At 71.8% G+C, this 57,671-nt stretch carries 45 protein-coding genes and 1 tRNA gene (1 of these 46 running past the window's edge); 28 read left to right on the forward strand and 18 right to left on the reverse strand.

Annotated elements, in window-relative coordinates; all coding sequences use genetic code 11:
* Window positions 1-325 precede the first annotated feature (325 nt).
* Window positions 326-398: transfer RNA gene (locus ACF08W_RS28015), tRNA-Thr, on the forward strand.
* A gap of 80 nt (window positions 399-478) precedes the next feature.
* Here ACF08W_RS28015 and ACF08W_RS28020 read toward each other — a convergent pair.
* Complete coding sequence (locus ACF08W_RS28020; protein WP_392280919.1) at window positions 479-3,124, reverse strand: SpoIIE family protein phosphatase; 2,646 nt, start codon at window positions 3,122-3,124, stop codon at window positions 479-481.
* A 399-nt stretch (window positions 3,125-3,523) separates the two neighbouring features.
* Between ACF08W_RS28020 and ACF08W_RS28025 the strand changes: the two genes are divergently transcribed.
* From ACF08W_RS28025 to ACF08W_RS28065, 9 genes are all read left to right on the forward strand, one after another.
* On the forward strand, window positions 3,524-8,938 hold the full coding sequence (locus ACF08W_RS28025; protein ID WP_392280920.1) for a HAMP domain-containing protein: 5,415 nt from the start codon (window positions 3,524-3,526) through the stop codon (window positions 8,936-8,938).
* 244 nt (window positions 8,939-9,182) lie between these two features.
* Entirely contained in the window at window positions 9,183-9,857 is a 675-nt protein-coding gene (locus tag ACF08W_RS28030; RefSeq protein WP_352279588.1) for a response regulator, read from the forward strand.
* 229 nt (window positions 9,858-10,086) lie between these two features.
* Window positions 10,087-12,873, forward strand: a complete 2,787-nt coding sequence (locus ACF08W_RS28035) for a DNA translocase FtsK (protein WP_392280921.1) — start codon at window positions 10,087-10,089, stop codon at window positions 12,871-12,873.
* Window positions 12,874-13,121: 248 nt separating this feature from the next.
* Complete coding sequence (locus ACF08W_RS28040; protein WP_352279585.1) at window positions 13,122-13,922, forward strand: RodZ domain-containing protein; 801 nt, start codon at window positions 13,122-13,124, stop codon at window positions 13,920-13,922.
* 146 nt (window positions 13,923-14,068) lie between these two features.
* The gene (gene rimO / locus ACF08W_RS28045; protein WP_385205258.1) at window positions 14,069-15,538 is read left to right on the forward strand and encodes a 30S ribosomal protein S12 methylthiotransferase RimO; all 1,470 of its coding nucleotides are present in this window, start codon (window positions 14,069-14,071) and stop codon (window positions 15,536-15,538) included.
* The gene (gene pgsA / locus ACF08W_RS28050) at window positions 15,535-16,218 is read left to right on the forward strand and encodes a CDP-diacylglycerol--glycerol-3-phosphate 3-phosphatidyltransferase (RefSeq protein WP_385205260.1); all 684 of its coding nucleotides are present in this window, start codon (window positions 15,535-15,537) and stop codon (window positions 16,216-16,218) included. Before rimO ends, pgsA begins: the two co-directional genes overlap by 4 nt.
* Window positions 16,215-16,724: a CinA family protein gene (locus ACF08W_RS28055; RefSeq protein WP_392280922.1), complete on the forward strand. Its 510-nt coding sequence runs from the start codon at window positions 16,215-16,217 to the stop codon at window positions 16,722-16,724. Before pgsA ends, ACF08W_RS28055 begins: the two co-directional genes overlap by 4 nt.
* Before the next feature lie 109 nt (window positions 16,725-16,833).
* Window positions 16,834-17,217, forward strand: a complete 384-nt coding sequence (locus tag ACF08W_RS28060; protein ID WP_014048702.1) for a helix-turn-helix domain-containing protein — start codon at window positions 16,834-16,836, stop codon at window positions 17,215-17,217.
* A gap of 375 nt (window positions 17,218-17,592) precedes the next feature.
* Complete coding sequence (locus tag ACF08W_RS28065) at window positions 17,593-17,997, forward strand: hypothetical protein (RefSeq protein WP_385206419.1); 405 nt, start codon at window positions 17,593-17,595, stop codon at window positions 17,995-17,997.
* Here the strand turns inward: ACF08W_RS28065 and ACF08W_RS28070 are convergent.
* The 3 genes from ACF08W_RS28070 to ACF08W_RS28080 are packed head-to-tail and all read right to left on the reverse strand — an operon-like array spanning window position 17,945 to window position 24,302.
* Window positions 17,945-18,763 (reverse strand): SDR family NAD(P)-dependent oxidoreductase, encoded by an 819-nt coding sequence (locus tag ACF08W_RS28070; protein WP_392280923.1) that lies wholly within the window; start codon window positions 18,761-18,763, stop codon window positions 17,945-17,947. The two genes, ACF08W_RS28065 and ACF08W_RS28070, sit on opposite strands and share 53 nt — an antisense overlap.
* A 36-nt stretch (window positions 18,764-18,799) precedes the next feature.
* Window positions 18,800-19,600 carry a DNA-formamidopyrimidine glycosylase family protein gene (locus ACF08W_RS28075; RefSeq protein ID WP_392280924.1) on the reverse strand — a complete coding sequence of 267 codons (801 nt, stop codon included), beginning with the start codon at window positions 19,598-19,600 and terminating at the stop codon, window positions 18,800-18,802.
* Window positions 19,601-19,646: 46 nt separating this feature from the next.
* Window positions 19,647-24,302, reverse strand: a complete 4,656-nt coding sequence (locus ACF08W_RS28080; RefSeq protein ID WP_392280925.1) for a DEAD/DEAH box helicase — start codon at window positions 24,300-24,302, stop codon at window positions 19,647-19,649.
* Between the two features lie 85 nt (window positions 24,303-24,387).
* On the opposite strand from ACF08W_RS28080, the gene ACF08W_RS28085 reads away from it, so the two are divergent.
* Both ACF08W_RS28085 and ACF08W_RS28090 read left to right on the forward strand, forming a co-directional pair.
* Window positions 24,388-25,179: an AzlC family ABC transporter permease gene (locus ACF08W_RS28085; RefSeq protein WP_392280926.1), complete on the forward strand. Its 792-nt coding sequence runs from the start codon at window positions 24,388-24,390 to the stop codon at window positions 25,177-25,179.
* Entirely contained in the window at window positions 25,176-25,481 is a 306-nt protein-coding gene (locus tag ACF08W_RS28090) for an AzlD domain-containing protein (protein ID WP_385205276.1), read from the forward strand. The genes ACF08W_RS28085 and ACF08W_RS28090 overlap by 4 nt, the downstream gene beginning before the upstream one ends.
* A gap of 66 nt (window positions 25,482-25,547) precedes the next feature.
* On the opposite strand, the gene ACF08W_RS28095 is transcribed toward ACF08W_RS28090, so the two are convergent.
* Complete coding sequence (locus ACF08W_RS28095) at window positions 25,548-26,462, reverse strand: hypothetical protein (protein ID WP_385205278.1); 915 nt, start codon at window positions 26,460-26,462, stop codon at window positions 25,548-25,550.
* 79 nt (window positions 26,463-26,541) lie between these two features.
* Between ACF08W_RS28095 and ACF08W_RS28100 the strand changes: the two genes are divergently transcribed.
* From ACF08W_RS28100 to recX, 4 genes are all read left to right on the forward strand, one after another.
* Entirely contained in the window at window positions 26,542-26,736 is a 195-nt protein-coding gene (locus ACF08W_RS28100; protein ID WP_352279566.1) for a DUF3046 domain-containing protein, read from the forward strand.
* Between the two features lie 183 nt (window positions 26,737-26,919).
* On the forward strand, window positions 26,920-28,101 hold the full coding sequence (locus ACF08W_RS28105; protein WP_385205281.1) for an AI-2E family transporter: 1,182 nt from the start codon (window positions 26,920-26,922) through the stop codon (window positions 28,099-28,101).
* 254 nt (window positions 28,102-28,355) lie between these two features.
* Window positions 28,356-29,474: a recombinase RecA gene (gene recA / locus ACF08W_RS28110; protein ID WP_352279564.1), complete on the forward strand. Its 1,119-nt coding sequence runs from the start codon at window positions 28,356-28,358 to the stop codon at window positions 29,472-29,474.
* A 10-nt stretch (window positions 29,475-29,484) separates the two neighbouring features.
* Window positions 29,485-30,186 (forward strand): recombination regulator RecX, encoded by a 702-nt coding sequence (recX, locus tag ACF08W_RS28115; protein ID WP_392280927.1) that lies wholly within the window; start codon window positions 29,485-29,487, stop codon window positions 30,184-30,186.
* Window positions 30,187-30,341: 155 nt separating this feature from the next.
* On the opposite strand, the gene ACF08W_RS28120 is transcribed toward recX, so the two are convergent.
* The 9 genes from ACF08W_RS28120 to ACF08W_RS28160 form a co-directional block, all read right to left on the reverse strand.
* Complete coding sequence (locus tag ACF08W_RS28120; protein WP_392280928.1) at window positions 30,342-31,037, reverse strand: hypothetical protein; 696 nt, start codon at window positions 31,035-31,037, stop codon at window positions 30,342-30,344.
* Between the two features lie 451 nt (window positions 31,038-31,488).
* Window positions 31,489-31,920: a rhodanese-like domain-containing protein gene (locus ACF08W_RS28125; RefSeq protein ID WP_392280929.1), complete on the reverse strand. Its 432-nt coding sequence runs from the start codon at window positions 31,918-31,920 to the stop codon at window positions 31,489-31,491.
* On the reverse strand, window positions 31,917-32,465 hold the full coding sequence (locus ACF08W_RS28130) for a cysteine dioxygenase (protein WP_385205294.1): 549 nt from the start codon (window positions 32,463-32,465) through the stop codon (window positions 31,917-31,919). The genes ACF08W_RS28125 and ACF08W_RS28130 overlap by 4 nt, the downstream gene beginning before the upstream one ends.
* A 189-nt stretch (window positions 32,466-32,654) precedes the next feature.
* Window positions 32,655-32,741, reverse strand: coding sequence for a putative leader peptide (locus ACF08W_RS28135; RefSeq protein WP_311605579.1), 87 nt, complete (start codon window positions 32,739-32,741; stop codon window positions 32,655-32,657).
* A 32-nt stretch (window positions 32,742-32,773) separates the two neighbouring features.
* On the reverse strand, window positions 32,774-34,393 hold the full coding sequence (locus ACF08W_RS28140) for an FAD-dependent monooxygenase (RefSeq protein WP_392280930.1): 1,620 nt from the start codon (window positions 34,391-34,393) through the stop codon (window positions 32,774-32,776).
* Window positions 34,394-34,605: 212 nt separating this feature from the next.
* The gene (locus ACF08W_RS28145; RefSeq protein WP_392280931.1) at window positions 34,606-35,505 is read right to left on the reverse strand and encodes an amino acid ABC transporter permease; all 900 of its coding nucleotides are present in this window, start codon (window positions 35,503-35,505) and stop codon (window positions 34,606-34,608) included.
* Entirely contained in the window at window positions 35,502-36,167 is a 666-nt protein-coding gene (locus ACF08W_RS28150) for an amino acid ABC transporter permease (RefSeq protein ID WP_352279553.1), read from the reverse strand. Before ACF08W_RS28150 ends, ACF08W_RS28145 begins: the two co-directional genes overlap by 4 nt.
* Window positions 36,168-36,242: 75 nt before the next feature.
* Entirely contained in the window at window positions 36,243-37,076 is an 834-nt protein-coding gene (locus ACF08W_RS28155) for a glutamate ABC transporter substrate-binding protein (RefSeq protein WP_392280932.1), read from the reverse strand.
* 69 nt (window positions 37,077-37,145) lie between these two features.
* On the reverse strand, window positions 37,146-37,931 hold the full coding sequence (locus ACF08W_RS28160) for an amino acid ABC transporter ATP-binding protein (RefSeq protein WP_352279549.1): 786 nt from the start codon (window positions 37,929-37,931) through the stop codon (window positions 37,146-37,148).
* 360 nt (window positions 37,932-38,291) lie between these two features.
* On the opposite strand from ACF08W_RS28160, the gene ACF08W_RS28165 reads away from it, so the two are divergent.
* The gene (locus ACF08W_RS28165) at window positions 38,292-38,984 is read left to right on the forward strand and encodes a response regulator transcription factor (protein ID WP_352279548.1); all 693 of its coding nucleotides are present in this window, start codon (window positions 38,292-38,294) and stop codon (window positions 38,982-38,984) included.
* Between the two features lie 15 nt (window positions 38,985-38,999).
* Window positions 39,000-40,400 carry an ATP-binding protein gene (locus tag ACF08W_RS28170; protein WP_385205311.1) on the forward strand — a complete coding sequence of 467 codons (1,401 nt, stop codon included), beginning with the start codon at window positions 39,000-39,002 and terminating at the stop codon, window positions 40,398-40,400.
* 6 nt (window positions 40,401-40,406) lie between these two features.
* Here the strand turns inward: ACF08W_RS28170 and ACF08W_RS28175 are convergent, their stop codons facing one another.
* On the reverse strand, window positions 40,407-41,405 hold the full coding sequence (locus ACF08W_RS28175; RefSeq protein ID WP_352279546.1) for a TAXI family TRAP transporter solute-binding subunit: 999 nt from the start codon (window positions 41,403-41,405) through the stop codon (window positions 40,407-40,409).
* Between the two features lie 130 nt (window positions 41,406-41,535).
* Here ACF08W_RS28175 and miaB point away from each other — a divergent pair, with 130 nt between their 5' ends.
* Window positions 41,536-43,029: a tRNA (N6-isopentenyl adenosine(37)-C2)-methylthiotransferase MiaB gene (gene miaB / locus ACF08W_RS28180; RefSeq protein ID WP_385206365.1), complete on the forward strand. Its 1,494-nt coding sequence runs from the start codon at window positions 41,536-41,538 to the stop codon at window positions 43,027-43,029.
* A gap of 52 nt (window positions 43,030-43,081) precedes the next feature.
* A complete protein-coding gene (locus ACF08W_RS28185) occupies window positions 43,082-43,795 on the forward strand; it encodes a class III extradiol dioxygenase subunit B-like domain-containing protein (RefSeq protein WP_392280933.1) in 714 nt (237 codons plus the stop codon).
* A gap of 83 nt (window positions 43,796-43,878) precedes the next feature.
* Here ACF08W_RS28185 and ACF08W_RS28190 read toward each other — a convergent pair whose 3' ends face one another.
* A complete protein-coding gene (locus ACF08W_RS28190; RefSeq protein WP_352279543.1) occupies window positions 43,879-44,115 on the reverse strand; it encodes an antitoxin in 237 nt (78 codons plus the stop codon).
* A 179-nt stretch (window positions 44,116-44,294) separates the two neighbouring features.
* Between ACF08W_RS28190 and miaA the strand changes: the two genes are divergently transcribed.
* From miaA to hflX, 6 genes are all read left to right on the forward strand, one after another.
* Window positions 44,295-45,233 (forward strand): tRNA (adenosine(37)-N6)-dimethylallyltransferase MiaA, encoded by a 939-nt coding sequence (gene miaA / locus ACF08W_RS28195; protein WP_392280934.1) that lies wholly within the window; start codon window positions 44,295-44,297, stop codon window positions 45,231-45,233.
* Window positions 45,234-45,340: 107 nt separating this feature from the next.
* Window positions 45,341-45,778 carry a hypothetical protein gene (locus tag ACF08W_RS28200; protein WP_352279599.1) on the forward strand — a complete coding sequence of 146 codons (438 nt, stop codon included), beginning with the start codon at window positions 45,341-45,343 and terminating at the stop codon, window positions 45,776-45,778.
* Window positions 45,779-45,843: 65 nt separating this feature from the next.
* A complete protein-coding gene (gene dapF, locus ACF08W_RS28205; protein WP_385205323.1) occupies window positions 45,844-46,716 on the forward strand; it encodes a diaminopimelate epimerase in 873 nt (290 codons plus the stop codon).
* A 187-nt stretch (window positions 46,717-46,903) separates the two neighbouring features.
* Entirely contained in the window at window positions 46,904-49,045 is a 2,142-nt protein-coding gene (locus tag ACF08W_RS28210) for a RelA/SpoT family protein (RefSeq protein WP_392280935.1), read from the forward strand.
* A gap of 178 nt (window positions 49,046-49,223) precedes the next feature.
* Entirely contained in the window at window positions 49,224-50,678 is a 1,455-nt protein-coding gene (locus ACF08W_RS28215) for a M1 family metallopeptidase (protein ID WP_392280936.1), read from the forward strand.
* A 141-nt stretch (window positions 50,679-50,819) separates the two neighbouring features.
* Window positions 50,820-52,343: a GTPase HflX gene (gene hflX / locus ACF08W_RS28220; protein ID WP_392280937.1), complete on the forward strand. Its 1,524-nt coding sequence runs from the start codon at window positions 50,820-50,822 to the stop codon at window positions 52,341-52,343.
* 86 nt (window positions 52,344-52,429) lie between these two features.
* Here the strand turns inward: hflX and ACF08W_RS28225 are convergent, their stop codons facing one another.
* Both ACF08W_RS28225 and ACF08W_RS28230 read right to left on the reverse strand, forming a co-directional pair.
* Window positions 52,430-53,599 carry a trypsin-like serine peptidase gene (locus tag ACF08W_RS28225; RefSeq protein WP_392280938.1) on the reverse strand — a complete coding sequence of 390 codons (1,170 nt, stop codon included), beginning with the start codon at window positions 53,597-53,599 and terminating at the stop codon, window positions 52,430-52,432.
* 230 nt (window positions 53,600-53,829) lie between these two features.
* Window positions 53,830-55,044, reverse strand: coding sequence for a trypsin-like serine peptidase (locus tag ACF08W_RS28230; RefSeq protein ID WP_392280939.1), 1,215 nt, complete (start codon window positions 55,042-55,044; stop codon window positions 53,830-53,832).
* A 332-nt stretch (window positions 55,045-55,376) separates the two neighbouring features.
* Between ACF08W_RS28230 and ACF08W_RS28235 the strand changes: the two genes are divergently transcribed.
* Both ACF08W_RS28235 and ACF08W_RS28240 read left to right on the forward strand, forming a co-directional pair.
* Window positions 55,377-56,750 carry a diaminobutyrate--2-oxoglutarate transaminase family protein gene (locus tag ACF08W_RS28235; protein WP_392280940.1) on the forward strand — a complete coding sequence of 458 codons (1,374 nt, stop codon included), beginning with the start codon at window positions 55,377-55,379 and terminating at the stop codon, window positions 56,748-56,750.
* A 29-nt stretch (window positions 56,751-56,779) separates the two neighbouring features.
* On the forward strand, window positions 56,780-57,671 hold the start of the coding sequence (locus tag ACF08W_RS28240; RefSeq protein WP_392280941.1) for an IucA/IucC family protein. Its footprint extends 998 nt past the window's final position; the window shows 892 of its 1,890 coding nt (coding positions 1-892); it begins with the start codon at window positions 56,780-56,782; the stop codon falls past the right edge of the window.

The following is a 57,671-nucleotide window of genomic DNA, read 5'->3' on the forward strand; positions in this document are numbered from 1 at the left end:
CCTGTGGGAGAGTAGGACGCCGCCGAACTTCTTTTACGGGAAAGCCCCGTGTCCTTTGTGGACACGGGGCTTTTCTGCGTTTACCCCCATTTCCCGGCCGTTGTGGTGGCCGGGGCTCGGTTCCGTGTCGGCGTGGATCGATGCCGGGCCGACCGGCCGGCGGCGCGTCGGCAGGTCGGTTCGGTGCGGTCCTGACCAGGGCCGGCGCGGGGTTCCCGCCGGGGCCGTGAGAGCCATGAGAGCCCGTCAGAGGCCGCCTCAGACAGCGATTTTGACCATCCCTGAGTTCAGGGTATGCTTTAGCTCGTTGCCGCAGGGCAGCAAGGCCCCAATAGCTCAGTCGGTAGAGCGTCTCCATGGTAAGGAGAAGGTCTGCGGTTCGATTCCGCATTGGGGCTCAGAAGAAAAAGAAAGGCCCCCGCCAGTTGGCGGGGGCCTTTCTCGTTGGTGCTCGAATCTCGTTGATACCCAACCCGGGCTATGCGGCAGGCGGCTCCGGTACACGCATGGCGAGGATGGCCATGTCGTCCGAGGCGGGCTCGGCGGCGAAGCGCTCCACCGCCCGCAGAATGCGTGCGGCCACCGCACCCGCCGTAAGACCGGTGCAGGTCGCCAGAACGTCCGCCAGGCCGTCGTCGCCCAGCATGCGGGAGCCCTCACGCCGTTCCGTGATGCCGTCGGTGACACAGAGGAGCACGTCGCCGGGGTCGAGGGTGACCGTCTGCTCGTACAGTTCGAGGTCCTCGATGACGCCGAGGAGGGGCTGGGGTTCGGCCGCTGCCTCGACCAAGCCGTCCTGGCGCAGACGCAACGGGAGGGGGTGCCCCGCACAGACCACCTTCAGCAGGGCGCTCCCGTCCTCCTGGGGCCACAGCTCGCCGTACAGCAGGGTCAGGAAGCGGCTGCGGGATCCCTCGTCGAGGATGGCCGCGTTGAGCCGCTCCAGGACGGCGGGACCGCCGAAGCCCTCGCGGGCCAGCAGACGCAGCGCATGCCGGGCGAGGCCGGTGACGGCCGCGGCCTGCGGGCCCGTACCGCACACGTCGCCGATGGCGAAGCCGTAGGCGCCGTCACGGATCGGGAACACGTCGTAGAAGTCGCCGCCGACCTCGTTGCCCTCGCCGGCCGCCCGGTAGATGACCTCGATCTCGACATTGGGGATCTCCGGCAGCCCGGGCGGCAGCAGACTGCGCTGGAGGGACTTGCTGATCGCCATGCGCTCCGAGTAGAGACGGGCGTTGTCCAGCGCCAGCGCGGCACGGCGGGAGAGGTCCTCGGCCAGCTCCAGGATCTCCTGGCGGAAATGGTCGTCGGACGGCTTGCCGAGCGTGAGCATGCCGATGACGCGGTTACGGGCCACCAGCGGCAGCACGACCGTCTCACCGCCCACGGCGGCCGCGGTGGCCAGCGTCGTACGGACATCGGGGCCGAGCCTGCCGGGTTCGCCGAGCCGACTGTTCTCGGCGAGGCCGAGCGTGCGCATCGAACCGCGCAGCGCCGCCTGGTGCGCGGCCTCGGACGGGGCGGTCCAGACCCGGACACCGGGGGTCGGCACGGGTTCCGGCGGCGGGATGCGGGAGAGCAGGGCCTTGAGGCCGTCGATGCGGTCCTCGTCCTCGTGGAGAACGTAGGAGAGGTCCGGCTCGGAGACCTGGTCGGCGATCGTGTAGACGGCGCACCAGGTGGCCAGGGTCGGCACCGTCATCTGGGCCATCAGCGCCAGCGTCTGGTCCCGGTCGAGGGTTCCGGCGAGCAGATCGGAGGCTTCCACCAGGAACGACAGCGAACCGCGGCGGAGCCGCTCCAGTTCGCCGAGGCGGGCCGACTCGACGGCCAGCGCGATCCGGTCGGCGGCGAACTGGAGGCGCAGGGCCTCCTCGTTCGTGTACCGGCCGGCCGCCTCGGCGGCCACCCCGAGCGAGCCCGTGAGCCGGCCCTCGACCTTCAGCGGGACGGTGACGACGGAACGCATGCCGGTGCCCGCGAGGAGCGGGACGGCGCCCGGAACGTTGTCGAGGTCCTCGTGGACGGCGGGCATCCGGGCGGAGCCGTACCGTCCGGTGCCGGCCTCCACCGGCACCCGGGCGAAGCGCTGACGGGCGGAGGGCAGCCCCGTGGTGGCCCGTACCTCCAGCTCCGTCTCGTCGTCCGTGGCCAGCAGGAGGAAGGCGGCGTCGGCGTCGAGCATGTCGCGGGCGCGCTCGACCGTGCGCTGGAGGAGGCCGTCGAGGTCGTCGGGGGCCGGGGAGCCGATGAAGACCTCGAAGGGGTCGGTCTTGCCGCTCTCGGTGGCCGTGTCGGAGACCGGGGCGCGCGGCGGCGACTGGAGCACGGCGCGTTCGTAGTCGCGGACGAGCAGGCAGACCGTCGACGGCTCGCCGTTCGTGTCGCGGATCCTGAGGTGCGAGGCGTAGACGGGGACGATCCGGCCGTCGACATCACGGATCCCGTAACTTCCCTCCCAGCGCGAGAGCCGGAGGGCGTCGGCGATACCCGTGCTGGTGCCGGGGGTCTGGGGCCAAGCGGTGAAGTCCGTGAACTGCTTTCCGCCGACCTGCTCGGCGGTATGGCCGAAAAGGTATGCCGCGTCCTCGTTCCAGGTGGCGATGGCGTCGCTGCCGTCGATCTGGACGACCGCCACCCGGACCCGCTCGTCGGTGACCGGCAGCATCCCCACGGGGAGCAGCGGGCCGGCCGAGCGGATGCCGACCGGGCGCTCGGGCAGGTCGAGCTGGAACCAGACGTGCTTGCGGGCGGGTGAGTACTCGACGCCCCAGCGGGTGGCGAGCGCCGCGCAGAGCAGCAGCCCGCGACCGCCTTCGCGGTCCGGGCTGCCGAATTCCGGACCGGCTCCCTGGAGCGGGACCTCACGCTCCGGATAGTGGTCGGAGACCTCGATGCGCACACCGTCCTCGGTGCGCAGACAGAGGACGTCCGCGGCGGTGCCCGCGTGGATCACGGCATTGGTGACCAGCTCGCTGGTGAGGACGACCGCGTCGTCGACGACGTCCGTGTAGCCCCATCCCTGGAGGGTGTCGCGCACGAAGGCGCGGGCGGTCGCGACGGAGCGTCCGACCGGTTCGAAGGTGGCGGCCGCACGCGCGGTGATCACAGCACTCCCCATTGGTGTCTCGTCGCTTCCCCGAGTCCTGTGCCCGTTTCTCGCCGCTTCGATACGCCTGCCAGGCTAGACGCTCGTTCCCGGTGCCGGGTACACGAGGGGCGAGTTCGGACAGGAGCGAACGGAACGGGCCGCTGACCGGACAAGTGTGGGCTTCCCGGCGGATCGGCGCGGGGCGACGTCCGGAGGTCGCACCCCCGCACAGGCGCACCTGGTACGTTTCAACGATTTGACGTCCCCATGGTCACCCGTCGACGGTGGCTGTGGTGGTGAGCCAAAACAAGAACTGGGCAAGCTCCCAGATACGGCCCGAGCGATACGGTCAACCCCTGCGGGAGGGACACGGTGGAGTCTGGCACGGCGGCGCGGGGCAGGAACACGCGCACAGAAGGCGGACAGTCCGTGAGGAAACAGCGCCATGGAACCATCGACGTCGACGCGGCAGCGCTCAACAGACTGCTGGCGGGTCTGGTGGCGATGCGCGACGGGAATTTCCGCAGGCGTCTGACCGTCTCCGGCGAGGGCGTGATGGCGGAGATCGCCGCGGTCTTCAACGAGGTCGCGGACCGTAATCTGCACCTCACCGGTGAGCTGGCCAGGGTGCGGCGGGTGGTCGGGCGCGAGGGCAAGCTGACCGAGCGGCTGGAGCAGGGCGCCTGCGAGGGCTCCTGGGCCGCCGCGATCGACGCCTCCAACGAGCTGGTCGACGACCTGGCCCGCCCGGTCTCGGAGGTGGGGCGGGTGCTGTCGGCAGTGGCCGACGGCGATCTCGAGCAGCGTATGGAACTGAGGTCGCACGCCTCCGACGAGACGGTACGGCCGCTGCGCGGCGAGTTCCTGAAGGTCGCCCGCACGGTCAACAGCCTCGTCGACCAGCTGTCCGCGTTCACCGAGCAGGTGACCCGGGTCGCGGTCGAGGTGGGCACCGAGGGCAAGCTGGGCGGCCAGGCCCAGGTGCGCGGGATGTCCGGGTCCTGGAAGGACCTCACGGACTCCGTGAACACCATGGCGCACCGGCTGACGCTGCAGGTGCGGGACATCGCGCTGGTCACGACGGCGGTGGCCAAGGGCGACCTGTCGCGGAAGGTCACCGTCGACGTGGCCGGCGAGATGCTCCAGCTGAAGAACACCGTGAACACGATGGTCGACCAGCTGTCGTCGTTCTCCTCCGAGGTCACGCGGGTCGCCCGCGAGGTGGGTACGGAGGGCGAGCTCGGCGGGCAGGCCGAGGTGCCGGGCGTGGCCGGGGTCTGGAAGGACCTGACCGACTCCGTCAACACGATGGCGGGCAACCTCACCTCCCAGGTGCGCGGGATCGCCGAGGTGACGACGGCGGTCGCCAACGGGGACCTCTCCCAGAAGGTCACGGTGAGCGCGCGCGGCGAGGTCGCGCAGCTCGCCGAGACCATCAACCAGATGACCGCCACGCTGCGGGTCTTCGCCGACGAGGTCACCCGGGTGGCCAGCGAGGTCGGCGGCCAGGGCCGGCTGGGCGGTCAGGCGAAGGTGCCGGGGGCGGCGGGGACCTGGAAGGACCTGACCGACTCGGTGAACACGGTCTTCCGGAACCTGACGACGCAGGTGCGGGACATCGCGCAGGTGACGACGGCGGTCGCCAACGGTGACCTGTCGCAGAAGGTCACCGTGGATGTCGCGGGGGAGATGCTGTCGCTGAAGAACACCGTCAACACGATGGTGGCCCAGCTCCAGGCGTTCGGTTCGGAAGTGACCCGGGTGGCTCGCGAGGTCGGTGTCGAGGGCCGGCTGGGCGGTCAGGCCGAGGTGCCGGGGGCGGCGGGAACGTGGAAGGACCTGACCGACTCGGTGAACGCGGCGTTCCGCAACCTCACGGGGCAGGTGCGGGACATCGCCCAGGTGACGACCGCGGTGGCCAACGGTGACCTGTCGCAGAAGGTCACCGTGGACGTCGCGGGCGAGATGCTGGAGCTGAAGAACACCGTCAACACCATGGTGGCGCAGCTGTCGAGCTTCGCCGACCAGGTGACGCGGATGGCGCGGGACGTGGGTACGGAGGGGCGGCTCGGCGGGCAGGCCCAGGTGGAGGGGGTCTCGGGCACCTGGCGCGAGCTCACCGACTCCGTCAACTTCATGGCCGGGAACCTCACCTCCCAGGTCCGCCAGATCGCCCAGGTGACCACGGCGGTGGCGCGGGGTGACCTGTCGCAGAAGATCGACGTGGACGCGCGCGGAGAGATCCTGGAGCTGAAGAACACCATCAACACGATGGTCGACCAGCTCTCCGCCTTCGCCGAGCAGGTGACCAGGGTCGCCCGGGAGGTCGGCACCGACGGTCGGCTGGGCGGCCAGGCGCAGGTACCGGGTGTGGCCGGGGTGTGGCGCGACCTGACCGATTCGGTGAACGGTATGGCGGGGAACCTGACCGCTCAGGTCCGTAACATCGCGCAGGTTGCCACGGCGGTGGCGCGCGGTGATCTGTCGCAGAAGATCGACGTGGACGCCCGGGGCGAGATCCTGGAGCTGAAGAACACCATCAACACGATGGTCGACCAGCTCTCGAACTTCGCGGAGCAGGTGACGCGGGTCGCCCGCGAGGTCGGCACGGAGGGCATGCTCGGTGGTCAGGCCGAGGTGCAGGGGGTGTCCGGTACGTGGAAGGACCTGACCCAGTCCGTCAACCGGATGGCGAACAACCTCACCTCCCAGGTGCGCGGGATCGCCGAGGTGACGACGGCGGTCGCCAACGGCGACCTCTCCAAGAAGATCACCGTCGATGCCAGGGGCGAGATCCTCGAACTGGTCACGACCGTCAACACGATGGTCGACCAACTGCTCAACTTCGCCGACGAAGTGACGCGTGTGGCACGCGAGGTGGGTACGGAGGGCATCCTCGGGGGCCAGGCACGGGTGCCGGGGGCGACCGGCATCTGGAAGGACCTGAGCGACAACGTCAACCTGATGGCCAGCAACCTGACCAGTCAGGTGCGGAACATCTCCCGGGTCTCCTCGGCGGTCGCCAACGGCGATCTGCGCAAGAAGGTCACGGTCAAGGCGCGCGGCGAGGTCGCCGAGCTCGCCGACACCGTCAACACGATGGTCACCACGCTGTCGTCGTTCGCGGACGAGGTGACGCGGGTCGCCCGTGAGGTGGGTACGGAGGGCGAGCTGGGCGGCCAGGCGCGGGTGCCCGGGGTCTCCGGGACGTGGAAGGACCTCACCGAGTCGGTGAACTCGATGGCGTCCAATCTGACCGGACAGGTGCGCCAGATCGCCACGGTCACCACCGCCATCGCCAAGGGCGATCTCACCAAGAAGATCGACATCGATGCCCGGGGCGAGATCCTGGAGTTGAAGAACACGATCAACACGATGGTCGACCAGCTGTCGAGCTTCGCGGAGCAGGTGACCCGGGTCGCCCGCGAGGTGGGCACGGAGGGGCAGCTGGGCGGTCAGGCACGGGTCAGGGACGTCGACGGCACCTGGCGCGATCTCACCGAGTCGGTGAACGAGATGGCCGGGAACCTCACCCGTCAGGTGCGGGCCATCGCGGCCGTGGCCACCGCCGTGACCCGGGGTGATCTCAATCTGAAGATCGACGTGGACTCGGCCGGTGAGATCCAGGCCCTCCAGGACAACATCAACACCATGATCGCCAACCTCCGCGACACCACGGCGACCAACAAGGAACAGGACTGGCTCAAGGGCAACCTCGCCCGGATCTCCGGCCTGATGCAGGGCCGCCGCGACCTCGACGACGTGGCCTCGCTGATCATGAGCGAGCTCACCCCGGTCGTCTCCGCCCAGCACGGCGCGTTCTTCCTGGCCATGCCGACCGGCGACGCCGCGGTGGGCGCGGACAGCGAGGAGGAGGGCTCGTACGAGCTCCGGATGCGGGGCAGCTACGGCTATTCGGCGGGCTCGATGCCGACCTCGTTCCGGCCCGGCGAGACGCTCATCGGCACGGCCGCCGAGGAGAAGCGGACCATCCAGGTGGACAACGTGCCGCCGGGGTACCTGAAGATCGCCTCCGGACTGGGGGAGGCGCCGCCCGCGCATGTGATCGTGCTGCCGGTCCTCTTCGAGGGGAAGGTGCTGGGCGTGATCGAGCTGGCGTCGTTCCAGCCGTTCACGCACATCCAGCGCGATTTCCTCAACCAGCTCGCCGAAATGATCGCGACGAGCGTCAACACCATCAGCGTCAATACGAAGACCGAGAAACTCCTCGAGCAGTCGCAGGAACTGGCCGTGCAATTGCGGGACCGCTCCCAGGAGTTGGAGAACCGGCAGAAGGCGCTGCAGGCATCCAACGCGGAACTGGAGGACAAGGCCGAACTGCTGGCCCGGCAGAACCGCGACATCGAGGTCAAGAACACCGAGATCGAGGAGGCCCGGCAGATCCTGGAGGAGCGCGCCGAGCAGCTCGCGGTCTCGATGCGCTACAAGTCCGAGTTCCTGGCCAATATGTCGCACGAGCTGCGTACGCCGCTGAACTCGCTGCTCATCCTGGCGAAGCTGCTCGCGGACAACGCCGAGGGAAATCTCTCGCCGAAGCAGGTGGAATTCGCCGAGACGATCCACGGGGCCGGTTCCGACCTGCTCCAGCTGATCAATGACATTCTCGATCTGACGAAGGTCGAGGCGGGCAAGATGGACGTCAGCCTGACCCGGATCGCGCTGGTCCAGCTCGTGGACTACGTGGAGGCGACATTCCGGCCGCTGACCGCGGAGAAGGGGCTCGACTTCTCCGTACGGGTGTCGCCGGAACTGCCCGCGACGCTGCGCACGGATGAACAGCGGCTGTTGCAGGTGCTGCGGAATCTGCTCTCCAACGCGGTGAAATTCACCGACAGCGGGACGGTGGAGCTGGTGATCCGGCTCGCCAACGAGGACGTGCCGCACGCCATCCGGGAGCAGCTCCTGGAGGCCGGTTCGCTGCAGGACGCGAGCGCCGATCTGATGGCGTTCTCGGTCACCGACACCGGTATCGGGATCGCGTCCAGCAAGATGCTGGTGATCTTCGAGGCGTTCAAGCAGGCGGACGGCACGACCAGCCGCAAGTACGGGGGCACGGGGCTCGGGCTGTCCATCAGCCGGGAGATCGCCCGGCTGCTGGGCGGCGAGATCCACGCGGCGAGCGAACCGGGCCGTGGCTCGACGTTCACGCTGTATCTGCCGCTGCACCCGCGGGAGTTGCCGCAGCCGGGCTACCCGCAGTCCGGTGAGACGGGCGGGGAAGGTCTGCCGCCGGAGACCGGTGCGGCCGTCGAGCCGGCGGCCCCGTCCTCCGGTTCGGGCGCGGCCGGCGTCTCCGGGCTGATGCGGCGCCGCCGCAAGAGCCTGGAGAGCGCGGAGCGTCGGCCGGCCCTGCCGTCGCCGTCGAGGGGAGCGGCGCCGTCGGCACCGCAGGAGCCCTGGGAGCTCGCCCCGCAGGAGGAGCCCGAGGCGCGCCGGACGTTCGGTTTCCGCGGCGAGAAGGTGCTCATCGTCGACGACGACATCCGCAACGTCTTCGCGCTCACCAGCGTGCTCGAACAGCACGGCCTCACGGTGCTCTACGCGGAGAACGGGCGGGTCGGGATCGAGGTCCTGGAGCAGCACGACGACGTCGCGGTCGTCCTGATGGACATCATGATGCCGGAGATGGACGGCTACGCCACGACGACGGCGATCCGTCGGATGCCGCAGTTCGCCGGGTTGCCGATCGTCGCGTTGACGGCGAAGGCGATGAAGGGTGACCGGGAGAAGGCGATCGAATCCGGCGCCTCCGACTATGTCACCAAGCCCGTCGACCCTGATCACCTTCTTTCCGTAATGGAGCAGTGGATGCACGGGAAGTGATCATTTACTGGGCGAATCACGATGAGTTGCTGATCGACTGTGCCCGCACGGGTGTGAGAAGGCGCTGGACGGGGAACCTTCTGGTCCCCCACCGCGTTTCTGCTGTGTGCACAGTGACATCGCGGTGACAGGGTGTGGCGACGGGCGGGGTGCGGCTACCATGACCGGCACAAGGACGGACGGCGCAACGGAGTCGTCCCCTGGGGCGGCGCCCGGTGCATTTCCGGGGCGAGGAGGACGGGCCATGGTGCAGAAGGCCAAGATCCTCCTGGTCGATGACCGACCGGAGAATCTGCTGGCGCTGGAGGCCATTCTCTCCGCGCTCGATCAGACCCTGGTCCGGGCATCGTCAGGGGAGGAGGCGCTCAAAGCGCTGCTCACGGACGATTTCGCGGTCATTCTGCTGGACGTGCAGATGCCGGGCATGGACGGTTTCGAGACCGCCGCGCACATCAAGCGGCGGGAACGGACCCGGGACATCCCGATCATCTTCCTCACCGCGATCAACCACGGTCCGCACCACACCTTCCGGGGTTACGCGGCCGGCGCGGTGGACTACATCTCGAAGCCGTTCGACCCATGGGTGCTGCGGGCCAAGGTCTCGGTCTTCGTCGAGCTGTACATGAAGAACTGCCAGCTGCGCGAGCAGGCGGCGCTGCTCCGGCTCCAGCTGGAGGGCGACGGAGGCGATCCGGGCCGGGACAAGGAGCCCACGGGGCTGCTCGCCGAGCTCTCGGCACGGCTCGCGGCCGTCGAGGAGCAGGCCGAGGCGCTCTCCAAACAGCTCGACGACGAGTCGGCGGACGCCGCTGCGGTGGCGACCGCCGCCCATCTGGAGCGCAAGCTGACCGGGCTGCGCCGGGCGCTCGACGCTCTGGAGCCCGGAACCGGCAGCAGCGCGGCGGCGCTGCCCTCGTAACGGGCCGTCATGGGGCCGACGGCCCCTGTGGCCGCGCGATTCCCGGCCGAGGGCGGGGCGATCGTCGGGCCCCGGCCCAACTGCCCTCCGCCCGCGACTGTTCGGCGGACCGGTGATCCGGCGTCCGGCGGTGAACGGGCGTCAGTTCGCGTCCTCCGCACGGCGACACGAACGGGTGAAGCGGTGGTCGCACGTGTTAACGGCCATCAACACCGGTAATCTCGGCACCATGGCCTCACGTACGTCCGGCAAGGGTTCCCAGGGCACGGCGGGCACCGCGAAGAGCGCCGGCCGTAGCGCGGGGCCGGCCAAGAAAGCCGCGCCCGCGAAGAAGGCGGCGGCGAAGAAGACCGCGCCCGCGAAGAAAGCCCCCGCCCGGAAGACGGCGGCGAAGAAGGCGGCCCCGCCCCCGCCCGCCCCGTCACCCACCAGCGGCGTCTACCGCATGGCCCGCGCCGTCTGGCTCGGCACCGCCCACGCCGTCGGCGCGATGTTCCGCGGCATAGGGCGTGGCGCCAAGGGGCTCGACCCGGCGCACCGCAAGGACGGCCTCGCGCTGCTGCTCCTCGGCCTCGCGCTGATCGTCGCCGCGGGCACCTGGTCGAATCTGCGGGGGCCCGTGGGCGACCTCGTGGAGATGCTCGTCACCGGGGCCTTCGGCCGGCTCGACCTCCTCGTACCGATACTGCTCGGCGTCATCGCCGTACGGCTGATCCGCCACCCCGAGAGGCCGGAGGCCAACGGCCGCATCGTGATCGGGCTCTCCGCGCTGGTCGTCGGGGTGCTCGGCCAGGTCCACATCGCCTGCGGGTCGCCCGGCCGGGAGGACGGCACCACGGCCATGCAGAACGCGGGCGGGCTCATCGGCTGGGCGGCCTCCAAGCCGCTGGTCCACACGATGGGCGAGGTCCTCGCCGTACCGCTGCTGCTGCTGCTCACCGTCTTCGGGCTGCTTGTCGTCACCGCGACGCCGGTCAACGCGATCCCGCAGCGGCTGCGGCTGCTCGGCACGAAGCTCGGCCTCATCCATCCGGAGTACGACCCCGGGGCGGACGAGGAGAGCGACGACGAGCGCTACGAGGAGCAGTGGCGCGAGTCGCTGCCCGCCCGCTCCCGCCGCTCCCCGGCGCGCCGTTCCGAGGCACCCGCCGAGTACGACCCCGAGCAGGCCGAGGCCGAGGCGCTCTCCAAGCGCCGCCGACCGCGCAGGCCCGCCGCGCAGCCGGTGGCCAACCGCACCATGGACGCGGTGGACGTGGCGGCGGCCGCGGCGGCGGCCCTCGACGGGGCGGTGCTCAACGGCATGCCCCCCTCGCCGATCGTCGCCGACCTCACGCAGGGGGTCGCCGTCGAGCGCGAGCGCCGGGCCACTCCGCTGCCGGGCGCCAGGGAGGCCGAGTCCGGCACGGGCCCCGGCCAGGGCGACCGGGCCGGGAAGACGGCGGCGTCCTCGGGCAGCGTGCCCGACCTGACCAAGACCGTGCCGGACTCGCAGTCCCAGCCACTGCCCGCCCGCGCCGAGCAGCTCCAGCTCTCCGGGGACATCACCTACGCGCTGCCCTCGCTCGACCTGCTGGAGCGCGGCGGCCCCGGAAAGACCCGCAGCGCCGCCAACGACACCATCGTCGCCGCGCTGACCAACGTCTTCACCGAGTTCAAGGTCGACGCCGCCGTCACCGGATTCACCCGCGGTCCGACGGTCACCCGCTACGAGGTCGAGCTCGGCCCCGCCGTGAAGGTCGAGCGGATCACCGCGCTCGCCAAGAACATCGCCTACGCCGTCGCCAGCCCCGACGTACGGATCATCTCCCCGATCCCCGGCAAGTCCGCGGTCGGCATCGAGATCCCCAACACGGACCGGGAGATGGTCAACCTCGGTGACGTGCTGCGCCTCGCGGACGCGGCGGAGGACGACCACCCGATGCTGGTGGCGCTCGGCAAGGACGTCGAGGGCGGCTATGTGATGGCCAACCTGGCGAAGATGCCGCACGTACTGGTGGCCGGTGCGACCGGCTCCGGGAAGTCGTCCTGCATCAACTGCCTGATCACCTCGATCATGGTGCGGGCGACCCCGGAGGACGTCCGGATGGTGCTGGTCGACCCGAAGCGCGTCGAGCTCACCGCGTACGAGGGCATCCCGCACCTGATCACGCCGATCATCACCAACCCCAAGCGCGCCGCCGAGGCGCTCCAGTGGGTCGTGCGCGAGATGGACCTGCGGTACGACGACCTCGCCGCGTTCGGGTACCGGCACATCGATGACTTCAACCAGGCCGTCCGCAAGGGCAAGGTCAAACCGCCCGAGGGCAGCGAGCGCGAGCTCTCCCCGTACCCGTACCTGCTGGTGATCGTCGACGAGCTCGCCGACCTGATGATGGTGGCCCCGCGCGACGTGGAGGACGCCATCGTGCGGATCACCCAGTTGGCCCGCGCCGCCGGTATCCACCTGGTGCTGGCGACCCAGCGGCCCTCGGTCGACGTCGTCACCGGGCTGATCAAGGCGAACGTGCCCTCCCGGCTGGCGTTCGCGACCTCCTCGCTGGCCGACAGCCGGGTCATCCTCGACCAGCCCGGCGCCGAGAAGCTCATCGGGAAGGGCGACGGCCTGTTCCTGCCGATGGGGGCGAACAAACCCACCCGTATGCAGGGCGCCTTCGTCACCGAGGAGGAGGTCGCCGCCATCGTCCAGCACTGCAAGGACCAGATGGCACCGGTCTTCCGCGAGGACGTGGTGGTCGGCACCGCCAAGAAGAAGGAGATCGACGAGGAGATCGGCGACGACCTGGACCTGCTCTGCCAGGCCGCCGAGCTGGTCGTCTCCACGCAGTTCGGTTCCACCTCGATGCTCCAGCGCAAACTCCGCGTCGGCTTCGCGAAGGCCGGCCGGCTGATGGACCTGATGGAGTCACGCAACATCGTAGGACCGAGCGAAGGTTCGAAGGCCCGCGACGTCCTCGTGAAACCCGACGAGCTGGACGGGGTGTTGGCGCTCATCCGCGGGGAAGCCGCTCCGTAAGGGGTGCTCCTTGATCCCCGACGGGGAGCACAGGCCACCTCTCAGGTGAAGACGGGCAACCCTTTGGCCGGGTCGTACGTCAACCTGGAGGGAGGGGCGGCAGAATTGTCCCTCCCGGAACGGCCCGGGGAATCGGACGATGTTCGATTCCAATGGAGGGCAAAGTGCCTCCTCCCGGTTGCCCCACCCTTTCGCAACCCACCTAGACTGAACACCCAGCAGGTGGCTCACGCTCGAAAGGCGCCCCCGTGTCCATCGGCAACTCCCCCGAAGACGACCGGCCTTCGATCGGTCGAGCGCTCCAGCAGGCTCGTATCGCCGCAGGTCTCACGGTCGAAGAGATCAGCTCGTCCACCCGGGTGCGCATCCCCATCGTGCACGCGATCGAGGAGGACGACTTCTCCCGCTGCGGCGGCGACGTGTACGCCCGCGGCCATGTCCGAATCCTGGCGCGTGCCGTCGGCCTCGACGCGGACCAGCTGGTCGCGCAGTACGACGCGGAGCACGGCGGCCGTCCCGCGCCCACGCCCGCGGCCCCGCTGTTCGAGGCCGAACGCATCCGCTCCGAACCCCGCCGGCCGAACTGGACGGCGGCCATGGTCGCCGCGATCGTCGCCGTCGTCGGATTCGTCGGCTTCACGGCCCTGAAGGGAGGTGACGACACCCCCTCGTCCACCCAGCTCGCGGAAGGGTCGACGCCCAACACGAAGACCCCCGCGCCCAAGACCCACAAGCCCGCCGACCCCAAGCCGGCCCCGTCCGACAGCGCCATCGCCGCCGCTCCCCGGGACAAGGTGACGGTGCGGCTCGACGCCACCCGGGGCAAGAGCTGGATCTCGGCCAAGGACCACAACGGCCGGTCGCTCTTCGACGGACTGCTGCTCCAGGGCCAGACCAAGACCTTCCAGGACCAGGAGCGGGTCGACCTCGTCCTCGGCGACGCCGGCTCGATCGAGCTCTTCGTGAACGGCAAGAAGGTCGAGGACACGTTCCAGCCGGGCCAGGTCGAGCGGCTCTCGTACACCAAGGGCGACCCCGCGGTCGGCTGATCCGTACACGCAGCGTTTCCCCGCACGGCGACGACGTCACGGCGAGCGCCCGGCAATCCGCCGGGCGCTCGCCGCGTTCGTCACCCGGTGTGACGGGGGAACCCTGCGCGGCAGGTCGAGTGCCGGGACAAAGTAGTCTTGAGCCCATGCCCGAACGCCGTACCGTCGCCCTTGTCACTCTTGGCTGCGCCCGTAACGAGGTGGACTCGGAGGAGCTCGCAGGCCGCTTGGCAGCGGACGGCTGGGAGCTCGTCCAGGACGCCGCCGACGCGGATGTCGCCGTGGTCAACACCTGTGGATTCGTCGAGGCCGCCAAAAAGGACTCCGTCGACGCCCTCCTCGAAGCAAATGATCTGAAGGACCACGGCAGGACCCAGGCCGTGGTCGCCGTCGGCTGCATGGCCGAGCGCTACGGGAAGGACCTCGCCGAGGCCCTCCCCGAGGCGGACGGCGTCCTCGGCTTCGACGACTACGCCGACATCTCCGACCGCCTCCAGACCATCCTCAGCGGCGGCATCCACGCCGCGCACACCCCGCGCGACCGCCGCAAGCTGCTGCCGATCAGCCCGGCCGAGCGGCAGGACGCCTCCGTGGCCCTGCCCGGCCACGCCCAGGAGGCCGCGCCCGCCCCCGAGGACCTCCCCGAGGGCGTGGCCCCGGTCTCCGGTCCGCGGGCACCGCTGCGCCGGCGGCTGGGCACCAGCCCCGTCGCCTCGGTGAAGCTCGCCTCCGGCTGCGACCGCCGCTGCTCCTTCTGCGCCATCCCGTCCTTCCGGGGCTCCTTCATCTCCCGGCGCCCCTCCGACGTGCTCCAGGAGACCCGCTGGCTGGCCGAGCAGGGCGTCAAGGAGGTCATGCTCGTCTCCGAGAACAACACCTCGTACGGCAAGGACCTCGGTGACATCCGCCTGCTGGAGACGCTGCTGCCGGAGCTCGCCGACGTCGAGGGCATCGAGCGGATCAGGGTCAGCTACCTCCAGCCGGCCGAGATGCGCCCCGGCCTGATCGACGTGCTGACCTCGACGCCGAAGGTCGCGCCCTACTTCGACCTGTCCTTCCAGCACTCCGCCCCCGGGGTGCTGCGCGCGATGCGCCGCTTCGGTGACACCGACCGGTTCCTGGAGCTGCTGGACACCATCCGGAGCAAGGCGCCCGAGGCCGGTGCGCGCTCCAACTTCATCGTGGGCTTCCCCGGCGAGACCGAGGCCGACGTGGCGGAGCTGGAACGCTTCCTCACCGGCGCCCGGCTCGACGCCATCGGCGTCTTCGGCTACTCCGACGAGGAGGGCACCGAGGCGGCCGGCTACGAGAACAAGCTGGACGAGGACGTGGTCGCCGAGCGGCTGGCGCACATCTCGCAGCTGGCCGAGGAGCTGACCTCGCAGCGCGCCGAGGAGCGCATCGGCGAGACGCTCCAGGTGCTCGTGGAGTCCGTGGACGACGAGGACGGCGCGGTGGGCCGTGCGGCGCACCAGGCGCCCGAGACGGACGGCCAGGTGCTCTTCACGACACGCGAGGGCCTGGTCCCCGGCCTTATGGTCGAGGCGAAGGTCGTGAGCACCGAAGGAGTGGACCTCGTGGCCGAATGTTCCGGACGGGTGGAGGCGGCCAGATGACGGGAGTCCCGGCATCCGCGGCAGGCGGCTCCGGCGCGAAGCCGGTCCGCGGCGGCAAACTGGGTGCTGCGGCCGTCAATCAGGCCAGTCTGTGGAACATCGCCAACCTGCTCACCATGGTGCGGCTGGTGCTGGTCCCCGGCTTCGTGCTGCTGCTGCTGCACAACGGCGGGTACGACCCGGTCTGGCGGTCCTTCGCCTGGGCGGCCTTCGCCATAGCGATGATCACCGACCTGTTCGACGGCCACCTGGCGCGGACGTACAACCTGGTCACCGACTTCGGCAAGATCGCCGACCCGATAGCAGACAAGGCGATCATGGGTGCGGCGCTGATCTGCCTCTCCTACCTCGGTGACCTGCCCTGGTGGGTCACGGGAGTGATCCTCTTCCGCGAGCTCGGCATCACGGTGATGCGTTTCTGGGTGATCAGACACGGGGTGATTCCGGCCAGCCGCGGCGGCAAGATGAAGACCCTGGCCCAGGGGACCGCCGTCGGGATGTACGTTCTGGCACTGACCGGACCGCTCGCCACACTGCGCTTCTGGGTGATGGCGGTGGCCGTCCTGCTGACGGTGCTCACCGGGCTCGACTACGTGCGCCAGGCGGTCGTCCTGCGCCGCAGGGGGCTCGCCGCCGAGCGGGCCGCCGAGGGGCGCACTCCGGCGGAGTCCGAGCGGTGACGACCGCCGCCGAGGTGCTGGCGCTGCTCGGGGAGCGGGGCGAGAGCCTCGCCGTCGCCGAGTCGCTGACCGGCGGTCTGGTCGCGGCGGAGCTGACGTCCGTGCCGGGTTCCTCGCGGTCCTTCCGGGGCTCCGTGACGGCGTACGCGACGCCGCTGAAGCGGGACGTCCTGGGAGTGGACGGAGCTCTGCTGGCGGAGCGTGGTGCGGTCGACCCGGAGGTGGCGCGGCAGATGGCAGCCGGTGTGCGGCGCGTCCTGGGCGCGGACTGGGGCGTGGCGACGACGGGGGTCGCGGGCCCCGATCCGCAGGACGGCAAGGCGGTGGGCACGGTGTACGTGGCGGTCGCCGGACCGGGCGGCGCGGAGAATATCGCCGCGCTGCGGTTGAACGGCGGCCGGGCGGACATTCGTAGAGAGAGTGTGCGAAGCGCACTCACGCTGCTTTCGGCGGAACTCGGCAAGAACGCAAGGGCACAGGATACGGAAGAGAACGGGGGGAATTGATGTTTGCAGCCCTGAGTGAACACGACATCGCTCCCCGCACGGCCGCCGCGCGAGGCGGTACGGTGGGGCGTGAAGGATGCGGCTACGCGGTCCGAGGAGGGAGCCACCGATGATTCTGCTCCGTCGCCTGCTTGGTGACGTGCTGCGTCGGCAGCGCCAGCGCCAAGGCCGTACTCTGCGCGAAGTCTCCTCGTCCGCCCGAGTCTCGCTCGGCTATCTCTCCGAGGTGGAGCGGGGGCAGAAGGAGGCATCCTCCGAACTGCTCTCCGCCATTTGCGACGCGCTTGACGTACGGATGTCCGAGCTCATGCGTGAAGTGAGCGATGAGCTGTCGCTGGCCGAACTGGCCGAGTCGGCAGCAGCCAGCGATCCGGTCCCCGTGCCGGTGCGGCCCATGCTCAATTCCGTCTCCGTGACCTCGGTGGCCGGTGTGCCGTCGGGGCGGGTGACCATCAAGGCGCCCGCGGAAGCGGTGGATGTCGTCGCCGCCTGACCTTTTCGGTCCGGTGGGCAGTGGAAGCCCCAGTCGTCCCCGAAGGACGGCCGGGGCTTCCGTGCGTCCGGGCGGGCGCCCGTGCTCCTCGGGATGCGTCCGATCCTCCCGGGACGGGACGGAACCGCTCTGGATGCGGCGCGGGGGCTGTCGGGTGAGACTGCTGGGGAGCCGGAACACCGGCTCGGTCGGACCGCGGTCCGGCGCGCCGGGACCCCTGGCGGGCGTGCGCCGGCCCCGGGTCCGCCCGGGTCGTGCCGGTGGGCCGCCTCTGCGCCCTCCCGCCGGGTGGGCCTGCCGCACCAGGGTCTGACGTCGCCCGGCGGACGGCGGTGCGACGACGGTCCCTGGGCTCGGCCGGAGGAGGCAGCCATCATGGTGCGGCGATGGGGGCCGGCGCTCGTGTGCGGCGGGGTGTGGTGGTGGGCCGTGCTGCGGCTCGTGCTGGACCCGGCGGATGCGGGGCTCGTCGAGGGCGCGGTGGTGGCGGGCGGCTGGGGGCTGAGCCTGCTGCCGGTGCACGTGGCCGCGTCCGCCGGGGCCGCGCGGCCGGGAACGGGCGGTCGGTGGGGGTCCGGGGTGCTGCGGGCCGCGCGGGGGCGGGGTGCGGAGCGGGGCGTGGACGTACGAGGGCCGGACGAGGCCGTCGAGGGGCGGGGCGCGGGCAGTGGTGCCGGGGGGCGGGGGACGGACCGGGTGCTGCGGGATGCCGACCGGGTGCTGCGGGCTACCAGGGCATGGCTACGCCGCCGTTCGGGCGGAGGATCTGGCCGGTCATGAAGGCCGAGGCGTCGGATGCCAGGTGGAGCACGGTATGGGCCACGTCCTCCGGTTCGCCCACCCGCCCGAGCGGGGAGAGCCGCGCCATCGTCGCCTCCACCCGCTGCTGCTGCCCGGAGTCGTGGCGGGCGGTCATGGGCGTACGGATCCAGCCCGGAGCGACGGCGTTGACCCGGATCGCGTGCGGCCCCAGCTCGGTCGCGAGGGTCTTCGTCAGCTGGACGACCGCCGCCTTGGCGACGCTGTAACAGAACAGGCCGGGACCGGAGGAGTCGACGGCGCCCGAGGCCATCGTGATCAGTGAGCCGGGGGTGGCCCGTTCGATCATGGAGCGGGCCACTTCCTGGCAGGCGTACAGGACGCCCTTGAAGTTGACCGCGAGGACGCGGTCGAGGTCCTGGTCCGAGGTCTCCAGGACGCTGCTCGTGTGCATGATCCCGGCGACGGCGGCCAGGATGTCGACGGCGCCCGCCGACGCCACCGCCGCCCGGACCTGGTCGCGGTCGGTGACATCGAGGACATGGACATGGGCGCGCGCCGTGCCGTCTGCCCCGGTGATCAGCCGCCGGGTCTCCCGCAGCCCCTTCTCGTCGGTGTCCGCGCAGTGCACGTCGGCCCCCGCGGCCGCCAGCAGGACGGCGCAGGCCCGGCCGATGCCGCCCGCCGCACCGGTGACGAACGCGGAGCGGCCGGTGAGGTCGTACGCGGCGCGGCTCGGGGGAGGGGGCGTGGAGCGGGCTGCGGGCGGGGGCGTGGGAGGGGGCATGACCGGACCGTACGACCGGATCTGACGGTCCGTCAACTAGGGGGTGGGGCCCGACTGGCAGCGGGGGCACCAGTAGGTGGGGCGGCCGTTCTGGTCCGCGACGCGGACGGGGGTGCCGCAGCGCAGGCAGGGGCGGCCGGCCCTGCCGTAGACCCAGAGCCGTTCCCGGGGGGCGTGGCCGCGGTGGGCCGGGGCGGTGGTGATGCGTACGGGGCGGTCGCGGTTGGCGTCGAGGAGCTGCTGGGCCGTCGTGACCAGCCGGGGGGCGACGGGGTCGGGCAGCTCGCCGACGGGGAGCCAGGGGGTGACGCGGGCCAGGAAGCAGAGCTCGGCCTTGTACACGTTGCCGATCCCGGCGAGATTGCGCTGGTCCAGCAGGGCCTCGCCGAGCGGGCGGGTGGGCTCGGCGAGCAGATTGCGCAGGGCGGTCGCGGCGTCCCAGTCGGGGCCTAGCAGATCGGGGCCGAGCGGGCCGACCGCCTTCTCCTCGTCCCGGGTGCGGAGCAGCTCGAGCACGGGCAGCCGGTAGCCGACCGCGGTCTGTTCCGTGTTGCCGAGGATGGCGCGGATCTGGTGGGCGGGGCCGCCGCGCCACCGCTCGGCCGGGCCGTAGACGCGCCAGGCGCCGTCCATCCGGAGGTGGCTGTGCAGCGTGAGGCCGCCCTCGACGCGCAGGAGGAGGTGCTTGCCGCGCGGCACCACGCCCAGCACGGTCCGGCCGGTGAGGTCGGCGGTGGCGAACCGGGGCACGCGCAGGTCGCACCGGGTGAGCGTCCGGCCGGCGAGCGCGGTGTGCAGACGTCCTGCCGTCCGCAGGACGGTGTCTCCTTCGGGCATGCCTCCATGATGCGGGCGGGGAGGAGGGCCGCGACCTCTGCACGGGTCAGGCGCGCAGGCGCAGCCCTCTCGGTGTGGCCAGGAAACCGGCTGCCTCCAGCGTGCGGCCGATCGGGGAGGTCAAGGAGGGGGCGCCGTTGGCACGCTCCACCGTGACCGTGCCGAGGGCGCCGGACCGGGCGGCCGCAGCCAGTGCCCCGGCGGCGGCGAGGAGCGCGGCGTCGTCCGGATCGGCGGGCCAGGCGAGCAACGTCTTGCCGCCGCGCTCCATGTACATCGTCAGCTCGCCGTCGACCAGCACCACCAGGGCGCCCGCCTTGCGGCCGGGCTTGTGCGAGGCGCCGTCCGGCGGCTCCGGCCAGGGCAGGGCGGCCCCGTACGCGTTGGCCGGGTCGGCGGCGGCGAGGACCAGGGCCTGGGGGGCCGCGCCCGGCTCCCGGCGGTCGCGGGCGGTGGACGCGGCACGCAGCCGGTCCACCGCGCCGTCCATCGCGAACTGCGCGGCCCCCAGCCCCTCGACCACGTAGCCTCGCCGGGCCTGTCCGTTGTCCTCGAAGGCGGACAGGACGCGGTACATCGCGGAGAAGCCGCCTTCGACCCCCTCGGCCTGGACCGCGCCGCGGGTCACCACGCCGTGGCGGTCGAGAAGCGTGCGGGCCAGGGCGTGGGCGCGGTGCGTGGGCTCGGGCTCGGCGGCGGGCAGCAGGGACCAGCGGCCCGAGACGATCGGCGGGCCGGTGCGCGAGGCGGGCCGGGCGGAGGTGAGCGAACCGTACCGGCCGCGCGGGACGCTGCGTCTGGCGCGGTGGGCCGTCGACCCCGCCGTCCGGCCGGAGCCCAGCAGGGCACGCAGGGGGGCGAGCGTGTCGTTGGTGAGCCGGCCCGACCAGGCCAGCTCCCAGACCGCGTCGGCCAGTTGCGGATCGGTGCAGTCCGGGTGGGTGGTGGCCCGGACCTGGTCGGCGATCTGCCGGAAGAACAGGCCGTATCCGCCGCTCAGAGCGGTCAGGACGGACGCGTGCAACGCGCTGAGCTCCAGCGGGTGCGGGGGCGGCAGGAGCAGCGGGGCGCTGTCGGCCGGGTAGAGGGCGAGCCAGCCGTCCTTGCCGGGAAGGGCGCCCGCACCGGCCCAGACGACCTCGCCGGTGGTGGTCAGCTCGTCGAGCAGTGCGGGGGTGTAGTCCCTGACCCGGCCCGGCAGGACCAGCTTCTCCAGCGCCGACGCCGGGACCGCCGCCCCCTGCAACTGCTCGACAGCGCGGGCCAGCCCGTCGATGCCGCGCAGGCTGTTGCCGCCGAGATGCTGCCACTGGGGAAGGAACCCGGCGAGGGCGGCGGGCGGGACCGGCTCCAGCTCGTGGCGGAGCGCGGCGAGCGAACGGCGGCGCAACCGGCGCAGCACGTCGGCGTCGCACCACTCCTGGCCGATCCCCGCGGGGTGGAACTCGCCCTGGACGACCCGGCCGGTCCCGGCGAGCCGTTGCAGCGCCCCGTCGGTGACCGCGGTGCCGAGACCGAAGCGGGCGGCGGCTCCGGCGGACGTGAACGGGCCGTGCGTACGGGCGTAGCGGGACAGGAGGTCGCCCAGCGGGTCCTTCACGGGCTCGGTGAACGCCTCGGGGACACCGACCGGGAGGGCGGTCCCCAGGGCGTCCCGCAGCCGGCCCGCGTCCTCGATCGCGGCCCAGTGGTCCGCCCCGGCGATCCGGACCCGGATCGCCCGGCGGGCCGTGGCCAGCTCCGGAGCCCAGGACGGCAGGGCGCCGCGCTCGGCCAGCTCCTGGTCGGTGAGCGGGCCGAGGACCCGGAGCAGGTCGGCGACGCCCTCGGCGTCCCTGATCCGGCGGTCCTCGGTCAGCCACTGGAGCTCCCGCTCCAGCTCCGTCAGTACCTCCGCGTCGAGCAGCTCGCGCAGCTCCGCCCGGCCGAGGAGCTCGGCGAGGAGGTGGGAGTCCAGAGAGAGGGCGGCGGCCCGCCGCTCGGCCAGCGGCGAGTCGCCCTCGTACAGGAACTGGGCGACGTAACCGAACAGGAGCGAACGGGCGAAGGGGGACGGCTCCGGGGTGGTCACCTCGACCAGCCGGACCCGGCGCGCTTCGAGATCGCCCATGAGCTCCGTGAGCCCGGGAACGTCGAAGACGTCCTGGAGGCATTCGCGGACCGCTTCCAGGACGATCGGGAACGAGCCGAACTCCGAAGCCAACTGCAGGAGTTGAGAGGCGCGCTGGCGCTGCTGCCACAGCGGGGTGCGCTTTCCGGGGCTGCGGCGCGGCAGCAGCAGGGCGCGGGCCGCGCACTCGCGGAACCGGGAGGCGAACAGGGCCGAGCCGCCGACCTGGTCGGTGACGATCTGTTCGATGTCGCCCTGGTCGAACGTCACGTCGGCGGCACCGACCGGCGGTTGCTCGCTGTCGAACGAGAAGGCCGGTGACGGGGGCTCGGCCGTTCCCTGGTCCGCGCCCCGGGGATCGAGGTCCAGGAGGTCCAGCCCCATGAGGTCGGCGTCGGGCAGCCGGAGCACGATGCCGTCGTCGGCGTGCATCACCTGCGCGTCCAGACCGTAGCGCTCGGCGAGGCGGGCGCCCAGCGCGAGCGCCCACGGGGCGTGGACCTGCGCGCCGAACGGGGAATGGACCACGACCCGCCAGTCACCCAGCTCGTCGCGGAAACGCTCGACGAGGATGGTCCGGTCGTCCGGCACATGACCACAGGCCCGACGCTGCTCGTCGAGGTACGACAGGGTGTTGTCGGCGGCCCAGGTGTCGAGACCGGCGGCGAGCAGCCTCGCCCGCGCCTCCTCGGACGCCAGCCCGCCGATCTCGCGGAGGAACGCCCCCAGGGCGCGCCCCAGCTCCAGCGGACGGCCCAGCTGGTCGCCCTTCCAGAACGGCAGCCGCCCGGGAACACCGGGAGCGGGCGACACCAGGACCCGGTCGCGGGTGATGTCCTCGATCCGCCACGAGGTGGTGCCGAGCGTGAAGACGTCGCCGACCCGGGACTCGTAGACCATCTCCTCGTCGAGCTCGCCGACCCGCCCGCCGCCCTTCTTCGGGTCGGCGCCGGCGAGGAAGACCCCGAAGAGACCCCGGTCGGGAATGGTCCCTCCGGAGGTGACGGCGAGCCGCTGCGCGCCGGGGCGGCCCGTGACCGTACCGGCCACCCGGTCCCAGACCACGCGCGGCCGCAGCTCGGCGAAGGCGTCGGAAGGGTAGCGACCGGCCAGCATGTCGAGCACGGCGGTGAACGCGGACTCGGGCAGCGAGGCGAAGGGCGCGGCGCGGCGGACCGTCGCCAGCAGCTCGTCCACCTGCCAGCTGTCCAGGGCGACCATGGCGACCAGCTGCTGGGCCAGAACGTCCAGCGGGTTGGCCGGGACGCGGAGCGCCTCGATGGCCCCCTCGCGCATCCGCTCGGTGACCACGGCCGACTGCACCAGGTCGCCCCGGTACTTCGGGAAGACCACGCCGGTGGAGACCGCGCCGACCTGATGCCCGGCCCGGCCCACCCGTTGCAGGCCGGAGGCGACCGACGGCGGTGACTCCACCTGGATCACGAGGTCCACCGCCCCCATGTCGATGCCCAGCTCCAGGCTCGACGTGGCGACGACGGCCGGCAGCCGGCCCGCCTTGAGGTCCTCCTCGACCTGGGCGCGCTGCTCCTTGGAGACCGAGCCGTGATGGGCGCGGGCGAGCAGCGCGGGGGCGCCCTTCGCCGCACCGGACTCGGCCATGAGCTCGGCGGGGGAGTGGGACTCGGCCAGCGGCTCGCCGGTGAGCCGCTCGTACGCGATCTCGTTGAGGCGGTTGCACAGCCGCTCGGCGAGGCGGCGGGAGTTGGCGAAGACGATGGTGGAGCGGTGCTTCTGGACGAGGTCGACGATCCGTTCCTCGACATGGGGCCAGATCGACGGCTTGTCCGCCTGCGCCGCCTGGTCGGGCCCGGTGGCGGGGGAGCCGCCGAGCTCTCCCAGGTCCTCGACCGGCACGACCACCGACAGGTCGAACCGCTTCGTGGACGGCGGCTGGACGATCTCCACCCTGCGCCGGGGGGAGAGGAAGCGCGCCACCTCGTCGACCGGGCGGACCGTCGCCGACAGGCCGATCCGCCGCGCGGGGCGGGGCAGCAGCTCGTCGAGACGCTCCAGGGAGACAGCGAGATGGGCGCCGCGCTTCGTGCCCGCCACGGCGTGCACCTCGTCGAGGATCACCGTCTCGACCCCGGACAGCGCCTCCCGGGCCGAGGAGGTCAGCATCAGGAACAGCGATTCGGGCGTGGTGATCAGGATGTCCGGCGGACGGGTCGCCATCGAGCGGCGCTCGGCGGACGGGGTGTCCCCGGAACGGATGCCCACCCGCACCTCCGGCTCGGGCAGCCCGAGCCGCACAGACTCCTGGCGGATACCGGTCAGCGGGGAACGCAGATTCCGCTCGACATCGACCGCGAGCGCCTTGAGGGGCGAGACGTACAGGACCCGGCAGCGCTTCTTCGTCTCGGCCGGCGGCGGAACGGACGCCAGCGCGTCGAGCGAGGCGAGGAACGCGGCGAGGGTCTTGCCGGACCCGGTCGGCGCGACGACCAGCACGTCCGAGCCCTCGGAGATCGCACGCCAGGCGCCCTCCTGCGCGGGGGTGGGCGCGCTGAAGGCCCCCGCGAACCAGCCGCGGGTCGCGGGGGAGAACGAATCGAGTGCGGAACCGGCCATGCCCTCCATCGTGCACCCCGCCACTGACAACGGCCCCGACCGTCCCCGGCGACCCCGCCCGCGCCGCCCACGTAACGTTCGCGTCGTGGCAGATCAGACAATATTTCCAGGCGGGGGCGGTGCGCCGGACCCCGGCACGGCCGGCTCCGGAACCGGACCGGGCCCCGGCGAAGCGAAACCGGACGCCGCGGTCGTCCGTGACGCGCTCGGCGTCGGCATCGCCGTCGGACTCTCCGGCTTCGCCTTCGGCGTGACCTCGGCCGGGGCGGGACTGAGCCTGTGGCAGACCTGCGCGCTCAGCCTCGCCGTCTTCACCGGTGCCTCCCAGTTCGCGCTCGTCGGCGCGCTCGCCGCAGGCGGCAACCCGTACACGGCCGCCGCCGGGGCGTTCTTCCTCGGCGTACGCAACTCGTTCTACGGACTGCGGCTGTCGCAACTGCTGGCACTCCCGAAGGCGCTGCGCCCCTTCGCCGCCCAGTGGGTCATCGACGAGACGACCGCCGTGACACTGCCGCAGCCGACCCGCAGGGCCGCCCGCATCGGCTTCGCCGTCACCGGGCTGACCCTGTACGTGCTGTGGAACCTGACCACGCTGCTGGGGGCGCTCGGGGCCGAGGCGCTCGGCGACACCAGGGCGTGGGGGCTGGACGCGGCGTCGCCCGCGGTCTTCCTCGCCCTGCTCGCGCCGATGCTCAGGACCACCACCGAACGCGTCACCGCGGGGATCGCCGTCCTCCTCGCACTCGGCCTGCTGCCCGTCCTGCCGGCGGGCGTCCCCGTGCTGCTGGCCGCGCTCGCCGCACCCGTCGTCCTCTTCCTGGACGGGCGCCGGAGAAACGGCACGCCGGTAACCGCCACCGAGAAGGGGGACGGGTGAACGTCTGGATCGCCATCGCACTGACCGCCGTGGGCTGCTACCTCGCCAAACTGCTCGGGCTGCTGGTCCCCGCCGGTGTACTGGAGCGCCCGCTCACCCGGCGGCTCGCGGCGCTGCTGCCCGTGGCCCTGCTGGCCGCCCTCACCGCACAGCAGACCTTCGGGGACGGGCATCACCTGACCCTGGACGCCAGGGCGGCCGGACTCGCCGCGGCGGCGGTCGCGCTGATCCTGCGCGCCCCCTTCCTGGTGGTCGTGGGCGCCGCGGTCGTCGTCACCGCCGTGGTACGCGCCCTCGGATAGGGCCGGACGCGGCGGACCGAGGGGTTCCGCCCGGCCATGCATGGCCGGGCGGAACCGGGTGACGGCTCAGCCGAGGTCCCGTCCGTGGGCGCGCAGCGTCAGGAGGGCCCGGAGGGTCACGAGGGGCCGCCCCTCCAGCGCGGTCCCCGGGGCCCACTGCCGCCAGTTGACCGGCCAGCCGCCGTCGGCCTGCTGCGCGGCCGCGAGATGGTCGAGCGAGCGGGACAGCTCCTCGTCGGTGAACCATCGACGGGCGAGCGAGTCGGGCGTACGGGCGTAGTCGTACGGAAAGTGCTGCTCACCCGGCGCGTAGCCGGGCGCCACCGGGTACTCCGCGCGCCGTTCCGGATCCAGCACCACGAGCCGCTGGTCGCGCACCAGCCGCCCCAGCCGGTCGGCCGCGGCCTCGGCCCGCGCCCGGTCGGGGGCGCCGTCCAGGAAGGCGAGTGCCGCCTCGATCTCGTACGGATGCGAGCGGTCCAGGGCCTCCACCGCGGCCCAGCAGAAGTCGGTGGCCCTGAACAGCCAGGCGTGCCAGACCGCGTTGCGGTGCAGGAGTCCGACGACGGGGCCGGTGGCCAGCAGCTCCGCCGGCGGGTCGTCGACGATCGGGATGAAGGGGGCGGCGGGGTAGCCGCGCTGCGCCGGCAACAGGGCGGGAAGCGCCCCCTCCTTGGTCGACACCTCGGTGAGGAACCGGCAGACCCGCTCCACCCGCAGTCCGTCGCAGCGCCCGATGGAATCCAGCACATTGAGCGCGTGCGCGGTGTGCAGCGGCTGACTGACGGGGCCGCGCAGATCGGGTTCGAGCCCGTGCCCGTAACCGCCGTCCTCGTTCAGATAGGCGGCGAGCGCGGTTTCCACGGCGTCCGCACCGCCGTCCAGGAAGTGGTGCGCGAACCGCCGCTGCTCCAGGACGCGGGCCGTGAGCCAGATGAACTGCTCGGCACGGTTGAGGGGACTTGTTCCTGTTCCAGCCATGGACCGACCGTAGGGCGGTAAGCGCTCTCGACAAGACGTAGCGGCCCGGCTGCACTCTCAGGAGCGGGATACTGAGGTCATGCGGTTGACGATTTTCTGGGAACGGATGGCCGACCACTTCGGCGCGGCGTACGCCGACTCCTTCGCGCGCGATCATGTGATGGCCGAACTCGGCGGGCAGACCGTCCACCAGGCACTTGCCTCGGGATGGGAGACCAAGGACGTCTGGCGCGGCGTCTGTGCCGCGGTCGGCATCCCCGCCGACCAGCGCTGACCCCGGCCGGCCGACGGCCGGACCCGCGCCGTTGTCCGGGGCTGGCGGTCGTTCGTCACCGCGGTGGGTGAGACTGGGGGAGTGGCACCGACAGACGAGACAGCACAGACCCGATCGACCTCCACCCCCTCCGTCCCGCCCGCCGCGCCATCCGCCGCGCCGGCCGGCGGCGCGCGGGCACGCATGCCCGCGTGGCTGCCGCGTGCCATGGTGCTCGCCCTGGCGCTCTACGCCTGCTACCGGCTGGGCAGCTGGGCCTTCGACCAGCTCATCGGGTTGCTCATCAACGTCCTGATCGCGTTCTTCCTGGCGCTCGCGATCGAGCCGGCGGTGAGCCGGATGTCGGCCCGCGGCATGCGCCGCGGCCTCGCCACCTTCCTGGTCTTCCTCGTGGTGATGATCGCCGGAGTGGGCTTCGTCGTGCTGCTCGGCTCGATGCTCGCGGGCCAGATCATCGACATGGTCGAGGGGTTCCCGAAGTACCTGGACTCGGTGATCAACTGGGTCAACCAGACCTTCCGTACCGACCTCTCCCGGGTCGAGGTCCAGGACAGCGTGCTCCACTCCGACTGGCTGCAGAAGTACGTCCAGAACAGCGCGACCGGAGTGCTGGACATATCCACCACCGTGCTGGGCGGGCTGTTCCGGCTGCTGACGATCGCCCTGTTCTCGTTCTACTTCGCGGCCGACGGCCCCAGGCTGCGGCGGGCCCTGTGCTCCGTGCTGCCGCCCGCCCGGCAGGCGGAGGTCCTGCGGGCCTGGGAGATCGCGGTCGACAAGACCGGCGGGTACCTCTACTCGCGCGGTCTCATGGCCCTCATCTCCGGGATCGCGCACTACGTCCTGCTGGTGATCCTCGGGGTCCCCTACGCGCCCGCGCTGGCCGTGTGGGTCGGGCTCGTCTCCCAGTTCGTCCCCACGATCGGTACGTACCTGGCGGGCGCCCTGCCCATGCTGATCGCGTTCACCGTCGACCCCTGGTACGCGCTGTGGGTGCTCGGCTTCGTCGTGGTCTACCAGCAGTTCGAGAACTACGGCCTGCAGCCCAAGCTCACGTCCAGGACGGTCGACATCCACCCGGCGGTCGCCTTCGGGTCGGTCATCGCGGGTACGGCGCTGATGGGCGCCGTGGGCGCGCTGATCGCCATTCCGGCCGTCGCCACGCTCCAGGCTTTCCTCGGCGCGTACGTGAGGCGCTACGACGTCACGGACGATCCGCGGATGCACGGTCCGAACCGGCGCCGGGGAGAGCCGTTGCTCACCCGGCTGCGCCGTTCCTGGCGGGCCCCGGACCGGGAGGCGGGGACCGGGGAGGCGAGCGGCGGAAGCGGCACCGGAGGCCGGGGGGCGCCGGAGAGCGCCTGAGACTACGGCGCGGCGAAGCCGGGGGCGCGGGGCCGCTGCTCCCCTCCCGGCTCCCGGTCCCTCGCACGGCCGGGGCGGCGTGGTGCGCTTGACACTAAAATCGAACATCCATTCTCATGAGATTCCGGCCGGGGTTTCCCGGGCCCGGCCGCAGAGTTATCCACAGGCCGGGAGGACGTCGAGGCCCATTGTCAGTGGCAGGGGTTAGCGTCTTTGACGTGAAGCGATCGACTCAAGCAAATCGGGTGGAACCCATGGCAGGAACCGACCGCGAGAAGGCGCTGGACGCCGCACTCGCACAGATTGAACGGCAATTCGGCAAGGGCGCGGTGATGCGCCTCGGCGAGCGGCCGAACGAGCCCATCGAAGTGATCCCCACCGGGTCGACCGCCCTCGACGTGGCCCTCGGGGTCGGCGGCCTGCCGCGCGGCCGTGTGGTGGAGGTGTACGGGCCAGAGTCCTCCGGTAAGACGACGCTGACGCTGCACGCGGTGGCGAACGCGCAGAAGCAGGGCGGCTCGGTCGCCTTCATCGACGCGGAGCACGCCCTCGACCCCGAGTACGCGAAGAAGCTCGGTGTCGACATCGACAACCTCATCCTGTCGCAGCCGGACAACGGTGAGCAGGCCCTGGAGATCGTGGACATGCTGGTCCGCTCCGGTGCCCTCGACCTGATCGTCATCGACTCCGTCGCGGCGCTCGTGCCGCGCGCGGAGATCGAGGGTGAGATGGGCGACTCGCACGTGGGTCTCCAGGCCCGTCTGATGAGCCAGGCGCTCCGTAAGATCACCAGCGCGCTCAACCAGTCCAAGACCACCGCGATCTTCATCAACCAGCTCCGCGAGAAGATCGGTGTGATGTTCGGCTCGCCGGAGACCACGACCGGTGGCCGCGCGCTCAAGTTCTACGCCTCGGTGCGCCTGGACATCCGTCGCATCGAGACGCTGAAGGACGGCACCGACGCCGTCGGCAACCGCACCCGCGTCAAGATCGTCAAGAACAAGGTCGCGCCGCCCTTCAAGCAGGCCGAGTTCGACATCCTCTACGGCCAGGGCATCAGCCGTGAGGGCGGTCTGATCGACATGGGCGTGGAGCACGGCTTCGTCCGCAAGGCGGGAGCCTGGTACACCTACGAGGGCGACCAGCTCGGCCAGGGCAAGGAGAACGCCCGCAACTTCCTCAAGGACAACCCCGATCTCGCCAACGAGATCGAGAAGAAGATCCTGGTGAAGCTGGGCATCGGTGTCAGGCCCGAGGAGGCCGGGGCCGGTGCGGAGGCGGCGGCCGGTGCGGCTGCTCCGGCCGACAGCGCGAAGGCGGCGGCTCCGGCCGGCAAGACCAAGCCGGCCAAGACCGCGGCGGCCAAGAGCTAGGGCCTGCGCCGTGACACGTCGTACGGAGTGGCCGGCCGACGCCACCGACCCGTCCACCGGTCCCGGCCAGGGCTCTCCCACCGGGTACACGGCCGGGCCCGGGGGCGCGTACGAGCCGGAGACCGGGTTCGGCGAGGGGGCGGGCCGTGGCACCCGCTCCCGTTCCAGAAGCAGCGGCTCCCCTTCCTCGTCGAGGGCCGAGAAGGGGGAGCCGCGAGACCCGGTCGAGCAGGCGCGCAACATCTGCCTGCGACTGCTCACCGGGACGCCGCGCACCCGCAAGCAGCTCGCGGACGCCCTGCGCAAGCGGGAGATCCCGGACGAGGCGGCGGAGGAAGTCCTCTCGCGCTTCGAGGACGTCGGGCTGATCGACGACGCGGCGTTCGCGGACGCCTGGGTGGAGTCCCGGCACCACGGCCGGGGCCTGGCCCGCCGGGCCCTCGTCCGCGAGCTGCGTACCAAGGGGGTCGACGCGGCGGTCATCGACGAAGCCGTCGGGCAGCTGGACTCCGAGCAGGAGGAGGCCACCGCCCGGGAGCTGGTCGCGCGGAAGCTCCGGTCCACCCGGGGCCTGGAGCGGGACAAGCGGCTGCGCCGTCTGGCGGGCATGCTCGCGCGCAAGGGATACGGGGAGGGCATGGCCCTGCGCGTGGTGCGGCAGGCGCTTGAGGAGGAGGGGGAGGACACGGAGGGGTTGGACGAGCCTTTCTGACCGGGCCGGATCGGACTGGACCGGACCGGACCCGATCCTGCCGACCGGACCAGGCCGGATCTGACGTGATCAGGCGTGCCCGGTGGTGAGGGTGGTGCGAGAGCTCGCGGGCCGAGAGGCGTGGGAGCGGCCGAGCGCGGGAGGAACGGCGATGGTCATTGCCCGGCGCGGGCGGCGCGGGTGATGGTGGCGTCGATCAGGGCGAGCGCGTCTGCGGCGGTGCGGCCGGGGTAGCGGTTCCAGGGGCCGATCAGCCCGGTCCAGCCCTGGGCGCGGAGCTCGGTGATGAGCCAGGCACCGGCCCGGTCCACGGTGTCGAGGGAGCCGTGGCCCAGTCGGTGCGCGGTGAGCAGGGCGCCGCAGACGCACCGTGCGCCACGGGCGTTGCGGAGCCGGTACGGGGTGTTCTGCCAGCCCCACTCGGTGAGGATTTCCCGGGCGTGGGCGAGATGGACGGAGGGCGGCACATCCGGTCGGCCGATGCGCCGCCAGGAGTGGAACCGGTCGGGGAGGACCGCCCCCAGACGGCCGGGCAGCGGCCGTTCGCGCGGCGCGGGAGCGGGCAGGGCACGGACGGATTCGGCGATGAGCCGTTCGACCGGAACGGACAGCAGATCCCGCCAGTCGGCAGGCCGGCGATCCGAGGAAGCGGGCCGTTCGGGGCCGGGTCGGGGAGCGGTGTCCGGGCCGGGCGGCGATACGGAGCCGGGGGCGTCCGGGTACAGGGGGTCGGGGGCCGTGATGCCCCAGCCGTTGACGATCTGCTGCCAGGCCTCGGTGTCGTGGAGGCGGGCCGCGTGGGCGTCGAGCTGGTCGGGGGTGAGGGGGAGTGCGGGGGCGGGGGTCGGCATCGGTGCGTGGTCTCCGTCATGTCGGTCCTTGGCGTCGAGGTGAATGTCGGTCGGGGAAGGGGATCGCTCCACCGGAGCGAGGCGTTCGGGTGTGTCGGTGCGACCAGGGGGGGAACGGCCGACGGCAAATGGAGGTAGCCCCGAAGGCGGCGAGGCGGGAGGCGGCACGGAACGGGCGGAAAGTTCGGGGCTCGTATCGGGGGGGCGGACCGGGTTCCGAAGGGCCCGAGGGGCTTCGGAAGGTCCCGCACGTGAACGGTGCGGGCCGGGCTCCAGGGCCTCACCCGCACCGTTCCGTGTATCAGCCCCAGCCCCCTCGCGGACCGGCTTTCACCCGTCGGCTTCTCCCCGCCGGCCCTCGGGCAACCAGGTCCGCCGACTTCCGGGCCCGGTCCTCACGGCCGGCTCTCCCGTACCGGCTCTCCCGTACCGGTTCTCCTGTCCTGGTTTTCTACGTCCCGACGACGGGCAGACCCGCCGCGCGCCAGGCCTGGAAGCCGCCGATCAGGTCCGTCGCCCGGTGCAGACCCAGTTGGTGCAGGGAAGCCGCGGCCAGGCTCGACGCGTACCCCTCGTCGCAGATGACCACGATCGGGAGATCGTGGCTGACGGCCTGCCGGGCCCGGTGGCTGCCCTGCGGATCGAGCCGCCACTCCAGCTCGTTGCGCTCGACGACCAGCGCCCCCGGGATCAGTCCGTCGCGTTCCCGCAGCTCCGCGTACCGGATGTCCACGAGCAGCGCCCCGTCGGAGGCCGCGGCCGCCGCCTCGTGCGGGCCGACCCTGTCGAGCCGCGACCGGACCCGTTCCAGCAGTTCGTCGATCCCGACCGGCTCCGTACCACCGTGCCGCCGGATGCCGTCGTCGCTCACGCCGTCGCTCATCGCCAGTCCTCCGGCTGCTCGATCTGCTCCAGCCGGAGCAGATCACCCGCGCGGCTGTAGCGCCGGATGCGCGGCAGCGGCGGGTAGTACGCGTGGACGGAGACGGCGTGCTCCGTGGCCGACTCGTTCAGCACCTCATGGACGTGGTGGCGGCCGAACGCGCGGCCCCGGCCGGTGGGCAGCTCCCGTGAGCGGTCGATTCCCTCGGTCAGTTCGAGGGTCTTCCAGCCGTCGGTGGGCAGCCGCGCGGCCAGGGACCGTTCCCTGAGCGTGCCCGCCGCCGTGGTGAACGCGCCGACCGAGTCGGCGTGGTCGTGCCAGCCGGTGCCGGTCCCCGGCGGCCAGCCGATCAGCCATGCCTCACTGCCACCGGGGCCGTCGAGCCGGACCCAGGTGCGGTCCTCGGGGTCGAGGGGGAGCGAGGCCACCGTCGCGGGATCGGCGGCGACGCGGCGGACGAAATCGAGGAGCTCCGCAGCAGTCGGGCCCGCACCGGTCGCGGTGCCGGAGCTACCCGTGGCGGGAAGCGGCGCCGGCCGGGGCACGGAGCCCACGGAAACCGCAGGAGAAACAGAAGCCGCAGAAGGATCAGAAGAGACTACGGGGGCCGAACCGGACGCGGGCACGGTTACGGAAGGTGACGTGGAGGAAGACACGGAGACCGTCCTGAAGGTTCGCGAGGATGCCCGTCCGCGCGGCGGGCAGCACGCACGGCGGGGCAGCGGAAAGGCGATTCAGCAGGACGGACGACACACGCAGCCCGCATAGCGGACCAGGTCCATATGGACCCTCCGCCACAGGCGCACATCGGTGTCGGTCACGTTCCGGAGTACACCACGCGCGCCTGCGGCGGTCAATTGATGTTCGCAGTCTGGTCGGGGCGTGCGGAGTCGGCCGTCGCTCCGCCGCGCACCGCCTCCGCCGCCGCGGAGAGCTCCTGCGGCCGCACGCCGCCGAACGACGTCACCAGGTGGCCGTCCGGCCGCACCAGCAGGACGGTGTGGGCCGACGCCCCGGGGTAGCTCTCGGTCACCAGCAGCTCCCCCTTCATCGGCAGCGCGTCGACCGCCTCGACCAGGCGGGGCATGACACCGGCCGTCATCCAGTGGCGCCGGTCCCACACTCCGGTACCGGGCGCCACCAGCACCACCAGCAGCCGCCCCTGCCCCAGCCGTTCCCTCAGCCGCGCCGTCGTGCCGTCGGGAGCGGTGACCCGTACATCGGTCACCGGCGCACCGGGGGGCGTACGTACGGAGACGTGCGCCTCCGTACGCGCGGGCGCGAGAGGTGAAGAGGAGTACGAAGGGGGCGCGCCGAGTGGGCCGCAGCCCAGATGACCGTCGGTGAGCAGCGAGTCGTGTCCCCGGGAGCTGCCGGGAACCAGCGTCCGCAGCCCTCCGCCGCCACGCAGTATCGGCAGCGACTGGTCCGCGGCGCGCAGCCGGGCGGCGACCGCGGTCCGGCGCTCGGCCTGGTAGCTGTCGAGCAGCACGTCGGCGGCGCCGTGGTGCCATGCCTCGGCCAGCTTCCAGGCCAGGTTCTCGACGTCGCGCAGCCCCTCGTCGAGCCCCTGCGTGCCCAGCGCGCCCAGCAGATGCGCGGCGTCCCCGGCCAGGAACGCCCGGTCGGCCCGCCAGCGCAGGGCGAGCCGGTGGTGCAGGGTGTACACGCCCGTGTCCAGCAGCTCGTACGGCGGTGTCTCGCCGCACCAGCCCGCCAGGGTGTCCCGGACCCGGGTGATCAGGGCGTCCGGCGTGACCAGTTCGCCGCGCGGCGGAAGCAGCCAGTCCAGCCGCCAGACGCCGTCCGGCAGGGGACGCGCCGTCACTTCGTCGCCACCGCTGCGCCACGGGGGCAGCCGGTGCAGTACGGCCTGCCCCGGCCAGGGAAGTTCGGTGCGCAGCGCCGCGACGGCGTGCCGCTCCACCGCCGTGCGCCCGGGGAACCGGATGTCGAGGAGCTTGCGGACGGTGGACCGGGCACCGTCGCAGCCCACCAGGTAACTCCCGCGCCACCAGGTCGCGTTGGGCTCCCTGGTGTGCACCGTGACGCCGGTCGCGTCCTGCTCCAGCGTGTCGATCCGGCTGTACGGGACCACCTGCACGAGCTCCTGCGCGGTGACCGCGTCCCGCAGCCCGCGGGTCAGGACGTGCTGCGGCAGATGGACGGGTGCCGGGATCCGGTCGTCCCCGACCCCGGGCGCGGCCTCGCCGAGCGTCAGCTCGCGCACCACCTGTTTGCGGCGCATCGACCGCCACCCCGACCAGCGCAGACCCTCCTGCTCCAGCGCCTTGCAGCCCAGCCGCTCCACCAGCGCGGCGGTGTCCTCGCGCAGCACCACGGTGCGCGCGGGCCGGGTCTCGTCCTTGCCCGGGTCCTCGTCGAGCAGCACACAGCGCACCCCCTGCGCCGCGAGCGCCAGCGACAGCGCGAGGCCGACCGGCCCGGCGCCGACGACGATCACCGGCTCCACGGCGCGCCTCCTCGGATCCGTACGGGCGGTGCCGGGAATGCGCGGGCAACGGGGTCGGCGGACGGCGGCGGACGTGTGGCGGCGGGGGCGGGGGGCGCGATCACAGAACGTATGCAACCTACTGCCGGTGCCCGCGTCAAGCGACACCGGACGGCGCAGAGGGGCGGCGGCCGACCGGCCACCGCCCCTCGGGCGGACATCTCGACGAACCGTCAGACGGCGCGTCCGTCGTCGACGACGAGCGACGGCTCACCGACGGTCGGTGACGCGCCCCCCGGCGCGGTGCCCTTGTTCTTCTTCGCGCGCCGGAGCCACCGCTCAAGCCAGCTTGCGAAGGAGGTGAGCGCGAAGTTCACCAGTACGAAGATCACCGCGACGATCGTGAAGCACGCGATGGTGTTGGCACCGTAGTTCGCGCTCATCGGGCGGACCGAGGCCAGCAGCTCGCTGAAGGTCATCATGGCGCCGCCGAGCGCGGTGTCCTTCATGATGACGACGAGCTGGCTGACGATCGCCGGCAGCATGGCCGTCACCGCCTGCGGCAGCAGCACGGACATCATGATCTGGCTCTTGCGCATACCGAGGGCCTTGGCGGCCTCCGCCTGACCCTTCGGCAGGGTCTCGATCCCGGCCCGCACGATCTCCGCGAGCACCGAGAAGTTGTACAGCACCAGACCGGTCACCACGGCGTACAGCGGGCGCACATCGGTGTCGATGGTGGTGTACTCCGCGTACACCGCGTTCGCCACGATCATCAGGATGAGCACCGGCACGGCGCGGAAGAGCTCCACGACGACTCCGGCCGGAACCCGCACCCAACGATGGTCCGACAGCCGGCCGACACCGAACAGGGCACCCAACGGCAGCGCGATGAGCAGGGCGAAGAACGCTGCCTTGAGCGTGTTCTGGAGCCCCGGCCAGATGTACGTCTCCCATGGCTGGATGCTGGTGAAGAAGGGCTTCCACTTGATCCAGTCGAGCTGGTGCTTCTCGTTCAAGCTGGTGTAGACCCACCACACCACGGCCGCGGCGGCCAGCAAGAACAGCACCGTGTAGAGGATGTTGCGCTGCTTGGCGCGCGGTCCCTGGGCGTCGTAGAGGATGGAGCTCATCGCTTCACCGCCACCTTCTTGCTCACCCAGCCGAGGATCAGGCCGGTCGGGAGGGTCAGGACGACGAAGCCGAACGCGAAGACCAGCGAGATCAGGATCAGCTGGGCCTCGTTCTCGATCATGCCCTTCATCAGGTACGAGGCCTCGGCGACACCGATCGCGGAGGCGACCGTGGTGTTCTTCGTCAGCGCGATCAGTACGTTGGACAACGGATTGACCACCGCACGGAACGCCTGGGGAAGAATGATCAGCCGCAGTACCTGGGTGAAGCTCAGCCCGAGCGCACGTGCCGCCTCGGCCTGGCCGACCGGCACGGTGTTGATGCCGGAGCGCAGCGCCTCGCAGACGAAGGCGGCCGTGTAGGCGACCAGGGCGAGCACGGCCAGCCGGAAGTTGATGGTGTCGACCGTGTCGGCACCGAGTGAGATGGCCAGCGTCTGGTACAGCCCGAGCGACGAGAACACGATGAGCACGGTCAGCGGAATGTTCCGGACCACGTTCACGTAGGCGGTGGCGAAGCCGCGCATCAGGGGGACCGGGCTGACCTTCATTCCGGCCAGTAGCGTTCCCCATATCAGGGCGCCGAGGGCGGAGAGGACGGTGAGTTGCACCGTCACCCAGAAGGCCCCCAGCAGGTCATAACCTTCAAGAAAGTCGAACACGATCTCCCGCGCTTCCGCGTGTCGGAGGGCACGGCGCGCCGTCGGTCAAGGACGGCGCGCCCGGTCAGCCCTGCATCACTTGACGACGTTGCCGATCTTCGGGGCGGGCTCGTTCTTGTAGTTCGCCGGGCCGAAGTTGTCCTTCACGGCCTTGTCCCAGGAACCGTCCGAGACCATCTTGGTGAGCGCGTCGTTGATCTTCTTCTTGAGGTCGGCGTCGCCCTTCTTCAGGCCGATGCCGTAGTTCTCGTTGGTCATCTTGAAGCCGGCCAGCTTGAACTTGCCCTGGAACTCCTTCTGGGAGGCGTAGCCCGCCAGGATGCTGTCATCGGTCGTCAGGGCGTCGATGACCTTGTTCTCCAGGCCGGTCAGGCACTCCGAGTAGCCGCCGTACTCCTGGAGCTGGGCCTTCGGCGCCAGCTTGTCGTGGACGTTCTGCGCGGAGGTCGAGCCGGTGACCGAGCACAGCTTCTTGTTGTTCAGGTCGGCCGGGGACTTGATCGAGTCGTCGTCGGCGCGGACCAGGATGTCCTGGTGGGCGAGGAGGTACGGGCCCGCGAAGTCGACCTTCTGCAGACGCTCGTCGTTGATCGAGTAGGAGGCGGCGATGAACTTCACGTCGCCGCGGTCGATCGCGGTCTCGCGGTCGGCGCTCTTGGTCTCCTTGAAGACGATGTTCTTGGCGTCGTAGCCGAGCTCCTTGGCGACGTACGTGGCGACGTCGACATCGAAGCCGGTGTACTTGCCGTCCGGGGTCTTCAGGCCGAGACCGGGCTGGTCGATCTTGATGCCGATGGTGATCTTCTTGCCGTCGCCCGAGCCGCCGTCCTTGTCGGAACCACAGGCGGTGGCGGTGACGGCGAGAGCGAGCACGGCGGCCGAGGCGGCGGTGACCTTACGAAGCTGCATGGTGGATTTCCCTAGGTTTGACGCGATGTGAGTGATCAGCCGGTGCGGGGCCGGTGGGCGCGGGAGCGATCAGTGGTGCAGGATCTTCGACAGGAAGTCCTTGGCCCGGTCGCTGCGCGGGTTGCTGAAGAACTGGTCGGGCGTGGCCTCTTCGACGATCTTTCCGTCGGCCATGAAGACGACCCGGTTCGCGGCCGAGCGCGCGAAGCCCATCTCATGGGTGACGACGACCATCGTCATGCCGTCCCGCGCGAGCTGCTGCATGACCTCCAGCACCTCGTTGATCATCTCCGGGTCGAGCGCCGACGTGGGCTCGTCGAAGAGGATCACCTTCGGGTCCATCGCCAACGCCCGCGCGATGGCCACACGTTGCTGCTGACCGCCGGAGAGCTGGGCGGGGTACTTGTCGGCCTGCGTGGCCACACCCACCCGCTCCAGGAGCGAACGGGCCTTCTCCTCGGCGGCCTTCTTGTCGGTCCTGCGGACCTTGATCTGGCCCAGCATCACGTTCTCGAGCACCGTCTTGTGCGCGAAGAGATTGAACGACTGGAAGACCATGCCGACATCGGCACGCAGCCTCGCCAGCTCCTTGCCCTCCTGGGGCAGCGGCTTGCCGTCGATCGTGATGGCGCCCGAGTCGACCGTCTCCAGGCGGTTGATCGTGCGGCACAGCGTCGACTTCCCGGACCCGGACGGCCCGATCACGACCACGACCTCGCCGCGGGCGATGGTCAGATCGATGTCCTGGAGCACATGCAGCGCGCCGAAGTGCTTGTTGATGTTGCTCAGTACGACAAGGTCGTCCGCCGCGGGCGTGGCGTCCCCGGCGCCCTTCGTGACTGAATCTCCGCTCATCGGCCTCTTGCTCCGTCCTCCTCGGTTGGAAGGACCATAGGGAGGCGGTGCTACCACCGTCATTACATCTGAGCGGAAATTGAGGATAACGATGAGGACAACGATCCGGGGGCGTGCGGACACGGGGTGTGAAGGAGCGGCCCCCGGCCGCCTCCCCGGCGTACCGGCTGGATAACGGATGGCCGGATGCGGCGGCCGGGTCTTGACGCGGCGGCCCCTCATCGGAGTGGATGCCCTGGTACGTCCTGACGTGGAACACCCCGGTACGGGGAAGTGACGGGGAGCGTACCGAGACCGCACCGATCGTCCGCCGGACCGCACCGGCACCCCGCGCATCGGCACGCCCGAAGGAGGAGGCCCGTGAGACTGCTGCTCGTCGAGGACGACAACCACGTCGCCGCGGCCCTCTCCGCCATCCTGGCCCGGCACGGCTTCCGCGTCGTGCACGCGCGCAGCGGCGAGGAGGCGCTCCAGGCGCTGCTGCCCGCCGAGACGGAGCCGTTCGGCGTGGTCCTCCTCGACCTCGGCCTGCCCGACCAGGACGGCTACGAGGTGTGCGGGAAGATCCGCAAGCGGACCTCCACCCCGGTCATCATGGTGACCGCCCGCTCCGACGTGCGTTCACGCATCCACGGGCTCAACCTCGGCGCCGACGACTACGTCGTCAAGCCGTACGACACCGGCGAACTCCTCGCCCGCATCCACGCCGTCAGCCGGCGCAACACCAGCGGCGAGGACACCGCCTCGACGCCCGTCGCCGCACTGCTCCTGGGGCATGTGCGGATCGAGCTGCCGACCCGCCGGGTCAGCGTCGACGGATCCGAAGTCCAGCTCACCCGCAAGGAGTTCGACCTGCTCGCGCTGCTCGCCCAGCGGCCCGGCGTGGTGTTCCGCCGGGAGCAGATCATCAGCGAGGTGTGGCGGACCAGCTGGGAGGGGACGGGGCGCACGCTGGAAGTGCACGTCGCCTCCCTCAGGTCCAAGCTGCGGCTGCCCGCACTGATCGAGACGGTGCGCGGGGTCGGCTACCGGCTCGTCGCCCCGTCCGCGTAGAGGCGTACGTCCCAGGTGCGCACCCGGCTCCTTCCCCTGCTCATCGTGCTCATGGCCGCCGTGCTGCTCGCCCTCGGCTTCCCGCTGGCCGTCAGCGTGGCGGCGGCCCAGCAGCAGCGGGTCGTCATCGACCGCATCGACGACACGGCGCGGTTCGCCGCGCTTGCCCAGTTCATCACCGAGCGCGGGGCCGGATACGACGAGCGCCGCCGCACCCTGCGCAACGAACTCGACATCTACGCCGCGGTCTACGGCATCCGCGCCGGGGTCTTCTACCGCGACGACTCCGCCATGGCCAAGGCCCCCGCCGCCTGGCAGCTCCCGATCGAGGGGGAGGGGCGCGAGGCGTTCAAGGAGGCCCTGCTCGGCCGGCGCAGCCACGACCCGCCGCAGGTCTGGCCCTGGCAGGACGGCCGGGTCGTCGTCGCCTCACCCGTCGTACGGGACGGCGACGTCGTCGCCGTCGTGGTCCTCGACTCGCCCACCGACGAGCTGCGCGCCCGCACCCTGCGCGGCTGGCTGCTCATCGCGGCGGGCGAGGCGGTCGCGATGCTGGTGGCGGTGGGCGCCGCGATACGGCTCACCGGCTGGGTGCTGCTTCCGGTACGGACCCTGGACGCGGCCACCCACGACATCGCCAGCGGGCGGATGCGCTCGCGGGTGGTGTCCTCCGGCGGACCGCCGGAACTCAGACGGCTGGCCCGGTCGTTCAACGAGATGGCCGACAACGTCGAGACCGTGCTGGAGCAGCAGCGCGCCTTCGTCGCCGACGCCTCGCACCAGCTGCGCAACCCCCTCGCCGCGCTGCTGCTGCGGATCGAGCTCCTCGCGCTCGAACTGCCCGAGGGCAACGAGGAGATCGCCTCCGTGCGCACCGAGGGCAAGCGCCTGGGCCAGGTCCTCGACGACCTGCTCGACCTCGCCCTGGCCGAGCACGCCGCGGCCGACCTCCAGCTCACGGACATCGGCGCGCTCACCGCGGAGCGGGTCGCGTCCTGGCGCCCGGTCGCCGAGGAGAAGGGCGTACGGCTCCGGGTGGACGGCCCGGCCGCGGTCACCGCCTGGACGGACCCCATCGCGCTCTCCAGCGCCCTGGACGCGATCGTCGACAACGCCCTGAAGTTCACCCCGGCGAAGGAGGAGGTCGTCGTCACCGTCTCGGCGGGGCCCGACGCCGTCACGGTCGTCGTCGCCGACCACGGCCCCGGCCTCACCCCGCAGGAGATGGACCGGATCGGCGACCGCTTCTGGCGCAGCACCCGGCACCAGAACATCCAGGGCTCCGGACTCGGCCTCTCCATCGCCCAGGCGCTCCTGGCGGCCGGCGGCGGCTCCGTCGGCTACGCGGCCAACGCACCGCACGGGCTGCGCGTGACGGTCACGGTGCCCCGCAACGGCCCGAACGACAGGCCCTGAGCCGGGTCAGGGCTTGACCGAGCGGTAGTAACGGCTGGCGCCCTCGTGCAGCGGCAACGGATCGGTGTAGATCGCGGTCCGCAGGTCCACCAGCTGCGCCGCGTGCACCTCGCGCCCGATCCGGTCCCGGCTGTCGATCACGGTCCGGGTGAACGCCTCGGTCAGCGCCGCGTTCGAACGCTCCGTGGTCACCAGCACATTGGCGACCGCGACCGTCGGCACGGCCTGGCCCTGCTGCACATTGCGGTACGCGTCGGCGGGCATCGTCGCCGAACGGTAGTAGCGCGCGGAGCCGCCCGCCGCCTGGAGCTCCTTGACGAGCGCGGCCTCCAGCGGCACCAGCCGGATCCGGAACCTGTTCGACAGCTCCTGCACGGCGGTGGTGGGCAGCCCGCCGGACCAGAAGAAGGCCTCCAGCCGCCCGCTCTCCAGCTCCGCGGGCATGGTGTCGATGCCCGAGGGGACCGGCACCACGTCGTGCGCGGGGTCGAGCCCCGCCGCCGTCATCAGCCGGTCGGCGACCAGCCGGACCCCCGAGCCCTCCTGCCCCACCCCGACCCGCTTGCCGCGCAGATCGGCGACCCGGCGCACATCGGAGTCGCGCGGCACGACCAGCTGGATGTAGTCGTCGTACAGCCGCACACAGCCCCGCAGCGTGTTGGCGCCGGGCTTGCCGTCGCGCAGATAGGTGGCGAGGGCGTCGGCGGTGGCGATGGTGAAGTCCGCCCGGCCGGTCGCCACCCGCGCGATGTTCTGCTGCGAACCCTCGCTGGTCTGCAGTTCTATCGACACCTTGGGCAGGTCGCGGGCGAGATCGCCCATCAGACGCTCGCCGTAGCGCTGGTAGACGCCGCTGCGGACACCGGTGCTGAAGGTCAGCGTGCCGGTCGGCGCGGGCGTCCCGAACGGCGCCAGCCACCACAGCAGCAGCCCGGACACGACGACGGCGGCGGCGCACGCCTGGAGAACACGTCGTCCGCCGACGCGGGAGAGGGCCTGGAGCATGGCGCGATCCTGCCAGCCCGTCCCCGCGATGACCAGGGCCGTCGCCCGGCGGTCGGGTATCCCACACGGGGGCGGTCGGCGCAGCCCTTACCCTTGACGGGTGAGCGGCAACGACGTGGCTGGTGGAGTAGTGGACGGTTTGAAGACGTACGAGGTGCGCACCTACGGGTGCCAGATGAACGTCCACGACTCCGAGCGGCTGTCCGGGCTGCTGGAGGGCGCCGGGTACGTACGGGCCGCCGAGGGCTCGGACGGCGACGCCGACGTCGTCGTCTTCAACACCTGCGCGGTGCGGGAGAACGCCGACAACAAGCTCTACGGGAACCTCGGCCGCCTCGCCCCCATGAAGACCAGGCGCCCCGGCATGCAGATCGCCGTCGGCGGCTGCCTGGCGCAGAAGGACCGCGACACCATCGTCCAGCGCGCCCCCTGGGTCGACGTCGTCTTCGGTACGCACAACATCGGCAAGCTGCCCGTCCTGCTGGAGCGCGCCCGCATCCAGGAGGAGGCGCAGATCGAGATCGCCGAGTCCCTGGAGGCGTTCCCCTCCACGCTCCCCACCCGCCGCGAGTCCGCGTACGCGGCGTGGGTCTCGATCTCCGTCGGCTGCAACAACACCTGCACCTTCTGCATCGTCCCCGCGCTCCGCGGCAAGGAGAAGGACCGCCGCACCGGCGACATCCTCGCCGAGATCGAGGCCCTGGTCGCCGAGGGCGTCTCGGAGATCACCCTGCTCGGCCAGAACGTGAACGCGTACGGCTCCGACATCGGTGACCGCGAGGCGTTCTCCAAGCTGCTCCGCGCCTGCGGGCGGATCGAGGGGCTGGAGCGGGTCCGCTTCACCTCGCCGCACCCCCGCGACTTCACGGACGACGTGATCGCCGCGATGGCCGAGACCCCCAACGTGATGCCGCAGCTCCACATGCCGCTCCAGTCGGGCTCCGACACCGTCCTCAAGGCGATGCGCCGCTCCTACCGGCAGGAACGCTTCCTGGGCATCATCGAGAAGGTGCGCGCCGCGATGCCGGACGCCGCCATCTCCACCGACATCATCGTGGGCTTCCCCGGCGAGACCGAGGAGGACTTCGAGCAGACCATGCACACGGTCCGCGAGGCACGGTTCGCCAACGCCTTCACCTTCCAGTACTCCAAGCGCCCCGGGACGCCCGCCGCCGAGATGGCGGACCAGATCCCCAAGGAGGTCGTGCAGGAGCGCTACATGCGGCTGTCGGCGCTCCAGGAGGAGATCTCCTGGGAGGAGAACAAGAAGCAGGTCGGCCGGACCCTGGAGATCATGGTCGCGGAGGGCGAGGGCCGCAAGGACGGCGCCACCCACCGTCTCTCCGGCCGTGCCCCCGACAACCGCCTGGTCCACTTCACCAAGCCGGACGGAGAGGTGCGCCCCGGCGACGTGGTGACCGTCGAGATCACCTACGCCGCCCCGCACCACCTGCTCGCCGAGGGCGCCCCGGTCGCCGTGCGGCGCACCCGCGCCGGGGACGCCTGGGAGAAGCGCAACGCCGCCGAGGCCGCCAAGCCCGCCGGAGTGATGCTCGGGCTGCCGGGCATCGGGGCCCCCGCGCCGCTGCCCGCCGCCACGGCCCCCGGCTGCGGCTGCGACTGACCCGACGGGACGCGGCGGCGGAGCTTCGGGGCCACGCAGTACGCTGCCCCCCATGCTTGTCGCCGCCGCAGTCTGCCCCTGCCCGCCCCTGCTGGTGCCCGAGGTCGCCGCCGGAGCCGCCCCCGAGCTCGACGCCGTACGGGACGCCTGCGCCGAGGCCGTCGACGCGCTCGCCGCCGCCCGCCCCGACCTGCTGGTCGTGGTCGGGCCCGCCGACCCCTCGGGGCGCGGCCCGCACGCGGAAGGGGCCACCGGCAGCTTCCGGGGCTTCGGCGTCGACCTCGGCGTACGGCTCGGACGCGAGGCGGAAGAGGGCGCGTCCCCGTCGCTCCCGCCGTCCCTGGCAGTCGGCGCCTGGCTGCTGTCCCGGGCCGGGTGGACGGGCGGGCCGGTCGAGGGACTGGGGGTGGAGGAGCGGCTGGAGACCGGCCGCTGCGTGGACGCGGGGCGGGAGCTGGCCGCCCGCGCGGACCGGGTCGCGCTGCTCGTGATGGGCGACGGCAGCGCCTGCCGCACGCTCAAGGCCCCCGGCTACCTGGACGAGCGCGCCGAGCCCTTCGACGCGGCCGCCGCCCGTGCGCTGGGCGCGGCGGACCCCGAGGCGCTGATCGCGCTGGACGCGACCCTGGCGCACGAACTCAAGGCGGCGGGCCGGGCCCCCTGGCAGGTGCTCGCGGGCGCGGCGCGGGGGGCCGGGCTCACCGGACGGCTGCTGCGCGAGGAGGCGCCGTACGGCGTGGGCTATCTGGTCGCCGCCTGGTCCTGAGCCCGGAGGGCGGGGAACACGCCAGCGGACGGCCCGGCGGCCACCGCCGCCGGGCCGTCCGCCGGTCCTGTCGGGCCCTCGGCTCAGGAGGCGGGCGGCGTGCCGCCCTCGTTCTTGTGGGCCAGGCGCTCGACCGCGTCCTTGGCCTTCTGCGTACCCGACTCGATCTTGTCGCTGTACTTGCCCTTGGTCTTCTCGTCGACCGTCCGCGCGGCCTTCTCGAGCCCCTGGTCGATCTTGCCCCCGTGCTGCTGCGCGAGTTCGCCGACCTTTTCCTTGGCGGGGCCCAGCTTCGCCTTCAAATTGTCCAGGAAGCCCATCAGGCACCTTCTCTGCTGGGGGACTGTGGCCGGATGCTTCTTCAGAACTGTGAAAAAACACCCATACGTATCCGCATTCTACTGGTGTGCGCAGGTGAGCGCGTTGTCCGGGGTCGCGGGGCAGGGCGGCCGGAGCGCACTCGTTCGGGATGCGGTCGGAGGTTTGCGAGACTGTGGCGGTGACAAGCTCAGCTCCCGCCCCGCGGGTCATCACCGTCGTCGGCCCCACGGCGGCCGGAAAGTCCGACCTGGGCGTCTTCCTCGCCCAGCAGCTCGACGGCGAGGTCGTCAACGCCGACTCCATGCAGCTCTACCGGGGCATGGACATCGGCACCGCGAAGCTGACCCCCGCCGAGCGCGGCTCCGTCCCCCACCACCTGCTGGACATCTGGGACGTCACCGAGGCCGCCAGCGTCGCCGAGTACCAGCGGCTGGCCCGCGCCGAGATCGACCGGCTGCTGGCCGCCGGCCGCACCCCGATCCTGGTCGGCGGCTCCGGCCTCTATGTGAAGGGCGCCATCGACGCCCTGGAGTTCCCCGGCACCGATCCGGAGGTCCGGGCCGCCCTGGAGGCCGAACTGGCCGAGCGCGGCCCCGGCGCGCTGCACGCCCGCCTCGCCGCCGCCGACCCCGGGGCGGGCCGCGCCATCCTGCCGAGCAACGGCCGCCGCATCGTCCGAGCCCTCGAAGTCATCGAGATCACCGGCAAACCCTTCACCGCCCACCTCCCCGGCGAGGAGCCGGTCTACGACACCGTCCAGATCGGCGTCGACGTGGCCCGCCCCGAACTCGACGAACGGATCGCCCTCAGGGTCGACCGGATGTGGGACGCCGGACTCGTGGCCGAGGTGCGGGCCCTGGAGGCGCGGGGGCTGCGCGAGGGGCGAACCGCCTCCCGGGCCCTGGGCTACCAGCAGGTACTCGCCGCGCTGGCCGGGGAGTGCACCGAGGACGAGGCGCGGACCGAGACCGTCCGCGCCACCAAGCGGTTCGCCCGCCGACAGGATTCGTGGTTCCGCCGCGACCCGCGGGTCCACTGGCTGAGCGGCGGGGCCGAGGACCGCGGGGAACTCCCGGACCGGGCGCTGGCGTTGGTCGAACGAGCGGTTACAGCCTGATCACGTGATGGCATCGGGAAGCCCTGGCCGTCATTTCGGTGCCCCGGAGCGTGCCATCATCGAGCATCGATCGACCAGTGGAGTCCGAGTTGGGAGGGCGCGTGGCGATGGAGGCCGGCCCTCACGACACTGAACAGGACGTACCGGACGCGCTGCACGGAGCGGCGGGTCTGAGCCCCGACGGGCCGGACGAGCTCGAAACGACCCCCGAGGTCGAGGTCGAGCTGCGGCCCGCGCGCCGGCTGCGCATCTGGCAACTGGCCCCGATCGTGATGCTCGCCGCGGTGGGCTCGCTGATGTTCGCCTTCCCGCTGGCCTTCGAGTTCGGCGACGGCGGCGCGGTCGTCGCCATGCTCGGCCTCCTGATCAGCGGCTGCGCCGCGGGCTGGGGCATGATGGCCGCCCGCCGGGTGGGGTACACCTGGCCGGGGCTGGCGCAGCGCGGATCCGGCGAGCGGTCCGACTGGCGGGTGGTCGCCCTGTACGTGGTCGTCTGCGGCACGCTGGTCGCGCTGGCGATCTGGCGGGTGGCCCGGCTGCGCTGACCCGCGCCCCGGCCTCCCGAGGGCCGGGAGGCCGTCACCCGCCCCCGTTCCGTACAGTTGTTTTCGTGAGCACCTCGCAGATCGCCTTCCTCAAGGGTCACGGCACCGAGAACGACTTCGTGATCATCCCCGACCCGGACAACGGGCTCGACCTGCCCGCCGCCGCGGTCGCCCGGCTCTGCGACCGCCGCGCCGGAATCGGCGGCGACGGGGTGCTGCACGTCGTACGGTCCGCCGCGCACCCCGAGGCGCGGGGCATGGCGGACGAGGCCGAGTGGTTCATGGACTACCGCAACGCCGACGGCTCGATCGCCGAGATGTGCGGCAACGGGGTACGGGTCTTCGCCCACTACCTCCAGCGCGCCGGACACGTCGAGGCGGGCGACCTGGCCGTGGCGACCCGGGGCGGCGTCAAGAAGGTCCACATCGCCAAGGACGGCGCCATCACGGTCTCCATGGGGCGCGCGCTGCTGCCCGGGGACGGGGTCACCGTCACCCTCGACGGCCGCAGCTGGCCCGCCCGCAACGTGAACATGGGCAACCCCCACGCGGTCGCCTTCGTCGAGGACCTGGCCCACGCCGGGGACCTGCTCTCCGTGCCGCCCTACAGCCCCGCGGCGGTCTACCCCGAGGGCGTGAACATCGAGTTCGTGGTGGACCGGGGGCCGCGCCACGTCGCGATGCGGGTCCACGAGCGCGGTTCCGGCGAGACCCGTTCCTGCGGCACGGGCGCCTGCGCGGTGGCCGTCGCCGCGGCCCGCCGGGACGGCGCCGACCCCGCGCGGACCGGCACCCCGGCGACGTACACCGTCGACCTGCCCGGCGGCACGCTCGTGATCACCGAACTGCCGGACGGCGAGATCGAGATGACCGGACCGGCCGAGATCGTCGCCGAGGGGCACCTCGACCCCGCCTGGTACGAGGCGCTGACCGGCTGACCGGAAGGGCGCGCGAGCCCGGTCCGGACCAAACAACGGGCTTTGGATCTTCGCTCGAACGGGTGATCCGTTTCACGCTGGGCGAGAGCGGCACTCCGCCACGTGGTGGGCTCGATAGCATCAAGCACCGGCCCGGAGCGCGACCGCGCCCTCCCGCCGCCGGTCGACGTCGCCGGAGGTGCCCCCCATGAGTGCAGAGGCCGCCAGCCCAGGTGCTCCCATCCGCAGACGGGCTCGTCCCCGGATCGACCTGCGCAGGCTCGGCCGGGTCGCACTGCGCGGCTCCACCTCCCGCGACCGGCTGCCCGACGCCATCGGCCATGTGGCGGAGGCCCACCGCGCCCACCATCCGGACGCCGACCTCTCGATCCTGCACCGGGCCTACGTACTCGCCGAGTCCTCGCACCGGGGCCAGATGCGCAAGAGCGGCGAGCCGTACATCACGCACCCGCTCGCGGTCACGCTGATCCTCGCCCAGCTCGGCGCCGAGACCACGACGCTCACCGCCTCGCTCCTCCACGACACCGTCGAGGACACCGAGGTGACCCTCGATCAGGTCCAGGAGGAGTTCGGCGACGAGGTCCGCTACCTCGTCGACGGGGTCACCAAGCTGGAGAAGGTCGACTACGGGGCGGCCGCCGAGCCGGAGACCTTCCGCAAGATGCTGGTCGCCACCGGGGACGACGTCCGGGTCATGTCGATCAAGCTCGCCGACCGGCTGCACAACATGCGCACCCTCGGCGTGATGCGCCCCGAGAAACAGGCGAGGATCGCCAAGGTCACGCAGGACGTACTGATCCCGCTGGCCGAACGGCTCGGGGTGCAGGCCCTCAAGACCGAGCTGGAGGACCTGGTCTTCGCGATCCTCCACCCCGAGGAGTACGAGCGGACCCGCGCACTGATCGCCGCCGCGCAGGGGGACGGCTCCACGACGGGCCGTCAGGATCCGCTCACCGCCATCTCGGAGAACGTCACGACGGTGCTGCGCGAGGCCGGCATCCCGGCCGAAGTCCTCATCCGTCCGCGCCACTTCGTCTCCGTGTACCGGGTCGGGGCCAAGCGCGGCGAACTGCGCGGCACCGACTTCGGCCGGCTCCTGGTCCTCGTCGGGGAGGACGCCGACTGCTACGCGGTCCTCGGCGAGCTGCACACCTGCTTCACCCCGGTGATCTCCGAGTTCAAGGACTTCGTCGCCGCCCCCAAGTTCAACCTGTACCAGTCCCTGCACACCGCCGTCGTCGGCCCCGACGGAGCGGTCGCCGAGATCCTCATCCGCACCCACCGCATGCACAAGGTCGCCGAGGCCGGCGTCATCGCCCTCGGCAATCCGTACGCCTCCGACGGCGCCCCCGGCTCCCAGGGGTCCGAACCCGCCGACGGGGAGCGCGCCGACCCCACCCGCCCCGGCTGGCTCTCCCGCCTCCTCGAATGGCAGCAGTCCGCCCCGGACCCCGACACCTTCTGGACCACGCTCCGCGCCGACCTGGCCCAGGACCGCGAGATCACCGTCTTCCGGACCGACGGCGGCACGCTCGGGCTCCCCGCCGGAGCCAGCTGTGTCGACGCCGCCTACGCCCAGTACGGCGACGCCGCCCACCACTGCATCGGCGCCCGGGTCAACGGCCGCCTCGCCACCCTCGGCACCGTGCTCCACGACGGCGACACCGTGCAGCCGCTCCTCGCCGAGGACGCCGCGTCGGGCCCGTCGCCGGACTGGCTGGACCACGCCCGCACCCCCGCCGCCCGCATCGCCATCAGCGGCTGGCTGGACACCCACCCCGAGGACACCCGCGCCCCGCACGGCGCCCGCCCCGAGCGGACCGGCGCCGGACAGCCGACGGGACACGCCCGGACCGCCGCGTTCGCCGAGCCCGCCGGTGCCGTTCCCACCGTGACCGACCGGCCGGACGCCTCCGTACGGATCGCGGGCTGCTGCACCCCGGCGCCCCCCGACGCCGTCACCGGCTTCGTCGTGCACGGCGGCGCGGTCACCGTGCACCGGCAGGCCTGCTCCGCCGTCACCCGGATGCGGTCCGCCGGGCGGACGCCGGTCGGGGTGAGCTGGGGCGAGGCCACCGACTGCCGGGTCACCCTGGTCGCCGAGTCCTTCGGCCGCCCCCGGCTGCTCGCCGACCTCACCGAGGCGATCGCCACCGCCGGGGCGGCCATCGTCTCCGCCACCGTGGAGCCCCCCAGCGAACAGCGGGTCCGCCACACCTACACCCTGGAACTGCCCGACGCGGCCGGGCTCCCGGCCCTGATGCGTGCGATGCGCGAGGTGCCGGGGGTGTACGACGTGAGCCGCGCCCACCGGCCCGCCGCGGTCTGACCCGGACGGGACGCCCCGGGCCGTTCCGTCCGGACCATGAGGGGCGCGCGGCGGTCCGGAGCCGGCCCGGCCCGAAAGGAACGGCCCGGGGCCGCCGCCATCCGCCACACCGTTCTCATTCGGGTGGCGCGGCGCGCGCCGCGCCTGTCCGGCGGGGAGTCGCTGGTAGCGGTAGTCCATGCCGTTCATCTCCCGCCGGCTGCGGGCCGTCCTGCTGGCCGCCGCATCCGCCACCCTGGTCGCAGCCACCCTCCCCTCACCCGTGCCGCTCGGCATCGGGGACCCGCTCTTCCCCGAGCTCGGCAACCCCGGCTACGACGTCCGCTCCTACGACATCTCGTTCGCCTACCACGGCGACAACAGCAAGCCGCTCGACGCCGTCACCAGGATCGACGCCCGGACCACCACGCCGCTGGACCGGATCAACCTCGACTTCACCCGGGGCACCGTCCGCTCCGTCGAGGTCAACGGCCTGAGCGCCGACTTCGCGCTCAAGGACGAGGACCTGGTCATCCAGCCGGTCGTCCGGCTGCCCGCCGGGGTTCCGGTCCGGATCACCGTCCGCCACACCAGCGATCCGACCGGCTCCGAGGACAGCGGCGGCTGGGTACGCACCTCCGACGGGCTGGCGATGGCCAACCAGGCCGACGCCGCGCACCGGGTCTTCCCCAGCAACGACCACCCCGCCGACAAGGCGTACTTCACCTTCCGGGTCACCGCCCCGCGCGACCTCACCGTGGTGGCCAACGGGCTGCCCACCGGGGAGTTCCGGCACGGCACCGACACCACCTGGACGTACCGCACCGCCCACCCCATGGCCACCGAACTGGCCCAGGTCTCCATCGGGCGTTCCGCCGTCCTGCACCGGACGGGTCCGCACGGGCTCCCGGTCCGTGACGTGGTGCCCGCCGCCGACCGCGAGCGGCTCGAACCCCGGCTCAGCAGGACCCCCGCCCAGCTGGAGTGGATGGAGCGGAAGGTCGGCCGCTACCCCTTCGAGACCTACGGGCTGCTGGTGGCCGACACCCGTACCGGCTTCGAGCTGGAGACCCAGACGCTCTCGCTCTTCGAGCGGGCCCTCTTCCTCGACAGCGGCTACCCCGACTGGTACCTCGACTCGATCATGGTGCACGAGCTGGCCCACCAGTGGTTCGGCGACAGCGTCGCCCCCCGGCGCTGGTCCGACCTGTGGCAGAACGAGGGGCACGCCACCTGGTACGAGGCCCGCTACGCCGAGGAGCACGGCGGCCCGTCCCTGGAGAGCCGGATGCGCGCGGCCTACACCCGGTCCGACGGCTGGCGCGCCGCGGGCGGCCCCCCGGCCCGCCCCGACGCCCCGGTCCCCGGAGAGAAGATCAGCCTCTTCCGGCCGGTGGTGTACGACGGCAGCGCACTGGTCCTGTACGCGCTGCGCCAGGAGATCGGTGAGCGCGCCTTCGACCTGCTGGAACGGGAATGGGTGCGTCAGCACCGGGACGGCGACGCCGCCACCGCGGACTTCGTCCGGCTGGCGTCGCGCGCCGCGGGCCGCGACCTGACCGCGTTCCTCGACGCCTGGCTGTACGGGACGAAGACCCCGCCGATGCCCGGCCACCCGGACTGGCACAGCGACGCCCCGGCCGGGAAGCCGTAAACGGGGTGACCGGCGGGAGCGGCGCGTGCCACTATCGACGGGTCGCCGCGGCGGCCGGACCGGAGAATCCCCCTCGGGAATCTTCGGAAGGGGTCACGCGTTGTGACTGATGCAACGGGTTTCCAACGACGTAAGGATCCAATGACCTCCTCTTCTTCCCTTCCCCAGGACGCGCAGCACGCGCAGAGCGCCACGGAGAACATGACCGAGAGCCTCACCGAGGGCCTTCGGGCCGACGCCCTGATGGAAGAGGACGTCGCCTGGAGCCAGGAGATCGACGGAGAGCGGGACGGCGAGCAGTTCGACCGCTCCGAGCGCGCCGCGCTGCGGCGTGTTGCCGGGCTCTCCACCGAACTCGACGACGTCACCGAAGTCGAGTACCGGCAGCTGCGCCTGGAGCGCGTGGTGCTGGTCGGCGTCTGGACCTCGGGGACGGTGCGTGACGCGGAGAACTCCCTCGCCGAGCTGGCCGCACTGGCGGAGACGGCGGGCGCCCAGGTACTCGACGCCGTCTTCCAGCGCCGTGACAAGCCCGATCCGGCCACCTACATCGGTTCCGGCAAGGCGCTGGAGCTGCGGGACATCGTCCTCGAATCCGGGGCCGACACCGTCGTCTGCGACGGTGAGCTCAGCCCCGGCCAGCTGATCCACCTGGAAGACGTCGTCAAGGTCAAGGTGGTCGACCGGACCGCCCTGATCCTCGACATCTTCGCCCAGCACGCCAAGTCCCGCGAGGGCAAGGCGCAGGTCTCGCTGGCGCAGATGCAGTACATGCTGCCGCGGCTGCGCGGCTGGGGCCAGTCGCTCTCCCGTCAGATGGGCGGCGGCGGGTCCTCCAGCGGCGGCGGGGGCATGGCCACCCGTGGTCCCGGTGAGACCAAGATCGAGACGGACCGGCGCCGGATCCGCGAGAAGATGGCGAAGATGCGCCGGGAGATCGCGGAGCTGAAGACGAGCCGCGAGATCAAGCGCCAGGAGCGCAAGCGCAACAAGGTGCCGTCGGTCGCCATCGCCGGTTACACCAACGCGGGGAAGTCCTCCCTGCTGAACCGGCTGACCGGGGCGGGCGTCCTGGTGGAGAACGCCCTGTTCGCCACCCTGGACCCCACCGTCCGCCGGGCCGAGACGCCGAGCGGCCGGGTCTACACCCTGGCCGACACCGTCGGGTTCGTACGGCATCTGCCGCACCACCTCGTCGAGGCGTTCCGTTCCACGATGGAGGAGGTCGGCGACTCCGACCTGATCCTGCACGTGGTGGACGGCGCCCATCCGGCGCCGGAGGAGCAGCTCGCCGCGGTGCGCGAGGTGGTCCGCGAGGTCGGCGCGGTGGACGTGCCCGAGATCGTGGTGATCAACAAGGCGGACGCGGCCGATCCGCTGGTGCTCCAGCGGCTGCTGCGCATCGAGAAGCACGCGATCGCCGTCTCGGCGCGCACCGGTGCCGGGATCGACGAGCTGCTCCAGCTCATCGACGCGGAGCTGCCGAGGCCGTCGGTCGAGATCGAGGCGCTCGTGCCGTACATCCAGGGCGGACTCGTCTCCCGGGTGCACGCCGAGGGCGAGCTGGTCTCCGAGGAGCACACCTCGGAGGGCACGCTGATCCGCGCCCGGGTGCACGAGGAACTGGCGGCCGAGCTCTCCTCGTTCGTCGCCGTGGCGCACTGACCGTCCCGTACGGCACCGTCCGACAACGAGCCGAAGGCCCGCCCCCTTGCCGGGGGCGGGCCTTCGGGCCGTTCGGCGGAGAGGATCTACCGGCCGGAGAACCGCTTGCTGGTGGCGTCGAAGGCGGCCTTCGCGCCCGCGCCGAGCTGGGGACCGGCGAGCCAGCCCGAGGTCACCGGGCCGATCGAGGTGTTGGAGACCAGCACGGACTTGCCGTCCGGGCCCGCGATGAACCAGCCGCCGCCGGAGGAGCCGCCGGTCATGGTGCAGCCGATGCGGTACATCGCCGGGGTGTTCGGGCTGATCGAGAGCCGGCCCGGGCGGTCGACGCACTTGTGCATGATCAGGCCGTCGTACGGGGAAGCGGCCGGGTAGCCCCAGGCGCCCATGCCGCTGATCCGCGAGATCTCCGGGGCGTCGAACTCGACCTCGAGGGCGTTGCCCACGGTCTCCTCCAGCGACTTGGTGCCCTGCTCCGGCTTCACGTGCAGCACCGCGTAGTCGTACGGGGCGCCCTCGCCGCCGGTGGGGCCGCCGTCCTTGATCCACTCGCCGGACGTGGTCGCCCAGTCCGCCCAGTACGCGCCGTACGGGGCGACCTCCTGCGGCTGCGCGTTGCGCAGCGCGGCAGCGGACTTGCCCTGGTCGTTGTACGCGGGCACGAAGGCGATGTTGCGGTACCAGCCGCCGCTCGAACCGGCGTGCACGCAGTGTCCGGCGGTCCACACCAGGTTGGACCTGCCCGGGTTCTGCGGGTCCTTGACGACCGTGCCCGAGCAGACCATCGAGCCCTCGGGGGAGTCGAAGAACACCTTGCCGACCGGGGCCGCGTAGTTGTGGTACGGCGTCTTCTCCCGCTCGGCCTGGACCGGCTTGGGCTCCGGGTCGGAGACGCCCTGGCCGCCGGTGACGTCGCCGGCGGCCATCGTCTTCGCAGGGTCCTTGGCCGACTTCATCCGGTCGGGGTTCCAGAGCCCCTCGATGACCGGGTTGACGAAGTCCTTGGCCTCACGCAGCCACTTGTCCTTGTCCCAGTTCTTCCACTCGCCGTTCTTCCACTTCTCCGGGTCGACGCCGTGCTTCTTCAGCGTGTCGGCCAGGCCGCCGGGCAGCGCACCGCCGCCGTCCTGACCGGCCGTGGCGCTCGCCGAGGGCTGGGCGGCCGCGCCGTCCTCCTCGGGGCCGCAGGCCGTCGTCGTCAGCGCGAGGGCGGCGACGAGGCCGGTCGCGGCGAGCAGTGGACGTATGGATCGCATGGAACCGATTCCCCCTGAAATACCTGAATTGCCATGAACTTGTCACACAGATCGGCGGTCCTGTGCTCGGCGGCCGACCTGCGCAGGGGCCACCTTATGACGGCCGGGGGTGTGCTTCGCGCCATCGCCGGGCGGGTGCGAAGCGAGGGACCCCCGGCGCGCCAGTCGCGCGCCGGGGGCCCCGGTTGGACGTCAACTCCTTGCACATGGCCGGAGTTGGCGATTCCGCCTCACTGTCCCGCGTACTTCTTGCTCACCGACTCGTAGATGCCCTTGGCCACGTCACCGAAGCGCGGACCGGCCAGCCAGCCGGCGGTCACCGGGCCGATGGAGGTGTTCGAGACCAGCGCGGGCTTGCCGTCCTGCCCCGTGGCGACCCAGCCGCCGCCGGAGGAGCCGCCGGTCATGGAGCAGCCGATGCGGTACATCGTCGGGTCCTGCGCGGTCAGCGAGAGCCGGCCCGGCCGGTCCTGGCACTGGAACGCCTTCTGGCCGTCGTACGGCGGAGCGGCCGGGAAGCCGGTCGCCGTCATGGCGGAGATCTTCGGCACGGCCGGGGCGTTGAACTCGACGGGCAGCGCCGAACCGACCGTCTCCTCCAGGGACTTGCCCGTCGCGCCCTTCTCCGGCGTCACGTGCAGCACCGCGTAGTCGTAGGGCGCGCCCTGGCCGCCCGAGGAGGCCCCCTGCGAGATCCACTGGTCGGAGGTCTGCGCCCAGTCGCCCCACCACACGCCGTAGGGAGCGATCTGCTCCTTGGTCGCCTTCTTCAGCGCGGACGTCGGCATGCCCTCGTTGTTGTACGACGGCACGAAGGCGATGTTGCGGTACCAGCCGCCCTTCTTGCCCGCGTGCACGCAGTGCCCGGCGGTCCACACCAGGTTGGACTTCCCGGGGTGCGCCGGGTCCGTGACCACGGTCGCGGAGCAGACCATGGTGCCCTCGGGGCTGTCGAAGAGCAGCTTCCCGGACGCCGGGGCGCTGTCGTGGTACGGCGTCGCGACACCGGTGGCCCGGACCGGCACGGGTGTCGGGTCCGTCACGCCCGCGTCGCCGGAGATGTCGTTGTCGACCGGCTGCTCGGGGGACTTGTCCGCGTCCCGCATGCGGTCCGGGTCCCAGAGCCCCTCGATGATCGGGTTGACGAAGTCCTTGGCCTCACGCAGCCAGGTCTCCTTGTCCCAGTTCTTCCACTCGCCGTTCTTCCACTTGTCGAGATCGATCCCGTGTTCCTTGAGGCGGTTCTTCAGGTCCTCGGGAATCTTGATCTTGCCGTCCGCGGACGGGTCGGCGGAGACGCTCGACGCGCCGTCCGCGTTGTCCTCCTCGGGCCCGCAGGCGGTGGCGGTCAGCGCGAGGGCCGCGGCCACGGCGGCCACGGCGAGCACCGGCCGACGGCGCCCCTTCCCCTGACGTGCGGCGAGAGCCGGTCGAACGAGTCGCATGTGGTGATCCCCCTGGGACTTCCGTAACCCAACACTTCCGTACAGCACTTCGGCGGCGCTCCGAGCCGGCCGCTCCGAACACCTCCGAGGACGATCGGACGAGTGTCCGGTTTCCTGTGCGGCCCCCACTATGCCGGTGCCGATGGGGACGGCGACCGGCAGGTCCGTGGTTCCGCGGCCGCAAGGATCTTCCGATTTACCCGTGATCCACCGCGTTCGGCGTCGTTGGTACGTGCGGAAGCGCCGGGAACAGCGTTCAACCCCGCACCTTGTCCGTGCGCGCCGGCGAACCGATGTGCAACGCAACCGTTACAGCAGGAGGACCGAAAGCCGTGGCCGTGACCGAATCAGCCCCGGTGGCAGCACCGGCGGTGCACGAAGGGATTCTGCGCCGCCAGTCCCTGCGGGAATCCGCCGCCCGGACCTATGCGCGCTCGCTGCCGATCGTGCCGGTAAGGGCCCGCGGGCTGACCATCGAGGGAGCGGACGGGCGGCGCTATCTCGACTGCCTCTCCGGCGCGGGCACCCTGGCGCTCGGGCACAACCACCCGGTCGTCCTGGAGGCGATCAAGAAGGTGATCGACTCGGGGGCGCCGCTGCACGTCCTCGATCTGGCCACCCCGGTCAAGGACGCCTTCACCACGGAGCTGTTCGCCACGCTGCCCCGGCGGTTCGCCGAGAACGCCCGGATCCAGTTCTGCGGACCGGCGGGCACCGACGCGGTGGAGGCGGCCTTCAAACTGGTCCGCGGCGCGACCGGGCGCAGCGGCCTGTTCGCCTTCACCGGCGCCTACCACGGCATGACGGCGGGGGCGCTCGCCGCGTCCGGCGGCGCCGAGGACGTCGCGGTGACCCGGCTGCCCTTCCCGCGCGACTACCGCTGCCCCTTCGGCGTCGGCGGGGAGCGCGGCGCCGAGATCGCCGCCCGGTGGACCGAGAACCTCCTCGACGACCCCAAGTCCGGCACCCCCCTGCCCGCCGGGATGATCCTCGAACCCGTCCAGGGCGAGGGCGGGGTGAATCCGGCGCCGGACGGCTGGATGCGCCGGATGCGCGCGATCACCGAGGCCCGCTCCGTCCCGCTGATCGCCGACGAGGTCCAAACCGGGGTCGGCCGCACCGGCGCCTTCTGGGCGGTCGAGCACAGCGGGATCGTGCCCGACGTGATGGTGCTCTCCAAGGCGATCGGCGGCTCCCTCCCGCTCGCCGTGATCGTCTACCGGGCCGAACTCGACACCTGGCAGCCCGGCGCCCACGCGGGCACCTTCCGGGGCAACCAGCTCGCGATGGCCGCCGGTACGGCCACCCTCGCCTACGTACGGGAGAACGGTCTCGCCGAGCGCGCCGCCACCCTCGGCGCCCGGATGCTCGCCCGCCTGCGGGCGCTGGCCGCCGACCACCCCACCCTCGGCGACGTGCGCGGACGCGGCCTGATGATCGGGATCGAGCTGGTCGACCCGGAGGCCGACGGCGACGGCCCCGAACCCCCGCCGGCCCCCGCCCTCGCCCTCGCCGTCCAGCAGGAGTGCCTGCGCCGCGGCCTCATCGTCGAACTCGGCGGACGCCACTCCACCGTCGTACGCCTCCTCCCGCCCCTGACCCTCACCGATGAACAGGCGACCGCGGTCGTGGACCGCCTCGCCGACGCCCTGGCGGCCGCCGAGCGGCTGCCGCACCGCCGGATCACGACCGGGTCGGTCCGCTGACCCCGGACGCCCTCACGAGAAAGACCACCGTGAACCCCACCCCCACCCCCCACATCGACGGAGCCTCCCCCACTCCGCAGTGCGCACAGGCCGGGACCGCCGGCCCGCTCGTCCTCGAACAGTCCCTCGTGCCGCGGCAGATGACGGCCCCGCCCGAGGAACGCCACCCCGCCGGAGCCTTGCTCCCCGCCGGGGCACCGGCCGATCCGCTCGACCACCCGGACCCGCACCGGGCCGCCGACACGGCGGGCACCGAGAACCTGCTGCGCTGCTGGGTCCGGGAGACGGGGCTGCCCGGCCCGGACGGGCCCGTGCTCCGCGTCCCCCTCCCCGCCAGCGGAACGGCCCTGCTCGTCCCCGTCCTGCACTGGTCGGACACCGGCTGGCACCGCTTCGGCCCGCCCGCCCTGGAGGGGGCGCCCGAGGGCGCACCACCCGCCGACGCCGTCACCGTCGCCGCCCTCCTGGGCCGCGAGGCCGGTCGCGACCACGGCGCCGACCTGGTGGCCCGGGTGGCCGACTCGGTGCGCCGCACCGCGGAGTTCATCGCCGAACGGCGCGGCGCCCCGCATCCCCCGGCCGGCGTCGACCTCTTCCTCACCGCCGAACAGTCCCTGCTCCTCGGCCACCCGCTGCACCCCACCCCCAAGAGCCGCGAGGGGCTCTCCGAGGCCGAGTCCCGGCTCTACTCGCCCGAGTCGCACGGCTCCTTCCCGCTCCACTGGATGGCCGTCGACCGGTCCGTACTGGCCACCGACTCCGCCTGGACCGACAAGGGCCGCCCGGTGCCCGCCGCCGAACTGGTCGCCGCCCACGCCGAAGGGCTACGACTGCCGGACGGCACCACACCGCTGCCCCTCCACCCCTGGCAGGCCCGTGAACTGCGCCACCGCCCCGAGGTGGCCGCCCTGTTCGACGCCG

This window comes from Streptomyces sp. NPDC015144, from assembly GCF_043079735.1.
GTDB lineage: Bacteria > Actinomycetota > Actinomycetes > Streptomycetales > Streptomycetaceae > Streptomyces.

Coding starts and splice junctions, on each gene's coding strand:
- ACF08W_RS28020 (WP_392280919.1), bottom strand. CDS start 3,124: ATGGGGAGTGCTGTGATCACCGCGCGTGCGGCCGCCACCTTCGAACCG.
- ACF08W_RS28030 (WP_352279588.1), top strand. CDS start 9,183: ATGGTGCAGAAGGCCAAGATCCTCCTGGTCGATGACCGACCGGAGAAT.
- ACF08W_RS28035 (WP_392280921.1), top strand. CDS start 10,087: ATGGCCTCACGTACGTCCGGCAAGGGTTCCCAGGGCACGGCGGGCACC.
- rimO (WP_385205258.1), top strand. CDS start 14,069: ATGCCCGAACGCCGTACCGTCGCCCTTGTCACTCTTGGCTGCGCCCGT.
- pgsA (WP_385205260.1), top strand. CDS start 15,535: ATGACGGGAGTCCCGGCATCCGCGGCAGGCGGCTCCGGCGCGAAGCCG.
- ACF08W_RS28060 (WP_014048702.1), top strand. CDS start 16,834: ATGATTCTGCTCCGTCGCCTGCTTGGTGACGTGCTGCGTCGGCAGCGC.
- ACF08W_RS28065 (WP_385206419.1), top strand. CDS start 17,593: ATGGTGCGGCGATGGGGGCCGGCGCTCGTGTGCGGCGGGGTGTGGTGG.
- ACF08W_RS28070 (WP_392280923.1), bottom strand. CDS start 18,763: ATGCCCCCTCCCACGCCCCCGCCCGCAGCCCGCTCCACGCCCCCTCCC.
- ACF08W_RS28075 (WP_392280924.1), bottom strand. CDS start 19,600: ATGCCCGAAGGAGACACCGTCCTGCGGACGGCAGGACGTCTGCACACC.
- ACF08W_RS28080 (WP_392280925.1), bottom strand. CDS start 24,302: ATGGCCGGTTCCGCACTCGATTCGTTCTCCCCCGCGACCCGCGGCTGG.
- ACF08W_RS28095 (WP_385205278.1), bottom strand. CDS start 26,462: ATGGCTGGAACAGGAACAAGTCCCCTCAACCGTGCCGAGCAGTTCATC.
- ACF08W_RS28100 (WP_352279566.1), top strand. CDS start 26,542: ATGCGGTTGACGATTTTCTGGGAACGGATGGCCGACCACTTCGGCGCG.
- ACF08W_RS28105 (WP_385205281.1), top strand. CDS start 26,920: ATGCCCGCGTGGCTGCCGCGTGCCATGGTGCTCGCCCTGGCGCTCTAC.
- recA (WP_352279564.1), top strand. CDS start 28,356: ATGGCAGGAACCGACCGCGAGAAGGCGCTGGACGCCGCACTCGCACAG.
- ACF08W_RS28120 (WP_392280928.1), bottom strand. CDS start 31,037: ATGCCGACCCCCGCCCCCGCACTCCCCCTCACCCCCGACCAGCTCGAC.
- ACF08W_RS28125 (WP_392280929.1), bottom strand. CDS start 31,920: ATGAGCGACGGCGTGAGCGACGACGGCATCCGGCGGCACGGTGGTACG.
- ACF08W_RS28145 (WP_392280931.1), bottom strand. CDS start 35,505: ATGAGCTCCATCCTCTACGACGCCCAGGGACCGCGCGCCAAGCAGCGC.
- ACF08W_RS28155 (WP_392280932.1), bottom strand. CDS start 37,076: ATGCAGCTTCGTAAGGTCACCGCCGCCTCGGCCGCCGTGCTCGCTCTC.
- ACF08W_RS28160 (WP_352279549.1), bottom strand. CDS start 37,931: ATGAGCGGAGATTCAGTCACGAAGGGCGCCGGGGACGCCACGCCCGCG.
- ACF08W_RS28175 (WP_352279546.1), bottom strand. CDS start 41,405: ATGCTCCAGGCCCTCTCCCGCGTCGGCGGACGACGTGTTCTCCAGGCG.
- ACF08W_RS28185 (WP_392280933.1), top strand. CDS start 43,082: ATGCTTGTCGCCGCCGCAGTCTGCCCCTGCCCGCCCCTGCTGGTGCCC.
- ACF08W_RS28190 (WP_352279543.1), bottom strand. CDS start 44,115: ATGGGCTTCCTGGACAATTTGAAGGCGAAGCTGGGCCCCGCCAAGGAA.
- ACF08W_RS28200 (WP_352279599.1), top strand. CDS start 45,341: ATGGAGGCCGGCCCTCACGACACTGAACAGGACGTACCGGACGCGCTG.
- ACF08W_RS28210 (WP_392280935.1), top strand. CDS start 46,904: ATGAGTGCAGAGGCCGCCAGCCCAGGTGCTCCCATCCGCAGACGGGCT.
- ACF08W_RS28215 (WP_392280936.1), top strand. CDS start 49,224: ATGCCGTTCATCTCCCGCCGGCTGCGGGCCGTCCTGCTGGCCGCCGCA.
- hflX (WP_392280937.1), top strand. CDS start 50,820: ATGACCTCCTCTTCTTCCCTTCCCCAGGACGCGCAGCACGCGCAGAGC.
- ACF08W_RS28225 (WP_392280938.1), bottom strand. CDS start 53,599: ATGCGATCCATACGTCCACTGCTCGCCGCGACCGGCCTCGTCGCCGCC.
- ACF08W_RS28230 (WP_392280939.1), bottom strand. CDS start 55,044: ATGCGACTCGTTCGACCGGCTCTCGCCGCACGTCAGGGGAAGGGGCGC.